A 56,647-nucleotide genomic window follows, 5' to 3' on the forward strand; every position below is an offset into this window, starting at 1 on the left:
CACCAGACACATTGTATACCGCTACAGGCAATTCATAGCGGTCACGTGTTTCGCGAACAATATCCAAGTAGGATAAAGCTGGTTTAATCATGATAATATCTGCCCCTTCAGCGATATCCAGCTCGATTTCTCTGAAAGCTTCCAAGCGATTAGCTGGGTCCATTTGATAGGATTTGCGGTCCCCAAATTTAGGTGCGGAGTTAACGGCACCACGGAACGGACCATAGTAAGCGGATGCGTATTTCGCTGCATAGCTCATAATAGATACATTAGTATAGCCTGCCGCATCAAGGGCTTCACGGATAGCACCTACACGGCCATCCATCATATCGGATGGAGCCACCATATGAGCACCTGCTTCTGCTTGGCTTACCGCTACTTTACAAAGCAATGGCAATGTTTCATCATTTAAGATTTCATGATCATCAATCATGCCGCAATGGCCTGTTGTTGTGTATTGGCACAAGCAAACATCAGCTACCACCAATAGGTTTGGCACAGCTGCACGGATGGCTTTGATAGCTTGTTGTACAGGTTGGGACATATCCCATGCAGAGGAACCTTGTTCGTCCTTATATGTAGGAATACCGAAGATTTCTACCCCAAGAATACCAAGATCATATACCTCTTGAGCCATTTTTACAGCTTCATCAACGGATAAGTGGTATTGGCCTGGCAATGTATCGATATCTTTTTTGATACCTTCACCAGGAACAATAAATAATGGGTAAATTAAATCAGTTACGTCGAGTGTCGTTTCCCGTACCAAATCACGCATTTCTGGATTGATACGCAAGCGGCGAGGACGGTATGTTAAATCGTACATGTGATCCTCCTATAGGCCCTATAGGGCTCATTAAAATATTAGAAGCTAGCTCATATGAGATATTGTTATTCCCTAAACAGAAACAACCTTATTAAGCCTTAGCATCATTTATAATAGTGTTAACTAAGCCATCAGTTGTATATACATCGCTGATGACAGCAGGTTTAAGACCTGCACTCATAGCCGTAGCAGCTGTGATAGGTCCGATGCAAGCAATCTTAGTATTGCCTAATAGTTTCAATGCATCATCGCCTAATAGTTGGATTGTATTAGTTACTGTAGAGGAACTTGTAAACGTAATGTAGTCTACCGTACCTGCAGTTAATGCATTTACTAATGCTTCTTGTTGAGATGTGTCTTGTGTTGTTTCATATAAACGCAAGATATCTACATCTATATCGTGATGACGCAAAGAGCGCGGAATTACATCGCGAGCTACTTTTGGTTGGATGAGCAATACGGAATCCCCTGCTTTGAGTTCTTCTTCAAGAGCCTCTACAGCAGATTCAGCTTTGTAATCTACAGGAATAATATCTGGAACGATACCGTATTTTTGAAGCTCACGAGCTGTAGCACAGCCAATTGCTGCCACTTTAGAATTACCTAAAGCACGTGTATCCTTGCCTTCTTTATAAAGTGCATCGAAGAAGTAACGAACCCCTTCACCAGATGTGAATACGATGCATTGATATTGTTTTGTATTATTGATGATGCGACGATCTTCATCAAACAACTCTAATGGAGATGTTTTAATCGCTGCCGCTTCTACTACATTAGCACCTTGAGCCGCTAATTTTTCACGGAATGCACTAGCTTGAGAGCGAGCGCGTGTCACAACAACAGTTTTGCCAAATAACGGTTTATTATCGAACCATTGTAATTTTTCACGAAGGTTAACTACATCTCCTACTACGATGATAGCTGGCGCTTTTAGTTGTGCCTTTTCTACGTCTTCTACTACATGTTCAAGGGTAGATACGAGAACTTCTTGAACCGTTTTTGTACCCCAACGAACAAGCGCTACTGGTGTAGAAGCTGGGCGTCCATGAGCAATCAATTTTTCTGCAATGGTAGGTAAATTGCCAACACCCATTACAAAGCAAAGTGTATCAACGGCTGTAGCAAGGCCTTCCCAATGAATACCAGATACTGCTTTAGTTGGATCCTCATGACCGGTTACAACAGCAAAGGATGTAGCCATAGCGCGTTGTGTTACAGGAATACCTGCATAAGCAGGTGCTGCAATTGGAGATGTTACGCCTGGTACGAATTCAAATGGTACACCAGCTTCCCCAAGAGCCATCGCCTCTTCACCACCGCGACCAAACACGAGTGGATCACCGCCCTTTAAGCGTGCTACAATTTTGCCTTCTTTACCTTTTTGAACTAACAGTTCATTAATTTCCCATTGGTGCATTGTGTGATCTTTACATTGTTTACCGGCGTAAATCAACTCTGCATCTGGGCGAGCCCATTCTAACAAATGAGCATCTGCTAAATAGTCATATACAATTACATCAGCTTTTTCAATGCATTCGCGACCTTTTACAGTAATGAGCTTAACATCGCCAGGGCCTGCACCGATTAGATATACCATACCTGTCATTTTATGATTCCTTCCTCTATGAGAGCATCCACAATATGTTTGCCCCCTTCTTCATATAAGGCTTTTGCAAGGTTTTTACCAAGAATTTCAGCTTTCTTTGCTGGGCCAGAAATTTCTCCTTCGTACACAGTTTTACCATCGAGGGAGGCAATCATGGCCTTTAAGGTCAATTGACCTTTATTGATAGTACCATGTACCCCCATCGGCACTTGGCAACCACCATTTAACTGACGCAAGAAGCTGCGTTCCCCTTCAACAGCATAGCGTGTAGCTTCGTCGTTAATAGGAGCTAGCATTTCAAGCATTTCCGTATCGTCAGCGCGACACTCGATAGCAAGTGCCCCTTGACCAACAGCAGGAATCATTTCATCCGCTTTAAATACTTGGGTAATTTGATCATCTAAGCCTAACCGTTTAAGACCGGCTTGTGCCAAGATAACGCCATCTAGTTTTTCTGTTTCAATCTTGCTCAACCGAGTTTGTACATTACCGCGGATAACCTCGACCTTAAGGTCAGGACGGACATGTAATAATTGCGCTTGACGACGCAAGCTACTTGTACCGACGCGAGCACCTTCAGGCAATTTATCTAATGTTTTATACACGGGGCTCACAAGCGCATCGTAAGGCACTTCACGAGCAGAGATAGCACCAAGAGTTAGCCCTTCTGGTAACTCTGTAGGCATATCTTTCAAGCTATGTACGGCGATATCAATGTCGCCTTTATGCATGGCCTCTTCTAGCTCAGCAGTAAATAAACCTTTACCACCCACTTGAGCCAGTGGTTTTTCCAAGATGCGGTCCCCTTTTGTATTAAAGTGAACTAGCTCAACCGTAATATTTTGGTACAGACGCTGTAACTCTGCACTAATATGTTCAGCCTGCCATAGGGCAAGGGCACTTTTTCGCGTGCCGATTCGAATATGGTCTCTCATAGCCTTACCCTTCTTTCTCAAGATTAAACATATCTTTGAATAAATCCCAGTACAAACCTTCTTCCTCTGTACCAGCGATTTCGTTAAAGTGAATCATCGGTTCACGCAACATTTTGCGAATGATCATGCGACTCATTGAGTCCATAATGCGGCGCTCCTTATCTGAAATATCAGGTAATTTCGCTAATGCGCGATGTAACTCACGACGGCGAATGCGTTCTGCTTTTTCCGTGAGCAATGCCATCATAGGGCGCACCGTCAAATAGCTCAATTTGTCTAATAGTTCTTCAATAGCATCGTGAATGATCGGCTCTGCACGACGAGCTTCTTCTTCGCGCTGTGCCTTATTTTCTTCAACTACACTTTCAAGAGAGTCGATATTAAACAGGTAAATACCTTCCATATCTGCTACGGCAGGATCGATATCGCGTGGTACCGCAATATCAATCATAACGATTGGCTCACCTTTGCGAAGGGAGGTAATTTTCTTTGCTTCACGTTCAGTAATAATATAGTGCGGCGCCCCTGTAGATGTAATGAGGATATCCGCATCTTTAGCATAATCTACAAAGTTATCGAGCTTAACAGCTTTACCATTAAATCGCTCTGCTAGAGCTTCTGCCTTGGTAAAGGTTCTATTGGATACAAAAATCGTTTTTACGCCCTTTGCTTGTAGGTGCGTTGCGGTCAACTCACTCATGGTACCAGCACCTAAGATGAGCACCGTCGCTTCAGATAATGGTTTATCTAGGCTGTCCTCCGCAAGGTTAACAGCAGTGTAGCTAACGGATACAGGCGTATTAGCAATACCTGTGTTCGTCCGTACCTTTTTACCAACACTAATAGCGCGTTGGAATAAGATATTAAAAATTGTGCCTGTACAACCTGCGCTATAAGCCTGAATATAAGCCCCTTTTAATTGGCTCAAAATTTGACCTTCCCCCAATACAAGGGAATCAAGACTTGCAGATACACGGAATAGATGTTCAATGCAATCTCGCTCTTCATAGAAGAAAAAGGCATCTTCATCGATGTGGTCGGCACCTTTTAAATCCTTTAACACAGCCAGCATATATTCTTTAGGGAACTCTACACCTTCTAAGGCCGCATAGATTTCAGTTCTATTGCATGTAGACAATATAACGCATTCTGCTACACAGTCGAATTCATAGAGGCGGTTTAGTGCTGAAGCAACCTCGTCCTTATCAAACGAGAAACGTTCACGTACCTCAACAGCGGCACTTCTATGATTTAGACCTAATACCACTAATTTCATGGTCAAGTTTCTCCTCTATAGTCATCCACTCTCCCTTGAGAATGGCTTCAAAAGTTTCTACGGTCAGATGGTCTCGCCAAAATTTCTGTCGAGCCTCTGGGGTAGGAAGTAGTAACTTTACTTCTTCTCTAAATATTTTAAGTCTAGGCATAGCCTTTTGCAACTGGCCATAACGATTCATCATATCTTGCTTTACGAGGCGATTGATACGAGGTCCTACGTTATTAGCGCTAATAGCGATATGAAGATCACCCAGTTCAAGGGATGAAGGCACAGTAAATCTGCACGCCCTAGGGGCGTCACTGCGATTAGTCCAAACGCGGTGTTTTTTCCCCATATCATATAACGTATCGTTTAATTCGCCATTATCTGTGCAGATAAAGAACAAACTGCTCGTTATAATGTGGTGTTCATCATCCATTGTGAAAGCACGGTCGTACCACGTGATACGATTATCCTTTGCCCATTGGCAAATCCTATCTGTTACAGTGGGAGCAATTACGACAATGTTGCACGGCTCATCAATAAAGAGCTGTATTCGTCGCTCTGCTACCTCTCCGCCGCCTACGAATAGGATTGTATCTTCTGTTGTAGGTTGAAATGTTATGGATACCATGGCTGTCCTACTATATATAAAAAAATCGGCTTGATGGTCAAGCCGATTTTCAATTGCCTACATGAATCGTTTCAGATATACGCCGATACGCCCCTTACGAGATGTACCTGTAATGGCTTCTACCTTCATTCGGCCACGACCACGCATAGAAATCACATCCCCTTCTTTAACTTCTTGGGATGCCCCCTTAGCTGGTTGCCAGTTTACTTGCAATAATCCTGCATTTATAGCGCTTACCAATTTAGTACGAGACACGCTAAAACCAGAACTTGCCACCGCATCTAAGCGCAAAGAAGCAACTGTAGTGCGGACTTCTTTAATTTTTTCTTCTTTTGGTGCAATATCTGATAGGTCAATAGCCTCTACAGATACAGAAACCATAGCGATTTTTGTGAAGTTTTGAATCACGAAGTCTGCTACGCTTTCATCCACCAAAATTTGAGCGCCCCCTTGTTGAACGATAACGTCCCCAAATTTGGAGCGATCAATGCCAAGGCCCATCAAGGAGCCTAGCACATCACGATGGGTAAGCAGTCGGAACCGTGGGTCCCAATTTACCTTAAGGGCGCGAATGCCCATGTCCACAGTACCGTTAAAGTCGCTATCTACAAAGGCGATACGGATACGTTCCGCCCCTTCATAGCCACCGTCTGTCTTAACGATAAGCTGTGGGTAGTTAGCCTTGATTGCGTCTGCAATGACAAGACCTGCAGGGCTCGTAAAGTCCGCCACGCGATAAGGGCGACCTTTTACAACCTGCTCAGCCAAGTCTAGCATGCGGCGAGCTTCCTCACCGCTGCCACTGGCTTCAAAATATCGTATTAATTTACTAGTATCTGCCAAAATTATTTCCCCAATTCATTTGACCGAGCAAGACATGCTACTACGCCATCTTGGAGAGCACTGCGAAGTCCACCTTTTTCCATGGCACCAATACCAGCGATGGTCGTGCCACCTGGACTTGTTACTTGATCTCGTAGTACTGCTGGATGATTACCACTTTCAAGAGCCATCTTACCAGCACCATACATCGTTTGAGCCGCAGCCTTGATAGCCAACTGACGAGGCAAGCCTATGCGAACCCCTGCATCAGCTAAGGCATCTAGAATGACGAACATATAGCCAGGGCCCGCACCAGATAGTGCACCTAAGCGGTCCAAATCGGCTTCGCTCACCACGGCTACTTCGCCAACAGCCTCAAACAAGGCTTGAACATCGCGGCCAAGGTCTGTATTCACATCATCACCAGCAAGAGCAGTCATACCAGCACCGATAGACGCCGGTGTATTTGGCATGGCTCTAAACCAGTTAGCTTGTGGAATCGCCGCATCAAGGGTATCTAAGGTAATCCCTGCCGCAACGGAGATCATAACAGTTCCATAAGGTACTTCTTTTAAATCCTCTAGTACAGATGGTAACACTTGTGGTTTTACAGCCAATAGAATGGTATTGTACTCATGTACATTAGGCATAGTCGTAAAGCCTACTACACCAAGCTCCTCTGTAAGAGCCTTACATTGTTCTTCACGACGCACCAGAATGTGTGTATCACTTGCTTTCAACACGCCATGCTGTAATGCACCGCGCAATAGAGCGCCACCCATCGAGCCAACGCCGATACATAAGGTTTTACCTAACATAGTTGTCACCACCGTTTATAGAGAAATTATTTGTTTTCCCAAGCGTATTCGTTTTGCTCAGCTTTGTTACTTTCATTATCAGAATAATCAATGGAAATGTTTACAGGTACGCACATGAAAATGTCCTTACCAACCTTTTCCAATTTGCCATCCAATGCAAATGTCGCACCAGATACGAAGTCCACAATACGCGCTGCTTCATGAGGATCTGTATTTTCAAAGTTAATCAATACAGGACGCATGTCGCGCAATTGATGTGTAATATTTTCAGAATCTTCAAATACTTTTGGTTCAATTACAACTACTTTCATAGCTGTTGGACGTTGTGTCATCGTAGATTGGCCTCCTACCTTGCGTGGATGAAATTCAGATGCGCCGGATACTGGAGCTACTGGAGCTACTGGTGTAGGTTCCGCTTCATATTCCTCTTCATCTTCATAGTCATAATCATCATATTCATAGTCATCATCATTTTTGCCTAAGAATAAGTTTTTTGCTTTGTCTAAATAATCTCCCAATGCCATTTGGATTTCCTCCTAATACATAACGCTACCGATTACTAGGCAACCCGAGCCTTAATAATACACACGTTCCCCAAAAATTGCTGTGCCTACACGAACGATGTTAGCCCCTTCTTCTAAAGCGACTTCAAAGTCGTGAGTCATCCCCATAGATAAATATTGAATCTGCCCTTCTTCAAAGTAGCCCTTCATATCCTCATACAAGGCGTTTGCTACGCGGAAGATTGGACGTGCTTCCTCTGGATCATCGAAAAATGGTGCCATACACATTAAGCCCCGAACACGGACATGAGGTAATGTCTTTGCATAGTCTCGTATTTCTGGAAACTCTTCAACGGTCATGCCTGTTTTAGATGCTTCACGAGCTACATTAACTTGCAATAACACATCTTGCACCTTATCGTGCTTGGCTGCAACCTTTTCGATTTCATCTAATAATTTACGGCTGTCTACAGAATGAATTAAATCAAACATAGGCACCGCTTGACGCACCTTATTGACCTTTAAATGACCAATCAAATGCCATGTCAATTGTGGACCTTTATAGGTAAGCTGTTTTTCTTTAGCCTCTTGTACTCGATTTTCCCCCACATGAGTAACACCGAGACGTGCGACCTCTTCCACCGCTGATACAGGGTGGTTCTTAGTAACAGCTACTAATAATGCTGTATCTACGCGACCAACGCGCGCCATAGCATCTGCCATGCGCTGCTGTATAGCGTGTAGGGATTCTTCAATCATGTGATTCCCCTTCAATCTATATTTAAAAACCATAAAATATATTTGTATAGACTATTCTATTATATAGTATTTATTATTGATTGTACATCATTTAGGTCTTATAAAGCCTATAAATCTATGTATGTATATACTACCGTTCTTGTAGCATACCAAATAAAGCCATGCGACCTGTTTTACCAGATTCCCGACGATAGGAATAACAATCTTTATCTGTTACTGTATCGGTACCGCCAATAGCGATATTTTCTTTAGGCACACCATTCACCATAAGTCCTTCGGCGATAAAGTTCCATAAGTTGATATAGGCTTTATCTAGTTTATCACCTGGATAGTTTACAATATCAGCCACACTGCGGTCAGTCATACCACGCCAAGCTAATTCAAAACGTTTTCCTAACTCTACATCAACTTCAAAGGATTCTGGCCCAATGCTAGGTCCAAGATAGATATAACAATCTTTGAACTCCGTACCATAAGCTTCTTTCATAGTCTCAATAGTAAGAACTGGCAAATGTCCTATCGCTCCGCGCCACCCTGCATGTACCGTAGCGATAGCGTGATGCTTAGCATCATAAATACCTACAGCTACACAATCAGCAGTAAATAAAAATAGTGGTACATTCGGTAATTTTGTAAATACAGCATCACAATCGGCTATGGCTGTATCCTCTCCCAAGGCTCCCGCACCAACGAGATCTTCTGTGATTTCTACAGCTTTTAAACCATGTACTTGATTACCACAAGAGATTCGCTCTGGTTCAACACCTAAATATTCAGCAACAATAGCACGGTTTTCACGAACATACTTAGGCTCATCCCCTACGTGAAATGCTAAATTTAGTGATTTATAGGGCTCTTGAGATACACCACCATGACGGTACGTATCACCTATTGTAATAGGAAAACGATCTGCCCAATTAGGAGTTTCATAAGACCAAGTACCATGAGGTCCTTTAACATCTATACGTTTTACAGATTGATTCATAAGTGCCTCCTATTTACATACACCACATCGCTTACAGCCTTGTACACATGGCGGTGTATACGCTTCATCCACAGAGCGCTTCCATTCCATTTCAAGATATCCATCGTCCATCCCCATGTCGAGGTGACTCCATGGTAAGAATTCATCAAAGCTTCGTTCACGATAGTTCATCTCGTCCATATCTAGGCCTGCTGCCTTCATTTCAGCCTTGAAAGACTTACTGCCACGATCTGCTGCACATGCCGCAAGAACAGCGCCAAGACGGCGATCACCACGAGCTAGTACACCTTGGATATATGCCTCTTTAGGTGATTCAACGAGCACCTCGATACGACGATTCTTTTGCAATGCTTTTTTAATATATTGAAGTTTTTTCTCTACCGTTTTTTGATTATCCATAGCCATCCATTGGAATGGTGTAAAAGGCTTTGGAATAAATGGATTGATACTGAGTGTTAAACGACCTTTACAGCCCACCTCTGCCATATGGGATTGCGTCCGTTCTGCCAGGCCTACGATGGCTTCAATATCCTCGTCTGTTTCCGTAGGCAACCCAATCATGATGTAGAGGCGCATGTGTTGGATGCCAGACTTAGCAGATAAAGTAGCAGCATTTTTCAAATGTTCTTCGCTAATCCCTTTATTAATAACGCGGCGCAACCGTTCACTGCCCGTTTCTGGAGCAATGGTAATCGTCTTTTGACCGCTATCTGCCAAGCCATCTACTACGGCTTGCGTCAAAGAATCTGCTCGCAAAGATGCACAAGAATAGCGCATATCTTTAGAACGAATATAAGTAACTAACTCATCTACCTCTGGATAATCAGAAATAGCGGCCCCCATAAGGCCTACCTTTTTACCTAATTTCTCTGCTCTATCTACGCCTTCTTTTAATATGTCTAAAGGTCGTACGCGCGGTACACGGAAACAATACCCGGCCATACAGAATCGACAATGACGGCCACAGCCTCGAGCTACCTCGATGATATACATGGCGCCAAACTCGGTGAAATTCGTAGCAATTACCGTTTCACCTCCACTCGTTAGAGGCTCAAAATGGCGTCGTATAGTTTTAGGTGCACCCTCTGCTATATCATAGCCAACAAAACGCTTATTATCGTCATATTGAGGGGTATATAAAATAGGTACATATACACCATCAATTTGAGCTAGTGCAGAAATCGTTTCTTCTCGGCTTTCACCATTCTCACGACCCTTGCGAATTCGTTCTAACACAGCAGTAACGATACCTTCCCCTTCACCGATGATGAAAGCATCGATAAAATCGGCAAAGGGCTCAGGATTAAATGTCGCACAAGGTCCTCCGGCAATGACGATAGGATCAAAGCCAGTTCGATCTTCGCTCATAACAGGCACACGCCCATGTCGTAGCATTAATGGGATGTGAAAATAGTCCATTTCAAAAGTTACATCAAAAGCAACTACATCAAACTGATGCATAGGTCGTTGCGTTTCAACACTCATAAGCGGAGTTTTCGTCTTATCATAGGCATCTAGTTCCTTTTTCTCAGGTAAGAATATCCGCTCGCATACACTAGCTGGACACAAATTGATTTCCTCATAAATAATGTGGAGGCCTAGATTACTCATGCCTACAAAATATGTATTAGGATAGACGATAGCTACCTTTTGCCCTGCATGAGGGTTTACCGTTACCCGACTATCTTCGTCTTTATATAATGCTTGTAATCTATCAATTAAATCTTTACGATTCACTAATTTCCTTTCTATATAAGCCCACTACGAATAGTGGGCTTAAAAACATTTTATATATCGTTTGTATGTCTATATTTGTATGTCTATAAGAGTAGTATATAATACTTATCTTAACTATACTATAAGACCAAGAAACATTACAATTTAGATTTCAATTTATCCTTTGTATGAGAGGTCTTATCTTTAAGTGTTTTTACAATTTGAGGGCGATGTTTTTTTTCATAAGGGTAAATAACAACTTCCCCATCTTTGTATTCTGCAATGTATACCTCCTTAATTTTATAGCCTTGCTTTTCAACTTCTTCTTCTAGCCAATCCTGGCCTTTTTCAATTACATCTAATGTAAAATGGTTAATTTGACCATCATCAATAAGGTCAAATTTAATATTCTCATCACTAAATTGAACTACGCTGAGCTGACCATTTTGCTCCAATACAGCACGCTTAACATCCGTAACATATTGAACACCTGCTGTACGAAGCTTTAACTTAAGCTCCGCCGCTTGAATGCCATAACGCATACATTCTTCTGTTAAGATATGACCTTTTTCAATAACAATTACAGGATGTCCATCCAAAATAGTTTTAAAGAATCGGAGATTTCCTTTTAAGAACTTAAGCGTCATTACAAGTATAGTCCATAAAATGAGGACTAACATAAACTGTAAAATACCGATTTGGTCATTGTAAATAATGGCACCGATAATACCACCAAGTACATAGTTTTGTAATTGGTCCAAAGCAGAGGTTGGCGCTAAGTTGCCCTTCCCCATTAAGTTGATTTGTAAGATAATCGCCAAGAGACCGATGGCGAGTTTGGCAAAGACCATCCCATAGACGGCCATAGCTTCTGTCATTTACGTTCCTCCTTATGGTAATACGTCCGCTTTATCATGAATACGATCTGTTGGGCTCATCTTATACACACGAGTAATTGTATAGGTTGTAAATTCTGGATTAAACTGAACCTCATAATAATCATCGCTTACCTTTAAAATCATACCATTGCGAATTTTTAAGGAGTTAACCGCTAATTGCTCACTTGGTACAGAACGATCAGCACTAAAAGAATGTAAAAATTGAGCCATACGAGAAGAGTCTTCAGAGTATGTTTTCATTCGGTTATATTCTTGATACTCCAGTCCTAAGAAAAACACTACAACTAAAGACAAAATAACCAATAAATCACGATAGCGATTAGTAAAACCATTTCGCAATACCTGTACACCTAGAACAAGCAGTGCTAAAAGAATGGCAACAAAAACGATAAAGCCCCATGTTTGGCCTGTCACAGCCTGACTTTCAACATAGGCCAACGTGTAAAAATCCATATTGTTCCCCTTTCATATATTATTCTTTATTATATCACAAATAAATATGCTAATAACCAACAACGACTTATAAAAAATAGAGCTACCACAACGATAGCTCTATTAAACAGTTTCTATACTAATTTATTTACATTCACGGTACACGATGATATAAGCATGGGTATTCGCTGTAAAACCAGATTCTAATTCTAGTTCAACTTCTAAAACGGCATCGTCAACGTCACCTTTATAATACGCCTTACGTTGTTCCGCGGAATAGAAATACATAGCCGCATTATATTCATTACCTGCTTGTACAGGAATTGTGATGGTAACAGGCTGTGTTTCAACATTCTTTGTTTTAGTACCCACATTATCCGTCGTGTAATATACGGATTCAATGGTATGTTCTCCTGGTGTTAATGCCACAATGACTTGACCATATTGACCAGTTTTATGATCAATAGTAGAAAGGTCCTTACCATCAACCTTTACAGATTTACCATAAATATGAAGAATCGCTTTATTAGCATTCTCTTGTACAAATTGTTGTTCACCGGCTTGTCGTTTTTTATTGAACTTCATAAATACGGCAAATAAAATGGCCCAAATGACTGCAACCGCCACGATGATAATAATAGTTGTAGAACTCATAGTATCTCTCCTTATACCAAAATATACTACACTGACTCTACGTTAACTATATCATACGTACTTGTATTACTCAATAAAAAGCGACCCCAAATGGGGTCGCTTTCAGTAAGTCTATGCTTATTAAGAAATTACTAATGTAATCTCTTATTTCAACCAGCTCATCAAGTTGCGAAGTTCTGCACCAACTGGTTCGATTGGATGGTTAGCAGCTGCTTCACGATGTTCTTTAAGGAATTTTTGACCATTTTTAGAATCAGCCAAGAATTCGTCAGCGAATTTACCAGATTGAATATCAGCCAAGATTTGTTCCATAGCTTTTTTAGTATCTGCAGTAATTACGCGAGGACCTGCATGGTAGTCACCATATTCAGCAGTGTTGGAAATGGAGTGGCGCATTTTTTGGAAGCCACCTTCGTAGATAAGGTCTACAATCAATTTCATTTCATGCAAGCATTCGAAGTAAGCGTTTACAGGTTCATAACCAGCTTCTGTTAATACTTCGAAACCAGTTTTGATCAATTCAGTAACACCACCGCACAATACAGCTTGTTCACCGAAGAGGTCAGTTTCAGTTTCAGATTTGAAGTTAGTTTCCAAGATACCGGAACGTCCACCACCGATACCAGAAGCCCATGCTAATGCAACTTCTTCAGTATCACCAGATGGATCTTTTTCTACAGCGTACAAGCAAGGAACACCGGAGCCTTCTTGGTATGTACGACGTACTAAATGACCAGGACCTTTAGGAGCTACCATGAATACGTTGATGTCTTCACGAGGTACGATTTTACCGAAGTGAATGTTGAAGCCGTGAGCAAATGCCAAGTATGCACCTTGTTTTAAGTTAGGAGCGATATCTTGTGCATATACGTCTGCTTGTAATTCGTCTGGAATCAATACCATAACGATGTCAGCACCTTTAACTGCTTCTGCAGTTTCTTTTACTGTAAGGCCTGCTTCTTCAGCAGCTTTCCAGCTAGAAGAACCGCCACGAAGACCAATTGTTACGTCCATACCATTTTCTTTTAAGTTCAATGCATGAGCATGACCTTGAGAACCGTAACCTAAAACTGTAATTTTTTTGCCTTCCAATTTGCTCAAATTACAATCTGCATCATAATAAACTGTAGTACCTAAAATTTTACCTGCCATACTAGACAACCTCCAAAATATATTCAATAGAATATTTAATATATATACTGTACACAATCTCACAAATAAATGCAAGATTTGTAGTGTATATCGTAATTTATCGAATAGTCAAATAGACTAATCTACAACTTAAATTTGTACCCTTTTTGTATTAAGAAAAAATGAATTATCCCATTTTTAGCTCTTATTTAACTATAATCCATGGGCGATTTTTCTCCCATACAACAGATACATCAATACCAAATACATCGCTTAGAATTTCATCTGTTAAGATGTCCCGCTTCTTGCCTTTATATACAATGAGGCCATCTTTAATAATAGCTACATGTGTAATACTGGGCATAATCTCTTCAATTTGATGAGATACATAAATAAAAGGCTTATGCTCCTCTCGTGCCATATTCTCAACAGTTCTTAAGAATTGCTCACGAGCAGGCAAATCAAGTCCAGAACAAGGCTCATCTAAAATGAGTAAATCTGGATTAGCCATAATAGCCCGTGCTAGTAAAACACGGCGCTGTTCACCAGCAGATAGTGTATGAAATCTATGGCCTTCCAAATAGGACAAACCAAACTCAGACAATAATTGCAGTCCTCGTTCACGTACTTCAGGCTCTACCTGTTGATAAATACCAATACTATTAAAAGCACCAGAAATAACAACATCTTCTACGACTTGTTTATCCAAGGTGGACTGGAATTGACCAAGTGCTGAACTAACAAAGCCTAATCGAGCCTTGATCTTAGGCCATGCATATTTGCCAAATTCATGACCAAATACGCGTAATAGTCCTGTTGTAGGAATTTGGTAAGCTGGAATCATGCTGAGCATCGTCGATTTACCAGCCCCATTAAGACCTAATAAGGCCCAATTCTCCCCTTCTTCAACATGCCAATTAATGCCTTTTAAAATTTCCCGGCCGTCACGACGAAACTTGACGTCTTCATAATGGAGTAATTCACTACTCACACAACCATCTCCTAAATCTTTTCTCCACGGCTCATTGCGGTAATGCCAGTTTTGGCAATTTCAAGGACACCATAAGTTTCCATAATTTGAATGAAACCGCGTAATTTTTCTACGCTACCAATTACTTCAATAATCATAGAAGTAGGAGAAATATCGAGTACATTGCCACGATATACATCGGCAATTTGTACAATTTGAGATCGTGTTGCAGCAGTTGCTTTTACCTTGATAAGCATTAACTCACGGCACACCACATCATGATTTTCAAAAACTTTAACTTTTACCACATCAATGAGCTTGTAAATTTGTTTTTGAATTTGGTCTAAGATGCGATCATCTGCCTCAACGGTGAGGGTAATACGAGCGTAGCCTGGTGTATTTGTAATACCAGATGTCATCTTTGTAACATTAAAACCACGACGGTTAAAGAGTGCCAATATACGTGCACCAATGCCTGCTGTATTTTTTGCAATTACTAAGACTTGATGTTCTTTCGCCATTATAGCACCCCTTTCTTGCCCATCATACCACTTACGGTACCGCCAGCTGGAATCATCGGCAATACATTATCTTCTCTTGCTACACGGCAATCCAAGATGATACTTTCATCAGATGTAATGAAAGATTTAAATTCTTTATTGAAATCCTCTACATTATCGATGCGAGCGGCTTTCAAATCAAAGGCATCTGCCAATTTCAAGAAGTCTGGACTCACTTCCAAATCTACATAGGAATAACGGCGGTCATTAAAGATTTGTTGCCATTGACGAACCATGCCAAGGTAACCATTATTAATGATAACAATCTTAATTGGTAAATTATATTGGCGAACCATCATGAGCTCTTCGAAGGTCATTTGGAATCCACCATCACCAACAACAAGGATAACTTGCTTATGAGGTGCCCCCACTTGAGCCCCAATTGCAGCTGGTAAACCATAGCCCATGGTACCTGCACCACCAGATGTAACAATGGTATGAGGCTTTTTATGAGTTAAGAATTGAGCCGCCCACATTTGATGTTGGCCTACGTCTGTTACAATAACTGCATCCTCTTTGGCAATCTTGTTAAGTTCAGATAATACGTATTGTGGATGTAATACACCATCTTTAGATTCAGGAATTACCATAGGATATTCCGCTTGCCATTCACGAATTTGTCCGATCCACGCTTCATGAGTTGTAGGTTCTACAAGCGTATTAAGTTCAGATAAAACGCGCTTCAAGTCACCTACAATTGGTACGTTAATAGTAACGTTTTTATCAATTTCTGCTGGGTCGATATCGATATGAATGATTTTAGCTTTTTTACAGAAGAAATCTGGATGACCTGTAATGCGGTCGTGGAAACGAATACCGGCTGCAATAACAAGGTCTGCTTCTTCTGTACTATTATTAGCCGCTACAGAGCCATGCATACCCACCATACCAAGAGCAAGCTCATGGTTACCTGGGAAACCACCAAGGCCAACTAATGTATTTGTTACAGGAATTTGAGCCTTTTCTGCCAATTCTTTTAACTCATCCATAGCGCCAGATTTCAATACACCGGCACCGGCAATGATGAGCGGACGTTTCGCATTTTTAATGAGTGTAGCCGCTTTCTTAATTTGCCCTTGATGACCTTTATAGGTTGGATCATAACCTTCAAGATGGATAGATACTTCATATAATTTATTGTATTCTGTCATGGATATTTTTTCTGTTTGAACATCCTTTGGAATATCAATAAGAACAGGTCCTGGACGACCTGTACTAGCAATAAAATACGCTTCTTTGATGATGCGAGGTAAATCGCGAATATCTTGAACAAGGTAGTTATGTTTTGTAATCGGCATGGTAATACCTTGGATATCTGCTTCTTGGAAGGAATCCTTACCAATAAACGGACGACCAACCTGACCAGTAATGGCCACCATAGGTACAGAATCCATGTAAGCAGTCATAATACCTGTAACAAGATTAGTTGCACCAGGACCGGACGTAGCAAGGCATACGCCTACTTTTCCAGATACGCGTGCATAACCATCTGCTGCATGGGCTGCACCTTGTTCATGACGAACAAAATAATGCTTAATTTCAGGGAAGCTATAAATTTCATCATAAATTGGAATTACCGCGCCGCCTGGATAACCGAACATGTCGGTTACACCAAGGCGATGCAATGTTTCAAGGACAATGCGTGCCCCATTGATTGTTTCTGCGCTCATAGGAACCCTTTCGACCAGCTATTCAGATAAAATCTCGCTGGAATTTAATCGTTTAATAATGTAACCATTATTTTTGAAAGTATCAATAATGTGTTTGATGTGTTCTTCACCATTTGTTTCTACAGTCACTTGCAATTCCACTTCATGGAAGCGGTCAAGGTTTTTAAACTGATTATGATCAAGTTTAATAACGTTTGCATCCGCATCTGCAAGCATTTCAGATACAGCAACCAATTGACCTGGTTTATCTGGAAGGTTTACAGAGAAAGTGAAGATACGACCACGCAATACGAGACCTTTATTGATCATAGAAGAAATCGTAAGTACGTCGATATTACCACCACTAACAATGGCTACTGCTTTTTTGCCTTTACAGTCTAATTTTTTTAGACCTGCTAATGGTAAAATACCGGAGTTCTCTGCTACTAATTTATGTTTTTCTACAAGCAACAAAAATGCTTCCATCAATTCATAATCAGAGACAGTAACAATTTCATCTACATATTTTTTAATATATTTTAATGTAGTTTCGCCGATTTGACGTACAGCTGTACCATCTGCGATAGTTGCCACCTCACTAAGTGGTACAGGATGATCTGCTTTTAACGCAGCTATTGCACTGGCTGCACCTTCAGGTTCTACACCAATAATTTTAATGCTAGGATTTTTTAATTTCGCAGCAGCTGCGATACCAGAAACAATACCGCCACCACCAACAGGAACTAGCAATACATCCGCATCAGGCAATTCCTCAAGAACTTCTAATGCAATTGTACCTTGTCCTTCAATAACATCTTCGTCATCAAAAGGATGAACAAACACATATCCGTGCTCTTGTTGTAATTCCATCGCTTTTTGGTAAGCTTCATCATAAATCTCACCATGTAGAACCACTTCTGCGCCATATTGTTTTGTAGCATTCACCTTGATGAGAGGTGTATGTTTTGGCATCACGATTGTCGCTTTAATGCCTAAACGTTTTGCAGCAAGGGCCACGCCTTGCGCATGGTTACCGGCAGACGCGGCAATAACGCCGCGCGCCTTTTCTTCTTCTGTTAATTTTGCAATTTTATTATATGCACCACGAACCTTAAAGGAACCTGTTATTTGCAAGTTTTCTGGCTTGATATATACATCATTGCCACTTTCATCGGAGAACACATCACTGTGAAGCAATTTTGTTTTCACCGTGATTGTGCTTAATCGCTCACGAGCCTCCATAAAATCATACAACTTATGCATGTACTCTATCTCCTCTAGTTAGTATTAATGAAAATCTACTATTAGTCTTCAAATACTTCGATAGCACCTTGTGCTGCAGAGGATACATGAAGAGCGTATTTTTTTAGGTATCCAGTTACATTGGATTTGAATGGTTTCAATGCGGCTTTACGACGAGCGATTTCTTCATCAGATACAGCCAATTCCAATTTACCGTTTGGAATATCGATGTTGATAATGTCACCATCTTCAACAACAGCGATTGTGCCACCAGCCGCAGCTTCTGGAGATACGTGACCAATGGATGCACCACGTGTAGCACCAGAGAAACGACCATCAGTCAACAAGGCTACGTCTTTATCAAGACCCATACCTGCGATCATGGATGTTGGTGTTAACATTTCACGCATGCCAGGGCCTCCTTTAGGACCTTCGTAACGGATAACTACCACATCACCTTTTACGATTTTACCGCCTGTAATAGCTTCAACAGCTTCTTCTTCGCTGTTGAATACCTTTGCTGGACCAGAGTGAACAAGCATATCTTCATCTACGGCACCTGCTTTTACAACGGAACCGTCTACAGCAAGGTTACCTTTAAGAACGGCAATACCACCTGTTTCATGAACAGGATTATTCCAAGGATGAATAACGTCTTCATCAGTTACATGAGCTACCGCTGCAATTTCACCTTGTGTTTTAAGAGCTACAGTTTTGCAATCTGTATGCAAACGACCATTTTCTGCTAAACGTTTCAACACAGCAGATACGCCGCCTGCAGCATACAAGTCTTCGATGAAGTATTTACCAGATGGAGAAAGTTTGGACAATTGAGGTGTGTTTTGTGCAATGCGATCGAAGTCGTCCAAGGACAATGGTACACCTGCTTCGTGAGCGATAGCTGGTAAATGAAGTGCTGTATTAGAGGAACCGCCCAAAGCCATATCTAGAGCTACTGCATTTTCAAAGGCTTCGCGTGTCATAATGTCTTTAGGACGAAGATTTGCTTGCAATACCTCTACTGCTTGCATACCTGCTAATTTAGCAAGACGTAAACGTTCAGAGTATACTGCTGGAATTGTACCATTACCAGGAAGCCCCATACCAAGAGCTTCTGTTAAGCAGTTCATTGTATTAGCTGTGTACATACCAGAGCAAGAACCACATGTAGGACATGCTGTATTTTCGATTTCAGATAACTCAGCATCACCCATTTCACCAGTTTGATGTTTACCTACTGCTTCGAATACATCAGACAAACCGATTTTTTTACCATTATGTACGCCTGCAAGCATAGCACCACCAGACACGAATACGGATGGAATGTTTAGACGAGCTGCAGCTATCAACATACCAGGTACTACTTTATCGCAGTTTGGAATGAATACCATAGCATCAAATGGTGTTGCCATAGCTGTTGCTTCGATGGAGTCAGCAATGATATTACGAGTTACCAAGGAGTATTTCATACCGATGTGGTTCATCGCCAAACCGTCACAAATACCAATTGTATTGAACTCGATTGGCACACCACCTGCGTTGCGAATGCCGTCTTTTACGGCTTGTACAATATTTTTCAAGCCCACGTGACCAGGGATAATTTCGTTGAAAGAGTTCGCAATACCAATGACTGGTCTGCCCATTTCTTCATCAACAAAACCAAGAGCTTTTAGCAAAGATCTGTGTGGTGCACGTGCTACGCCTGTTTTTAAATTGTCACTTCTACAACTCATGTTAATCTCCTCACTTTTCTTGAAAGCATCCACTTGGACGCTTTTCAACTTAATAAAAAAAGACGATTCTTATGAATCGTCTTAAAAGTTTACAAATGATATTCCTTTTGTTTACAGAATTCCGATATACATAAACAATCCTATGTACCCCTTGGAATATATACACATAAGAAACAAACCATATAGTCAAATCTTATTGATTGTATATTAAACCATTCGTGGAACCGTTAAGACAAAAACGTGTTAAGTTGTTGTTCATAATTCGAATGTCTTTAATAATCACGACGAGCGCGATAATCAACAAGCTAATGACTAAACCCAACATGTTTCCTCCTAAAGTAATCTGTAATCATAAAATAATAATAACACTTTATATAATGTCGTGCAATAAATATTCTATAGATTTATCATATAAATTTTTAAAGTTTACCATATATAAAAACTATAGCAAACACTAATGGATACAACACCTATATAGCAATCATACAAAATAAATAGATAACAAACCTATATAGTCCTCAGATTAAATGAAAAATCCCTCACCGTAGTGAGGGATTTATAGGCATTATAGAATACCGAATAGCCACATACCGAGGGTACCACCCCAGAAGTGAATTAAGAAGCTAACCACAGAAATAGCAAGGCCTACACGCCACCATGTTCCTTGTGGTACATAGCCTGCACCGAAGAAGATTGGTGTTACACCAGAGCTGTAATGCGTTAATGTACAGCCAGGGCTGTTCATCAAACCAAAGAGCAAGATGGTAAACGGAATTGGTGCGCCCATTGCTACCAAGATAGCTGCAAAGGCGGAGAATAACGCTGTAATACGCGCTGTACCACTGGCAAAGAAGTATTGAGAGTAAACAAAGGTTGCAGAGATAATGAAGGATGCCCAGAACCAATCAATACCCACAAGATGTTGACTTACAAAATCAGCAAATACTGCAACAACGCCGAGTTTGCCAAGTAAACCAGCCATACCAACGAGGGTACCCATCCAGATAAGGATATCCCAACCTGTGCGTTCACCTAGAATATCTTCCCATGTAAGGGATCCTGTAACTACACAAGCAAGTACGCCCATCATAGCAACTACAGTAGGATGTAGTTTTGTCCAAATTGCAGTAGACCACAACAAAATACAAAGTATAAAAATAATAGCCACTGAAATTTCAGCCTTTGTAATAGGACCTAGTATATCTAGCTCTTTTTGGGCCATTACTGCTGCTTGAGGTGTTTCCTTGATTTCAGGCGGATAGATTTTATAAATAAACCAAGGCATCAAAATCATGCAAATTACACCAGGGATGACACCTGCTTGGAACCATTCCCACCATGAAATATCATAGCCAAACAATTTTGCACCTAAGGATGTAATCAATAAGTTACCACTACAAGCAGTTAAGAAGATTGTTACAGTAATGGTGTTTATCGTATGAGCCGTTGTCATCAAGTATGCCCCAATACGACGTGCCGTACTACCATTTGGCTCAGAATCAAAGGCTAACGAAATGTTTTGTACAATTGGAAAAATAATACCGCCTCCACGAGCCGTATTAGATGGCGTGGCAGGAGAAATAATAAGATCTGTACAAGCCAATGCATAAGCTAGCTTTAAGGAACTAGTACCAAAGGAGCGAATCAAAGTATACGCGATACGCTTACCAAGGCCAGAATTAATAATGCCTCTAGAAAAGAATACAGCTGCTACGATAAGCCATACATTGGCTTCAGCGTAACCACCTAAAGCTTGCACCATGGTAATAGAATTTGTTGCTACTGCCGCAACAATACCAAAGAGTGCCATAATACCTGTTGGCCAAGGTCTTAAAATAAAACCTACAATTGTAGCCGTAAAGATAGCTAATAAATGCCATCCTTCAGGCTTAATAGCCTCCGTGTGAGGCAAGAACCAAATTACAAGTCCTACCAGTACCGTCAGTGCGGCGCGTGTAAAGGTATTCATAGAACCTCCCTATCAAACTACACATATCAACAGTTACTGTTGATTATAAAACTATATGGCGGTCATTACACATAACCGCCATATAAATTAGCAACTTTCCAAAAATTCTTTAATCTTTGGATTAGAGCGCAATGTATCCATCTCTTCAGGAGTTAATAATTTTACCTTGTCCCGATCTTGGTTAACCAAGCAAAGGAACCCGATATAATCTCCTTTATTAGCCCGGAATTGATGGATCGTTTTACCTGGAATTTCAATAAAATCACCAGCTTCTACATCATGGATCTCATCGCCTAATAAGACTTGACCCTTCCCACGAAATATCATAACCATATGTGTATGTTCATGATATTCAAGCGTAGAATAACCACCTGGCAAGCATTCAAAATAGCGGAATTGGCATGGAATATCAAAGGCCCCATCGTATAAAACTTGACGTGTTACATCTTTAAAAGGGCTACCATCTTGCTTGTATACCAAGGTATCGACGCCATCCCACTTGAAATTTTCAGCATCAAACTTGCGTATCATTTTATTACCTCTTTATGAAAAAAGGCTGCATCGAAACAGTGTTTCAATACAGCCCTATGGGTTCGATTATTTGAAGAAACGTTTCAAAGTTCCTAGTAAACCATGACTATGTTCTTGTACACCATCTGCAACGCTTTCTACTTCAAAGCCTGTACGTTCAATAGCTTTTGTAATAACTTCAACAGATGCTTTTTCTGGATCAAAAGAAACAGTCGCTGTTTTCTCTGGCAAATTTACCTCTGCGCTCAAAACACCAGGTAAACCAAGGGATGCACCTTCAACAGTTTCTTTACAGTTATTGCACATCATACCAGGTACAGTAAATACCTTTGTTACAACGCCATTATCTTCACCGCAACCACAATCTTTACACATAGTGATACCTCCTATTAATCATTAGCTTCTTTATGTTTATCGTCGTTTTTAGCCCCTGCTGTTACGTCGATAGTAGTCGCCTTTTTAACGGCTTCTTTCGTTTCATCAACAGCTTTTTTAGGGCCCGAAATAGCATCTTTAAATTCATTGATGCCCTTACCAATAGCTTTACCTACTTCAGGTAATTTACCAGGTCCGAAGATAACTAAAGCGATCACTAATATAACTATTAATTCAGGTGTTCCTATAGATCCCATATGTATCTCCTTTATATTTACTAAAACTTACATCTTTTAGTGTACATCATTATAGGCAGCCTTGTCCACATACCAGGTCACAGCTTCTTGTGAAAGCACAGCACCAGGCAATGTACGACCAATGCGTTTTTCCCACGTTAAATCCTCGTAATCTTCGCGTTGGTATAATACCTTTGTCAATGCAGTTCGCTTGCTTTCACCAGTCACAGTAAACCAGACAGCATCAGATTTTGCTAGGAAAGAAAATGTCATAGAAATGCGTTCCCATACCTTGCCATCTTCAACGGCCACTACATCTTGATCAGCTACACGCAGTGCGTGAGAGCCTGCAAATAATCCTGCCGTATGACCATCCTCGCCTAAATCAAGCAACGCTAAATCAAGACCAGATTTTTTACATGCCTTTAGGACATTGCGAACCTCTTTTTCATATTCTTCAGCCGCTTCATGTACGGTTTTAGAATCCGTATTAATTGGCAAGAAATGAGCAGCCCCCTTTGCCTTGCATAGCAAATGAGGTTTTACGCGATTGAAGTAATTATCCTCATGCGTTTGTGGCAAGAAGCGCTCATCAGTCCACAAAAAGAATATCCGTTCCCAATTAAGGCGCTCAATATATTCAGGAGAGTTAAGTAATTCTAACAAACCATTTATAACAGTACCCCCAGTAATACCAACGATGCACGTTTCAGTATGGCTAATTTCATCATTGGTAAAATCAATAAAATCCTCCGCCAATGCTTGGACTACATCACTAGGACCGTCATAACATTTAATTGTATCTTGAGCCATGTAATAATGACCTCCTAAAACTATTATAATAGTACTATTATATACACTTTTGCTTTTTTATGAAAGCAAAAACCGATGTAACTCAATATATAGAGCCACATCGGTTCGAATTATATTAGTAACTGCTTATAAAATACATGATATTTCAAGGAATTACAAGAGAATAATTATTATTTTTGACCAAATTTAGGACGACGACGTTCAGTGAATGCGCGTACCCCTTCTTTAAAGTCTTCAGAAAGCCCTAAAGAGCATTGATTTTCTACTTCAAACTTCTTGTACTCTTCCCAACCAGATAAGAAGCTATTCCACATCATTTCTTTCATAACGCGGTAAGATTGTGCAGGACCTTTAGCTAATTTTTCAACAAGACGTCTTGTAGCAGTTTCTAAGTCCTCAGGTTCGCAAACTTTATATACAAAGCCCCATTCTTTGCCTTTTTCTGCAGAAACAGCTTCGCCAGTCATAACGATATGCATAGCACGGTTCATACCAATAGAACGAGTTAACAAGAACAACCCACCTGCATCAGGAGCAAGACCTACGTTTACGAACGCTTGAATGAAGCGTACGTTATTAGCTGCCACCACAAAGTCTGCTGCTAATGCCATATTAAATGCCGCACCTGCTGCAGCACCTTGAAGGCTCATGATAACAGGTTTAGGCAAGCGTTTCATAGCCATAGAAATTTGAGCTACGAGCTCAACAATTTCAAACAAGGACTCTGTATCTCCATCGTTTACAGCGCGTTCCATTTCTGTTAAGTCGCCGCCAGCAGAGAATACTTTACCTTCTGCATTGATGAGCAAAGCACGCACACTTTCATCGTTGTGAGCCTTATCTAAGACCTCTAGGATCTCCTTACACATTTCGATGTTAAAACCGTTCGCCACTGCGGGACGATTAAATGTCAACGTACCAATGCCGTTGTCCACTACGTACTGAATTGTATTATAAATCATATGAGTTCTCCTATATGAAAATCTATATTCGAAAAAATTCGATTATATATCTTTATTATAGGAAAATTAAATGACGATGTAAATGTGAAATTATTCCTTTTCACTAAACCCAATATTAAATAGATTTTCAAATTGAGTAATAGATTCTGGCAAGATAGCTTTATATTCCTTATAGAATGCTTGTAGTTCCTCAGTGGTAATTTGAATAACATTCTTCATCTCTTCTAAATTATCAACCTTAGGTGCATATAAATAGATATAATAGCCTTTGTTTTCGTAGTCCTTGAAAGAAAGAGCATTTAACGCTGGCGCTTTAGGCCCTTTAACTTGTACAACAGCCTTTTTAACATCATTTACATCGCGGGAAATTAACTGACACTCAATTTTTACAGTCGTTGATTTATTAGCAATGGAGTTCGAAAGAAGATAATAGCCTTTTACAATTTGAATGTAAGAAATTACTAACTCCTCCAATTCAAAATCGGGTAAATTCTCTATTACATTATTCGCTATACTTAAATTAATATCATAGTAATTTTTACCAGATAATTTATTAAACACAAATTTAGAGTATTCGGTGATAGCTGGATATTGTAATCGCTGAACAATTCCACCTCTTGCACGATTAAACGATGCTTTTATCTGACCAGGTACTTCAAGCTCGAATTCATAAGCTTCAACAGGTAAAATCGCACCTATATCTAACTCTCTATTTAAATAGGCCTTAGCAGGATTTTTTACTCTACAAATCCAATACACACCATTTAGGTCTCGCGTCCAAAACAGATCATTTACACGAGCGTCTTTAAATATCTTTAAAGCTGGATTTAATCGTCGATTTTGTCCATGTACATACTCTACTACGGTATCATAAAACGCAGAGTAGTCATCAGATTTAAAATCAACACAACTCCAACCTATAGCTAAAAATTGAGCCTTACCTTGAGCTTTCTCATCATCAGTAAATTCATTTTTACCATTTAAACAGAAATCAATTAACTCCTTCCTATGATCTGTAGCTGTTTTTAAGTTAATCCTCGTAACATAAACCTTTTCATCTGAGTTATTATTTTCCATACTGTTTCCCCTTTACAAACAAAATATATTTACACTATACCATAAATTAAACACAAAAAAACACCTGCAGACATTGTCTGCAGGTGTAATAACCTGTTTTCCAAATATTAACGTTTGGAGAATTGGCTTGCTTTGCGGGCTTTTTTAAGACCGTATTTTTTACGTTCTTTCATACGTGGGTCACGAGTCAAGAAGCCAGCTTTTTTCAAAGATTGACGAAGTTCGCCATCTACGTCCAATAACGCACGGGAAATACCGTGACGAATTGCACCAGCTTGACCGGAAGGACCGCCACCAGCTACAGTTGCGATTACATCGTATTGTTCAACTGTGTTAGTCAAGTTCAAAGGTTGTTTTACGATCAATTCCAAAGTTTGGCGACCGAAATAATCATTAAGTTCACGTTTGTTAACAGTGATTTTACCTGTGCCCGGTACCAGACGAACTCTAGCAACGGAAGATTTTCTACGACCAGTGCCGTAATATTGTGCTACTGCCATTATATGTTCCTCCCTCTAGATTATCGTACGGAAATTTCTAAAACTTCTGGTTTTTGAGCTGCATGTGGATGCTCAGGACCAGCGTATACGTTTAATTTACGGTATTGTTGTGCACCCAATTTGTTTTTTGGAAGCATACCACGAACTGCCATTTCAACAACACGTTCAGGTTGTTTTTCAAGCATCATGGACAATTTAGTGAAACGGGAACCACCTGGGTAACCAGAGTGACGGAAGTATTCCTTTTGTTCCAATTTTTTACCAGTTACACGAATTTTTTCTGCGTTTACAACGATCACATGGTCACCAGTGTCTACGTGTGGTGTGAAAGTTGGTTTATTTTTGCCCCGAAGAACTTTTGCAACTTCGGCAGCAAGGCGTCCTAAAGTTTTACCTTCAGCGTCAACAACATACCATTTCCGTTCGATTGTGTTCGGATTGGCCATAAATGTAGTTTTCATGCTGCATATCCTCCTAATAACGTCATAATTCTACCAAAATCAGCTTGTCCTTTGCTTCCGGGGCTAATGGAAACACGACTAAAGCTTACTCAAAATAGTATACAGATTTTGGTGTTCTATGTCAATTGTTTTTTACACTGTTATAGCCCATTAACAGTGATATGTCATAAAGAAAAAACCACCCAATTCTGAGTGGTTTTCCCATAAGCGCCAAATTATTTGGAGTACAATTCGACGATAAGTGTTTCGTTAACTTCGATAGGAAGTTCTTCACGTTGAGGAAGACGAGTGAATGTAGCTTTGAAGCCTTCCAAGTCTTTTTCAATGTAAGGAAGTTCGAAAGAACGAAGTTCTTGGAAGTTAGTTTTGAACATTTCGTTGTCACGAGATGCTTCGCGCAATTCGATTACATCGCCTGGTTTGCAGGAGAAGGAAGGAATGTCTACGCGACGACCGTTTACCAAGATGTGGCCATGGTTTACCATTTGACGAGCTTGACGAATGGAGTTACCGAAGCCGATGCGATATACAAGGTTATCAAGACGTTGTTCCAAAAGGATCAACATGTTTTGACCTGTAACACCTTGCATTTTTTTCGCTTTATCATAATAGCGTACGAACTGGCGTTCTAGCAAGTTGTAGTAAGCTTTAACTTTTTGTTTTTCTAATAATTGTGTGCCATACTCAGACATTTTTTTCTGACGTTGGTCTTTTTTGACGCGATTCAAGGCTTTTGCGTGACCGAATACGTTCACACCAAAGCGACGACAAAGTTTGAATCGAGCCTCTCTTCTCGTTGCCATGTGATTATCACCTCATAAGATTAATATAAACCTGTACCTACACAGAATGGTACCCATGTATAATATCATTTTCATTTACTTATGTCAATTATTGATAATTGTGAAAGTCATTGAAATAAGTGCATAATCGCATTTATTTATCACGATTTTTTACGATAATATTGCCCACTATATCGATTGTGCATGATTCATCATATTTTATAGATTTAGATGAAAAAACAATTATAGTATGCTACAATATGAGTAAGAAAGGTAATAGGTATCATTGGAGTTTTATGTCAATATTGGGGGAATACTATGAAAGAGTTACCTACAATGCAAGAGCTACAAAGTTTTATTACCTATAATAAAACAGGAAGCTTTACATTAGCTGCACAATCTATGAATATTACACAATCAGCTTTCAGCGCTCAAATGAAAAAATTAGAGCGTCTAGTTGGTGTGAAATTAATATCCCGCTCTACAAGAGGTAGCCGTTTGACGCCTGAAGGCGAGTTATTCCTACCAGAAGCAGAGCAAGTTCTTGACACATTGGAACGCGCTATCCAATCGATTCGTTTAGCCAGCAAGGTAGAGCGTCCAATATTAAATATTGGTGTATTACGTAGTTTAGGTGATATCCGCCTCAATGGCTATGTATCTCACTTCTTCCAAAACCATCCTGAGTTTTCAGTTAGCATTTACGACATGGAAGAAGAAGAATTGATGCTCGACTTACGCGAAAATCGTATCGACATCGCTCTCCTCTACTTACCAAACAACAAAGATATGTCAGCCTATGAATCTACGGCCCTTCGGGAGGACGAATTCGTATACTATGCTCCAAACATTATCGATGGTATGGAAGTTGCTAGTTTGAAAGCAATTCAGCAACAACCGTTGCTTATGTATCCACCTAAGTACTTTATGTATCGCACATTGAAAAACTATGTGGGTAACGGCCAACAAAACCTACATATTAGAGGCAGCCGTTTATCCAACCCATATACAATGATCGACTACTGCAAAAAAAATAAATCCGGCTGCATCGTAGCACGCCAAATCTTAAATTCTTTAAATATCAATGATGGCTTCATACCTTTAGAAAAACCATTTAAACTACAAGTGTGCTTCGCATTCAAGAAGAATAACTCTAAATCTGAAACAATGCATACCTTCATGGACTATGTACAAAGCGAATCACCAGCACGTTTATAAGAACGACTCAAAGCCTGTACACAAATACGTGTACAGGCTTTTTTATTGCCCTCTACCGCAACAAGTTATAAAATAGAGAATAGATTTCAATTAATATTGTGAGGTTATTATGCTATTATCTATTTTCTTCTTTATATTGGCTGGTTTAGCCGAAATTGGTGGCGGTTATTTAGTATGGCTGTATATGCGTGACGATAAAAGTCCTGTCTATTTACTGGCTGGTGCCATCATCCTATTTTTATACGGCATCATCCCTACCTTCCAACCGGAAGCAAGCTTCGGCAAAGTTTACGCAGCCTATGGTGGCGTATTTATCGCCCTCTCCATCCTATGGGGTTGGCTCATCGATGGTTTACGACCAGACACATATGATATCATCGGCGGTCTTGTATGTCTTGTGGGTGTTTATATCATCATGTACGCGCCACGTTAATATGTCTTGTTTACTATAACAAAAAGCGGTCATCTGAAGATGACCGCTTACGTTGGTGGACGATGACAGGATCGAACTGCCGACATCCTGCTTGTAAGGCAGGCGCTCTCCCAGCTGAGCTAATCGTCCATGTGGTGACCCGTCCGGGAATCGAACCCGGGATACCGCCGTGAAAGGGCGGTGTCTTAACCGCTTGACCAACGGGCCATATGAAATTGGCTCCTCGAGTAGGACTCGAACCTACGACCGATCGGTTAACAGCCGATTGCTCTACCAACTGAGCTATCGAGGAACATTAATGGAGCGGGAAACGAGATTCGAACTCGCGACCCCCGCCTTGGCAAGGCGGTGCTCTACCGCTGAGCTATTCCCGCATGTGGTGGACGATGACAGGATCGAACTGCCGACATCCTGCTTGTAAGGCAGGCGCTCTCCCAGCTGAGCTAATCGTCCATATGTGGTGACCCGTCCGGGAATCGAACCCGGGATACCGCCGTGAAAGGGCGGTGTCTTAACCGCTTGACCAACGGGCCAGAATGGTGACTCACCCGCGACTCGAACGCGGGACACCCTGATTAAAAGTCAGGTGCTCTGCCAACTGAGCTAGTGAGTCATAAATGGCTCCTCGAGTAGGACTCGAACCTACGACCGATCGGTTAACAGCCGATTGCTCTACCAACTGAGCTATCGAGGAATGTATGGAGCGGGAAACGAGATTCGAACTCGCGACCCCCGCCTTGGCAAGGCGGTGCTCTACCGCTGAGCTATTCCCGCATACAGAACCGATAATTAATATAACATAATCATCAATCTGTCGTCAAGAACAATTTAAGTCTGTCCTGACTGCCCTATAATAATATCAATTTACACATATAGTGTCAATGGTTTTTCCATGAAATTCTCAGTTAATTTTGCATAATTGAGCATAAAACATATAAAAAGAGGGATTTAATAACCCCTCTTTTATTTAGATTACTCTTTATTCTTTTGTCTACCTTTACCGGCTCCGTCTTCAGCGGCTTTAACCTCAGCTTCTACGAAGGTTTTCATATCATTCAGCATATGCATGGATGCATCGATAATGGATAGTCCCATTGTAGAGCCTAATGCTTCATCAATTTGTAAGTTATAGTGCAAACATGGTTTTACACCTAAGAATCGACATTGCTCCTTATGGATTGGTTCCTCATATGCTGCGGATGGGAATACATAGTCCTTAACTAATGGCTCAATAGTAACTGCAGCCAATACAGCTGCGCCTGTTACGGCATTATCAAATACTACTGCCATACGGTGACTTGCGGCACCTAAGATAAAACCTGTTAAGAATACAATATCTAGTCCCCCTGCTACCTGAAGTAAGTGTAATACCGCATCACGGCGCTCACTTTCACTCAAAACAGACCAATCATCAACAGCAATATTAAAACGATCGACAAAGGAATGAATATGAGCAGCCCGTTGTTCTACCGTAGGTCCACATTCGGTATGAACGAGAATATCGTCATAGGCACAGCCCGTAATTGTAGCCGTCGTTACGAGGGAGTCAAGGAATGCCCTTTCCCCTACGTTACCAATCGCCACCACTTGTAATCCATCAGCATGTAATTTATCAGCATAGGTAAAGCCAAGCTCTAGAGCTTGCTCAAGTTCATCTCGAGAAATAACAGGTTCTACACCAAAGAAATGAGATCCTTTACGAATGACTTGTTGATCAATATATTCTAGATTACTAGTATCTTGCTCAAGACCTACATTTACAACATGTACGTCTGCATTTAACTTAAATGCCGCCCCCTGCGTAGCCGTTCTACCTTCATTGAAACGCTTGATAGCCTCATAACTTTCACTACCATGCTGACTATTTTGGGGACCATCTACCAAGTGGTCCGACGCCACCACAAGTACGCCATATCGCAAATGATTTGGTTGAGGATCTGCCAGAATGCCTGCAAAACGCTCAGCTATTAACTCTAATGTTGCAAGGCTATAAATAGGTTTTGTTAAATTATCGATACGTAATCGGCATGCTTCCATGGATGGCGCATGTAATGGTTCAATTGTAAAAGTTCTCATGCCTTACCTCCTGTAACAGCCAAATACATATGAACGGCAAGATCTAGCATCCCCATTTGAATGGACCCACCAGAGGCCTCACCGAGACAAAGACCTAAATCAACATAGGCTTCAAGGCCTAAATTTTCTAAAGAAGATTTAGCCGCTTTTTCAGCAGATAAATGAGATGCCATTACATAATCCATCGTCTGTGGAACTAATGTTTTAGCAACCAATGCACAAGCAGATGTATTAAAACCATCAATAATAACAAGTGCATTATTCGCTGCAGCACCTAGAATAACACCTACGATACATGTAAATTCAAAGCCGCCCACAGAGGATAAAATTCCGATTGCATCATCTTTCGGAATATTTTTATATTTTTCTAATACATCATGCACAATGCGTTGCTTTAATTTTAGACGCTCATCAGAAATATTAGTGCCTCGCCCTGTAGCTTCCTCTGCAGTGAGTCCTGCAAACTTGGCTGTCATAAGAGCACTAGCAGTAGTATTGGAAATGCCCATTTCCCCTACTAAGAAAACATTAAAGCCTTCGTCGATTTTCTCTTTTACAAGGCGGATACCTGTTTCAATGCCTTCAATGGCTTGTTCACGTGTCATGGCCGGTTCTTCAACAAAGTTTTTTGTGCCCATACCAAGTTTATGACTACGGAGTCCTGGTACCCAGCTCATATCTGCATCAATGCCCATATCGATGACTTCCATTTGAGCACCACAGTAATTAGCTAAGGAATTGGCACCCGCCCCTTTAGGAATTAAGTAGTTTTGTGTCATCCCTACAGTTGTTTCCTTTGGATACGCACTTACGCCCATATCGGCCACGCCATGATCGGCAGAGGCAATAATCATACAAGGCTTTGGAACCGTTAAATGTTCCTGATTTGTAGCCGCACCATATTGAGCCACCACGTTTACAAGTCGCCCATATTGTTCTACAGGTGACCCTGCATTCCAATTATCGATTATATGTTGTTCAATTTCATGACTGCGACCTCTAATAGCGTCACAAGTTTCTTGTAACAAACTCATGGTATCTCCTTAACTAAATAATATGTTAAATGTATATTCTTTACGAACCCTAGTATACACATTATACTGCATAAACCGCGTTGCTTCAGCTACATAAATATACATCAAGTTCAAATGAATGTTAATTATTCATTGTCAGTATTCTATGAGTGCTAATCAATGTATAGCCTTAGCTAATAATTATTTATCATTAGCTATTCTTTATTTGACCGGTTAAATATGGTAATTTACCGCGGATTTCTCTTCCTCGTTCAAGATAGGATTCTAAAGCTTGACCTTCATCTTCTTGTGAAAGTATCTCTTTTACCCGTTTGATTTCGGATTCGATTTGTGAAAGACCTTCAATTACATTGTGTCTATTACCATAAATGATTTCACGCCACATAGATGGCAAACCACCGGCAACACGTGTACAATCTCTAAAGCCTCCTGCAGATAATTTCATGCGCAACTCGCCTAATTCATCACCACCGGAAACTTGAGTTAAAATGGATGCCAATAAATGTGGCATATGACTCACCATAGCTAAATACGCATCGTGAGCATAGATATCGACGAATTCAATACGTGATCCTACAGCGCGTCCCATTTCAGCTAGTTCTTGAGCAACCTCTTCATTATATACATCAGAGGCCTTATCCTCTAGTACAATCCAACCCATACCTTTAAATAGGTTTTTATGAGATACTTCGTAGCCACCCTTTTCAGAGCCAGCCATAGGATGAACAGACACAAAAATTGTCCCTTTCGGAATAGAATCATATACAGCTCGTACAAAGTTTTCCTTTGCACTAGATACATCAGTCACCACTTGTCCTGGTCTAAAAAGATGTGCCATTTCTGTAAATAGTCTTGCATTTGTATCTGGAGGCAATGAAAATACAACGATATCTGAATTTTCAATCAATGGTTCTACCTCAGTCCAAGCAGCTTTTACCACCCCATCCTGAATGGCCGCATCACAAACCTCTTGGCGACGAGCATACCCTACCACCTCATAATCGGTATAGGCCTTTAAAGCCTTCGCCAACGAACCACCTAATAGACCTAAGCCAATAATGCCTACTGTCTTACTCATATAAACCTACTTTCACAAATAATTAGCCTTACACTCTCTAATGTAAGGCTAACTATATCTACAAACTACTAAAAGTATATTGAAATCGTGTAAATATAAGACTATGCCTCTATGAGGCGTCTATTTTTCCACTTCCCACTATACCAGCGATATACAAATAATAAACCTCGTAAAATTTCATCTACCGCCATGGCAATCCAAATGCCTACGAGCCCCCATTCCCAGTAAATTCCAAATAGATAGGACAATGGTACAGCACATAACCACATGCCAAAAATGCCTACGAGCATCGGTGTTCTAATATCCCCTGCTGCTTGTAAGCAGCCAACCATAACAATATTAACGGCACGACCTAACTCAAGAAAAATCTCAATCAGTAATACATTATGTGCTAACGATAGGATTTCTGGATCCGTAGTAAATATGGATAGTACAATATCACTGGTAATATAAAAGAACGTAGCCAGTCCTACACTAATGGCAATGGCTAACAACATAGAATGCCATACGCGATTTGTCACCTCAGCTTGTCGTTTAGCCCCCATCAGGTAACCCACAATAACTTGAGATGCATTTGCTAATGCTATGGTATATACATAGCAAAGCATGGCTATAACCGAAACATACACCTTTGTATTAATAACAGCTAGCCCTAGGATGTTGACCATTTTCATAATCGTTGTCTGAGATAGCTGATAGCTTAATGTTTCACCACCAGAGGGAACACTGATATTCAGTAAAGACTTAACCGTATGCCACGGGAATGGTTTTAAAAATTTGAAGCTCACCTCTAAAGTAAGCAACTTCTTAAAGGTATAGCCAATAATTACGAGGCCTACCACCTTAGATAACCAGGTAGAAATTGATACCCCTAGTACACCAAGGCTTGGTATGGGACCATGACCAAATATTAATACATAGTTAGTTGTGATATGGATAACATTCATAACTAACGCGATATACATAGTAACACGCGTTAATGAATGGCCTCTAAATACGGCAACCAACGCATAATACATAGCCTGAATCGGTAATCCTGCGGCCACAATGGTCGTATATATCGACGTATCACTCATCGTTTCGGGAGGTATACCTAGCCATGTAAAAATCCATTCATGACAGGTGATAAAGAATACGGCCGCAACAGATGAAAACAAAAAGTTCAACACCAAACTGACCGTACACACCTCAGATAGCTTAGACTGATTCTTAGCCCCTAAATACTGGGCAATCAAAATCGTCGTAGCTGTACTCATAACAATGATGAGCATAATAAAGATATTTAAAATTTGATTGGCATTAGCCACAGCTGCTACCGCTTGAGGAGAGTAATGGCTCATCATTACTTGGTCTATATTACCTACTAACAGCTGTAGGAATACTTCGATAAATATAGGCCAGCTCAATGTCCAGATAGACAAGCTAATCCCTTTTTCATAAGACTTCATAGTATCCCCTTATATACTAATGTCAGATTTTATAGTATGCCCTTTATACACTAACCTCCAATTGCCTATCCCTTAAAAGAAAACGCCTTTAGATTTTTCTTTAGTTTCTTGATCTGCAATAAATGGAATTCTAGTAGTTCTACCTTCTTTGGCCGCTACAATCTTTTTAAATGGGAATTCAAAGATTTCTCTATTCCAAGTATTTACAGCATCATTATACAACGTTCTAGCTGCAGTAATTTCTTTTTGTAAGTAAGAATTTTGTTGCATTGCATCACGAATTGTATCTTGGCTTTGTAATTCTGGATAATTTTCTATAGCTACGTTGAGGGCTCTTGTAGCCTTGTTAAGTTGTGCATTCACATCACTTCTAGATTCTTCAGAAAAATTACCACTTCTATACTTAGCAATGTCTACAAGGATATCCTTATCAACTTCAATAGATTTTTCCACAAGTTTAGCCGCATTAGAAAGAATCACAACACGTTGCTCCATATAGTTATCAATTTCAGATGCAGCATTTTGAATTCTTTGTTCCATCATATTAAACTCTGAGCTAATTTGTTTTAATCGCCACCATGGATAAATCAATACAATGGCGCCAATAATAGATACTAGATACTTGTCTATAACTATGCCTAAAACGATACCGATAACACCAACTGCCATAAGGATCGTTGGAAGAAGTTTTTCAAAGCCACTAGTTTCAACAGGGATTACCTTAGCGATAACATGCACATCTCTGCCTTCAGACATAATTTCCGGATTCATTTCGTCGAGTTGGTTAGCCATTTTGGGTACCTCCAAATTCTTTGTAAATAGTATTTAATAAATCGTCGAGAGACTGATTTTGTCGATATAGTTTACCTGCCATAAAGTGATCGTATGCAAAAGACCGATCTCTATTATTTTCAGATTTTTGATACTGGTCTAGACCTTTAATATGATTAAAATCCTCTCCAGCAGATTTAATTTCTGAAACCTCTATCAATTCGTGTTTTGTAACAGGAACATACTCGTCCCAGCGGACTGGTACATAATAGGTTCTACCATTACCCGCTCGCACAGGCACTTCATCTATGTGTTCAATCGTTCTATACGAATAGGCATCTACCTTAATCACTTCTGAGTCACCTTCATTTTTATGGTGGCTAGTCTTAAGGATTGTTTTTACATTATTACGCTCCGACGCATTAGGGGGAACAAATAAATTGAGTCCCATTTTATTGGCTAGCATTTCTGTAATGTAATCATTATATTTGAAAGCATAAGATTTACTATAAATATAATCATTAGATGCCATCTGTTGATACACAGGAATTGCTAAAATTGGGAGGAATGAGAAATACATATGATCAAAGTAACTACAGTTGTAATTAATGAACTTCTCTTTAATCTTTTCGAATGAAAAATCATAATACTGAGATGGTGATGTATCAAAGTCCCAATTTTGAGAATTGTCAGCATTAATCTCATTAATTTTACACTCTTTATTAAATATAAAGTCATCTCCATATGGAGAGTTTTCAAAAATATCCTTATAGTTGTTTTGTGCTAATGGCGTAAATAGTACGCGGAACTCAACCTCATTGTTGCGATCTAATGCATTAAATTGTGCATCAAACTCTTCATTGGCTAAAGCTTGGAAGCTTCCGCCATTCTCCAATGAATCCTGACTCTTCTGTCTAAGACTAGCAATACCTTTTGCTATCTTACTCTTAGCGCTACCGAAATTAAAGAATCCTTTTTCCGGTGGCTTCCTATGGAATGTTAGGTTAGGTGCTGCATGATTACCATACACTAAAGATACTTTATTGGCATAATAAGGACCAGGTTGTCTTATAACGGCCCGTAATGTTTCGTTAACATCACGAGTTTTTAGATTCCCATTAGAATCAACATACTCTTCTGTATACGTAACATTTAAGGTGCCTTCATACGTATAATCATCCATCCAGTGGATTATGCGCTTCAGAAAAACAAAAGGGTTTCCTAAAATATCACCAGAAGCAATATCTAAGGTGGAATGATTCACATCACCTTTTTCTAAGAATCCATAATCTTTAACGAGCTGTTCATATCGTTCAATATTAAAGTTAGAATCCATATGAATAAAGGGAATCGCCTTTTTTATAAGTTCTACAGTCATTTCACTATGAAATAGATTGTTTAAAGGGGCCATCATCTCATAGCCTTCTTGACGCATTTTAGCTAATGTAGCATCTAAATCATTAAGTTTTTCTTCAAGGCTTTTACTATTAGGCTTAATCCAATATAGGTAAAGCCCTACACATAGAACTAATATAAGTATAGAAACAATAACCGCTACAATATCAATATACTCTTGTGAAAACTGATAAATACCATAAATAATGGCACCTATACCAATAACAATATCAACCTTTTTAATAATGCCAAATCGTTTATATGATGTATTCGATTGGTCCCGATTTTCTGATACAGCAGTATACTTATCTATTAATACTTTATTGTTATCTATATCAATCTTTGATTGATCTACTAGTTGTTGAAAGTATTCTTCGGTTACTTGTTGGAAGGAATCTTTTAACTCTTCCCGATAATACTTAAGTGGCTCTAGTAATGCTTCATTATATTCATTCGACACGTTACTCATTCCCTCTCCTTAATGAATCGCATAGTAAATGATACTTCTATACGTTTCCATTATGCCTCATATTCTGAAATAATAGCCTCTTATACTTATAAGCGTTCAATTTTTACTTAATTATAAATATCCTAAATTATAAATTAGTATATCAATTAAGAAAACCTCCGTAAAGTAATAATACGATTCATACCACTATAAAATAACCGTATCATTCATACCACTATAAAATAACCGTATCATTCACAACACTCTAAAGTAATCATACTATTCATAATGTCATAATGTAAAAACCCCTCTTTACCAGACATTCAGTAAAGAGGGGTTCAGATTATACATAATTCAATTTAGATAAGATTATTTAAATTGATTGCAAAGGCTATCGAATAGCGCTTGATCTGGTTTTACAACATCTTCAGTTAATGGACGAGGATGTGGACCACCATTTGCTGCTGCCAGAGCTTTTTCGAAGGAAGGTTTAGTAGTATCTTGATAGATAACACCTGTTACCAATCCATCAGTTTCACCCAATGTTTTAAGTGCTGCTGCACGATCTGTTGGGTCATAACCTTCTGGCAATTCTACCAAATGTTCTTTGAACCAGTCATAGCTGTTGTGTTTATTGTATGTAACACATGGGCTGAATACGTTGATAAAGGAGAAACCTTCATGATCCATTGCCTTTTGAATCAACTCTACAAGTTGTGCACGATTAATCATGTAACCTTGTGCTACGAATGTAGCACCTGCAGCAATTGCAGTTTCACAAACGGACAATGGAGATTCGAAAGCCCCACGAGGAGTTGTTTTTGTAACAAAACCGATATCGGAACGAGGGGATGCTTGACCTTTAGTCAAACCATATACATGGTTATCCATTACGACGTATGTCATATTTACATTACGTTTGAAAGCATGGATAGTGTGACCCATACCAATAGCGAACGCATCACCATCACCAGAGCAAGCGATAACTTCTAAGTCTTGGTTAGCAAGTTTAACGCCTTGTGCGTAAGGAAGCGCACGACCATGAGTTGTATGAGCTCCATATGCGTAGAAATAACCACCGATACGGCTAGAGCAACCGATACCGGAAATTACTGCTAATTTTTCTGGTGGAATATTTTTCGCTACTACAGCGTCAGTAATCGCTGCTTGAACCCCATAATGGCCACAGCCTGGACACCAGTTAGGACGAATATCGTTTCTGTAATCTTTAGCTGTTGTCATATTATAGGACCTCCTTAATCGCATTTTTCACATAACTTTTTGTGAATGGATTACCATCGTATTTCAAGCAGCTGGAAATTTTAGATTTCTTATGCATGTTGATTTTAAATAAGTTAGTCAATTGACCTGTTGCATTGTGCTCAACGATAACCACTTTTTTCGCAGCATCCATGAATGGTTGTAATTGTTTTGCTGGGAATGGTTTAATCAAGCGCAATTGCAAGTGGTTAACTTTAACACCTTCTTGATCGAATTCAGCAACAGCTTCTTCGATAGCGCCACGGCTAGAAGCCATACCTACAACAAGTACATCTGCTTCGTCGTATTTAGCGTTATTCAAGAATGGTTCATAGTTGTCAGCTACAGTTTCCAATTTGCGGAAACGTTTATCAGTTTGCGCTACGTGCATTGTAGGCGCTTCTGCTGGTTTACCTTCTTCATTATGTTCTAAACCTGTGGAAAGGAATAGACCATTTTTCATGCCAGGAATTGTACGTGGAGAAATACCATCTTCAGTCAATTCAAAACGTTTGAAGTAGTTAGGTTGTTCCAATTCAGGAAGATCAGCTTCTTTCATCATTTTACCGCGGTTAATAGGTACACGGTTCAAATCGAAGGAAGGAACGGATTGTTTATTCAAACCTTGTTGTAAATCAGGCATGAAGATAACTGGACATTGGTACATTTCTGCCAAGTTGAAAGCTTTTTGAATTTCATAGAAGCATTCTTCAATAGATGTTGGAGAAATAACGATACCAGAGTAATCGCCATGTGCATTATAGCAAGCTGCATCAATATCGGATTGTTCAACCTTTGTAGCCATACCTGTAGATGGGCCAGAACGTTGAACGTCGATAACAACCATTGGTAATTCAGCCATGGAAGCCATGGATAAGGATTCAGCCATCAAGGAAAGACCAGGGCCAGAAGTACATGTGAAGCCACGAACACCTGCGTATACGCCACCCATAGCTGTCATACATGCTGCGATTTCGTCCTCTGTTTGAACGATAGTAGCACCCAATTTATCCATATTTTTAATCATATATTCCATTACTTCAGATGCTGGAGTAATAGGATAAGATGCCATGAAACGGGAGCCCGCAGCAATAGCACCTAAAGCACATGCTTCATTACCTAATAAGAACATTTGATCTTTCTTACCAGGAGCTGGCAATGTATCGATTTCCACATCGCCCAATTTTTCCATTACAAGGCCATAACCATCGTCAAAGGCAGCTAAGTTTTTATCCACGATTTCTTGGGATTTTTTCGCAAATTTAGCAGCAATCGCATCTTTAAACATCTTAGTATCGAAACCAAGAAGTGCTACAGACATACCAAGTGCTACGATATTACGCATCAACAAGGAACCTTGTTTCATTGCGGTTTCAGAGATTGGCAAGGACAAGCAATTAACCTTTGTACCTTCAAATTTAGAGAAGTCAGGATTTACTTTGCTGTCACAGATGATGTAACCGCCCTCACGAACTTCAGAACCATGCATATCAACTGTTTCTTGATCAAGGGAAAGCAAGAAGTCTACACCTTCACCAATAGACATAACTTGTTCTAATGCAACGCGCAATGCGAATGTAGTATGACCACCTTTGATACGAGATGCAAATAAACGTTGGCTATACAAGGAATAACCTTCTTTAGCGAGGATTGTCGCCATGATTTCGCCACAACTCTCGATACCTTCACCTTGTTGGCCGCCCATTTTCCAGATAAAATCTTTACGTTTTTGCAAGAGATTCACCCTCCTTAGGATAAAAATTACACTGCTGACAAGAGTCTACCTTACTATGTTAATGTTTTATAGTACGAACCTGTCCATATCGTCATTGTATCATGTATATATTGGGTTTACAATGTATCATTTCACATAATAATAGGTATAAATTAAGGCATTATAACTAAAAATTATAAGAAAAAAGGATACTACATGCTAAGTAGTATCCTTTTAGTATTAATAGTTATCGTTTTAAATAAATTCTAGAAGAATGCAGTCTATACAAAATTATATAGAATATTTATTCTGTAACACCTCTTGCTGACGTTCTTTCGTAAAGAATATCTCCTCTAAACATAACCCTTGGGCTGGCGCCGTTTTACCTATAACACGACGATCTTTAGCGGCCAAATAGCCCTTGATATCCTCCACCTTGCGTCTTCCAAGGCCTACATCGACGAGGAGCCCTGCAATATTGCGAACCATGTGGTATAAGAACCCATCCCCCACTACAGAAATGGTAACATGAGAGCCTTCTGCCTCTACATGAATTCCTATAATTGTTTTTACCGGATCAGCAGGTGTTGAATTCGTCCCCTTTAAGGTAGTAAAGTCATGGGTGCCTAATAATTCATTGCCTGCAGCTTGCATGAGGTCGATATTAAGAGGCTTCTTAACATGCCAATGGTATCGTTTTGTCAAAGGATTAGCAATAAGCTGATTATGAATCGTATATACATACTCTTTACCGTATATATTCCAGCGTGGCTTCCAATCAAGTGGAATTTCCACGGCTTCAAGAACAACGATATCCTTTGGAATATGTGCAATCATAGCACGAGGAATATTTTCTACTGGTATAGATCCAGATGTTTGGAACGTACATACTTGAAACTTCGCATGTACCCCTGCATCTGTTCTAGAAGCTCCATAGATTTGTATGGGTTCATTACAAATTTTAGATAATCCATATTCTAAGCAACCTTGTACGGTTAAGCCCTTATCATCAGGTTGCTTCTGATAGCCTGCCAAATCGGTGCCGTCATAAGCAACTATGATTCGTATATTTCTCATAGATCAAGCCACCATAAAACGATGAGTACAATGGTAATCAAAATAACAGCACCGACGCCAATATAATCAACATAGGTAACTTGTAGTTCCTTCATACGCGTACGGTTTACACCACCTCGATAGCAACGCGCTTCCATAGCAATAGCCAGTTCATCAGCACGTCTAAATGCACTAATGAATAAAGGAACCAACAAAGGTACCATATTTTTTGCCCGTTGAATGATAGACCCTGTTACAAAGTCTGCACCACGAGCAGATTGAGCTTTCATAATACGATCTGTTTCATCCAATAAAGTAGGAATGAAACGCAATGCAATGGTCATCATCATAGCCAATTCATGAGCAGGTACGCCAATACAACGGAATGGGTTTAGCAAATGCTCAATACCATCAGTCAAACGAATTGGTGATGTCGTATAGGTCAATAGGGAGGAGAATAAGATTAAAAAGATTAATCGTGCCGCCATTTGTAGACCCATAGCTAAGCCTTGATCTGTAATATTAATAACGCCCCATTGGAAAAGTGAATTACCTGGGGTCGTAAAGATATGAATACCCATAGTAAATACAATAATAATCCAAAGTGGTTTAATAGCTGACCACATCAAGCGTAATGGCAATCTTGATAACAGCATAGCAAAGATGGTAAATGCCCCTACCAAGCCATACGCAAGAGGAGAATTTGCTAGGAAGATAGCTACCACAAAGATAGTTGTAGCAATAATCTTGGCACGAGGATCCATGCGATGCAAGAAGGAGTTTCCTGGGAAGTATTGCCCAATAGTAATGTTATTTAACATGGCTACCTCCTTCTAGAATGGCTTGTACTGCATCATCCACGGATAATACACGGTTAGATACATCTAGTCCCTGTTCACGCAAATACTCCATAGTTACGGATACTGGTGGTACGTCTACACCAACAGCCTGTAACTCATCGCGATGATTATTAAAGATATCCATCGGCTCTCCATCGAGAACGATGCGACCTTTATCAAGGACTACAAGGCGAGATGCCATGCGCGAAATATCTTCCATATTGTGAGATACAAGGATTACTGTAATCCCCTTTTCTTTATGAAGTCGAATGATCTCTTCAAAGATTTCTTCACGACCAAATGGGTCAAGGCCTGCAGATGGCTCATCAAGGACTAGGAAATCTGGATTCATAGCCACTACACCAGCGATGGCAACACGGCGCATTTGTCCACCAGATAGATGGAATGGAGAGCGCTCTGCGTAGGTGTCGTAATCAAGACCTACAAATTTCATTGCCTCCCGTACCCGTTCATCTACTTCATCAGCACTGAGGCCTAAATTTTTAGGACCAAAAGCAATATCTTCAGCAATAGTTTCTTCAAACAACTGATGTTCTGGATATTGGAAAACCATGCCTACCTTATGGCGCATCTTTTTAGCTTCCTCCGTAGAAGCACTAATATCTACGCCATTAACGGTAACCGTTCCTGTTGTAGGGTGTAATAAGCCATTTAAATGTTGTACAAAGGTAGATTTACCAGAGCCGGTATGACCAATGATGCCTAAAAACTCACCGTTTTCAATAGTAAGAGATACACCGTGAAGGGCTGTCTTTTCAAATGGAGTACCTACACCATAAGTATAAGTAATATTATCTAATACAATCGCCATTAGTGTGTGCCCTCCCCTCTTACTGCATTTACATCTTCATTGGTAGGAGAGCTAATAGTTTTAGCACCTACATTATGATTATCTAGTAGTTGGTCAGCTAATTTAGAATGTTTAAGACCTACTGCTAATTCTTCATTATTGATGATACTTTTACCAATCTCATAACCTTTTTCATTTAATTTAAAAGCAATTTCAGACGCCACAGGAACATCAAGGCCAAGACCTTTTAAGGTATCTACATGACTGAAGATTTCACGAGGAGTGCCATCATGTAATTTCACACCATTTTTCATAACTACTACACGATCAGCTGTGACAGCTTCCTCCATAAAATGTGTAATGTACACGATAGTGATACCTTCTTCTTTATTGAGTTTATGAACTGTCTCTAATACCTCACGACGACCTTTTGGATCAAGCATAGCCGTTGGTTCATCAAGAACGATACAATCAGGTTTCATGGCAAGTACGCCAGCAATAGCGATACGTTGCTTTTGACCACCAGACAACAAATGAGGACCATGCTCTCTATATTCAGTCATATTAACAGCCTCTAATGCTGCATCGACACGTTTTCTAATTTCAGCACTAGGAATTCCAAGATTTTCTGGACCAAAGGCAACATCTTCTTCTACGACAGCTGCCACAATTTGGTTATCCGGATTTTGGAACACCATACCTACATGTTGGCGTATATCCCAAATATGTTCTTCATCACGCGTATCATAGCCACATACATTGATATACCCTTCACTAGGTTGTAATAACACGTTGAAATGCTTGGCTAGTGTACTTTTACCACTACCATTAGTACCGATAATACAAACAAACTCACCACGCTTGATGGATAAACTCACATCATTTAGTGCATGTACATCATTGCCATTTTCATCACTATAAATATGACTCATATGATTGACGTCAATCATAATGTCTTTTTCATTCATGGATAACCTCATATCTTTCTAGTCAATTTCGTTTCTATGAAAGTAAACCCCTTTACGGTTAACAATACATATTCAATATTACGATAACTGCTAACATATTACGATATTATACTAATCGATTGTACCATAAAATTGACAATAAAAAAACGGTGCTGCAACATAAGTTACAACACCGTATGAGTTTGATTAAACTAACTCGATAATAGCCAAAGGTGCAGCGTCACCTTTGCGAAGACCAGTTTTGATTACACGAGTGTAACCACCTTGACGGTCTGCATATTTTGGAGCAATTGTATCAAACAATTTTTTTACTACGCTTTCATCCATGAGGTACGCAAGAACTTGGCGACGTGCATGAAGATCACCACGTTTAGCCAAAGTTACCATTTGATCAGCTAAAGAGCGAAGTTCTTTCGCTTTAGCTTCTGTAGTTTCAATACGCTCATATTGGAAGAAAGATGTTAACATGCTACGGAACAACGCTTTACGAGCGGAGCTGTCGCGGCCTAATTTTCTGTACATTCGTCTTCCTCCTTATTCGCCTTTTTGTTTAAGTTGAAAACCACCTGGATGATTGTTGAGTTTTTCCTCAATTTCATCGATGGATTTTTTGCCTAAATTGCGAACTTTTCCTAAGTCATCAATGGTTTTGTCTAGCAAATCTGCAATTGTATTAATGCCAGCACGTTTCAAGCAGTTATATGCACGAACAGAGAGTTCCAACTCATCGATGGAAATCTTTGCTGGGCCGTCATCTACAGCTGGTTCTTCATTATCGGAACCTACTGGATCAACAACGATACCGCCTTCACCTGTGTTTACATCTACAACATCTGCAGAGTGCGCTAATTTAGTGAAGTTCCCTAAATAACCAATCATAATGGCAGCAGATTTTGCTACTGCATCAGCAGCAGTAATGGAACCATCAGTCCAAACTTCTAATGTAAGTTTGTCAAAGTCCATTTCATTGCCTACACGAACATCACTCACTTCGTATTTGGCACGAAGAATTGGGGAGAAGATGGAATCGATTGGAATACAACCGATTACATCTGTATCTTTTTTATTCTTCGTGGAAGGAACGTAACCTTTGCCACGTTCGATTACTACGTCCATTACGAGATGAGCTGTCTCATCCATTGTCGCAATCACTAGATCAGGATTCAATACTTCTACTTCTGGTGGGAATTGCTCAGCTAAGTCAGCAGCTGTCAATACGCCGTCCTTTTGGAAGTCAAAATGAACTTCCAAAGGTAATTGAACATCTTCTTCAACTTTGATGCACAATTGCTTTAAGTTAAGGATGATATCCGTAACGTCTTCGCGAATACCAGGAATAGTAGAGAACTCATGAAGAACTCCATCAATTTTGATAGAGGTGATAGCTGCCCCATCCAAGGATGAAAGCAAAATTCTGCGTAAGCTATTACCGAGAGTGATACCATAACCACGGTCTAATGGTTCACATACGAACTTACCATAGCGACCGCCTTCGGCGATGTCCACTTTCTCGATTTTAAGTTTCTTTTCTTCGCTCATCAGGAACATCCTCCTATACAACACACGTTCATAGTTTAATTATAGCACCGTATCAAATCGGCCGCTATAAATTATACACGACGGCGTTTTGGAGGGCGACAACCATTGTGAGGAATTGGAGTTACGTCTTTAATGGAAGTAACTTCAAGACCTGCAGCTTGTAAAGCACGGATTGCAGCTTCACGGCCGGATCCAGGACCTTTTACGAATACTTCAACAGTGCGAAGACCATGTTCCATTGCAGCTTTAGCAGCTTGTTCAGCAGCCATTTGAGCAGCAAATGGAGTGGATTTACGGGAACCACGGAAGCCCAAGCCACCAGCGGAAGCCCAAGACAACGCGTTACCGTTTGTATCTGTCAAAGTTACGATAGTGTTATTGAATGTAGAACGAATATGAGCCGCACCGGATTCAATATGTTTCTTTTCTTTTCTTTTAGTTCTAACAACTTTTTTAGCCACGCTTTATCCCTCCTTTATCTTATTTCTTTTTACCAGCAATTGCTTTTCTAGGACCTTTGCGAGTACGTGCATTCGTTTTAGTACGTTGACCACGAAGTGGTAAACCCATACGATGACGTTTGCCTCGATAGGAGTTGATTTCAATTAAGCGTTTAATGTTAAGAGCTTCTTCACGACGAAGGTCACCTTCAACTTTGTAATCAGCATCTAACAATTCACGGATTTTCGCTACTTCATCTTCAGAAAGATCACGAACACGTGTGTCAGGATTGATGCCAGTTTTAGCAATGATTTCAGATGCTAAAGTTGGACCAATACCATAAATATAAGTTAAACCAATTTCCACTCGTTTATCACGAGGTAAATCTACACCGGCGATACGTGCCATCTAATCATCCACCTCCTATCAGATTATCCTTGTTTTTGTTTATGTTTTGGATTTTCGCAAATAACCATTACACGGCCTTTGCGTTTAATGATTTTACATTTTTCGCATATCTTTTTAACTGATGGTTGAACCTTCATTAGTACCTCCTTTGTGGACCCTATGCTTATTTGAAGCGATAGGTGATGCGACCACGATTTAAGTCATACGGTGTCAGTTCCATAGTAACTTTATCACCAGGAAGAATACGGATAAAATTCATACGCATTTTACCTGACACATGAGCCAATACGATATGACCATTTTCCAATTCAACTTGGAACATGGCATTCGGTAAAGCCTCAACTACCGTACCTTCCACCTCAATAACGTCTTCTTTTGACATATCTTTTCCTCCGGTTACCTGTTTTATTTAATTAACCGCGGTTCATCACGCATGGTTAATATTTCAGGGCCGTTTTCTGTAACAACCACTGTATGTTCGAAATGAGCAGCAGGTTTACCATCTACGGTAACTGCTGTCCAGTCATCCCCTAATACACGAACACGATGTGTACCTAGAGTAATCATCGGTTCGATACACAATACCATACCAGGTTTCATAAGAGGTCCTTGGTCAGGACTACCATAGTTTGGTATTTGTGGATCTTCATGCATTTCGCGGCCTAAACCATGACCTACGAAGTCGCGAACGACACCGTAACCATGTTTCTCGCAATACGTTTGAACAGCATGACCGATAGCACCGATACGGTTGCCAACTTTCACTTGTTCAATTCCCTTGAACAGACTTTCTTCTGTAACTTTTAACAATTTCATCACATCAGGTTTGACGTGACCGATAGGAATCGTCACAGCCGAATCGCCGTGATATCCATCAATAGATGATACAAGATCAATACTGAGGACATCACCGTTTTTAAGCTTACGCTTAGCGCTCGGAATACCATGAACAACTTCATCATTGATAGAAGCACAGATTGTAGCAGGGAATCCATAGTACCCTTTACAACTTGGTATACCACCGTGGCTGCGAATATATTCTTCGGCAATTGTATCTAACTCAAGCGTCGTGATGCCAGGTTTAGCCTTTTCTACTAACAAGGACAACGTGTCTGCTGTAAGCTTACTTGCCTTGCGGATACATTCAATTTCATGGGACGATTTCAAAATAATCATGGATTATTTCTCCAAAGCCTTAATGATGTCAGCAAATACTGCGTCTACATCTTGTAAACCATTAATTTCTTCATATAAACCGCTATTGCGATAGTAGTCGATTAAAGGTTTAGTAGATTCTTCGTACACAGCTAAACGTTTCTGTACTGTTTCAGGGTTATCATCAGCACGATTTTCTAGAACAGCTCGTTCGCTAATACGTTTAACTAATTCCTCGGAAGGAACGTTTAAGTTAAGTACAGCGTCCAAAGAAATTCCTAATTCTTTAAGGATTGCGTCCAAGGACACAGCTTGCGCTGTAGTTCTTGGGAATCCATCAAGAATAAATCCAGATTTGCAGTCATCTTTCACCAAGCGATCACGTACGATACCAACAGTTACACTGTCTGGTACCAATTGACCAGCATCGATGTATTTCTTAGCCTCAACTCCAAGAGGTGTTTCGTTCTTAATCGCAGCGCGGAACATATCACCTGTTGAAATTTGGGGAATACCGTATTTTTCAATAAGTCGAGCTGCCTGAGTGCCTTTACCAGCACCAGGAGGTCCCATTAATAGAATATACATATTGTTTCCCTCCTATTTCACAAAGCCTTTATAGTGGCGTGTTACCATGAGCGACTCAATTTGTTGCATTGTATCAAGCGCTACACCTACAACGATGAGAAGAGCCGTACCACCAAAGTATACGCCTTGGACGCCGGTAATGCTACCGAGGAAATTCGGTATAATAGCAACGACAGCTAAGAATACAGCGCCAGCCAAAGTGATCTTGGTCATCACGTTATCCACATAATCAGCAGTTGGTTTACCCGCACGAATACCTGGGATAAAACCACCGTATTTTTTCATATTATCTGCCATATCTGTAATGTTGATAGAGATTGCAGTATAGAAATACGTAAAGATAAAAATCAATAATGCATACAATGCCGTTTGTAACGGCGTACCCCATGTAAAGAGATCCGCAGCTTTATGAACATATTCATTGTCAATAAATTGCGCAATCGTCACAGGGAACATCAACACAGATGACGCAAAGATAATTGGGATTACACCTGCCTGATTAACTTTCAACGGCAAGAATGTAGAGTGACCACCGTACATTTTACGACCTACTACGCGTTTAGCATATTGAATCGGAATACGACGTTGGCCTTGTGTAACTGCAACTACGACAGCAATCATCGCAAGAGCAATTACAGCAAATAAGAATGCTTGGAACATATTGATTGTTCCGTTTTGGATATATTGATAAATAGTTTCTAAACCATCAGGTAATCGAGCTACGATACCAGCAAAGATGATCAAGGAAATACCATTACCTATACCATATGCTGTGATTTGTTCACCAATCCACATCAACAAGCATGTGCCTGCTGTTAGGATGATGGCCACAACGAATACACTAAGGAAATCATTATTTACCAAAGCGTTGTTTGCTCTAAGAGCAAATGCCATGCCTGCGGCTTGTACAAAGCCGAGAACTACGGTGCCATAACGAGTTACCTTCGCTATTTTCTTACGCCCGTCTTCACCATCTTTACTCCATGCTTCAAACTGAGGAACCACAGCCTGAAGCAGTTGCATGATGATGGAAGCATTGATGTAAGGTGTAATACTCATCGCAAAGATAGAGAACTTACTAAGCGCACCACCAGCAAACAAGTCTAATAGACCGAATAGGTTACCGGATGTAAACAAGGATTCGATAACAGATGCATCAACACCTGGAACAGGAATGTGAATACCAGCTCTAAAGATAGCAAACATCATTAATGTATAAAGAATCTTATTACGTAGTTCGGTAATCTTAAAGATGTTCGAGAGGCTATCTAGCACCCTAGATCACCTCTACTTTTCCGCCTGCTGCTGTAATTTTTTCTTCAGCAGATTTAGTGAAGCCATTAGCGATAACAGTTAAGTTTTTAGTTTCCAATGTACCGTTACCTAAAATACGAATGCCATCGCGTACATTTTTCAAAATGCCAGCTTCAATAAGAGCTACTGGATCAACTGTTGCACCGTCTTCAAAACGGTTCAATTGTTCTACGTTAACTTCAGCATATTGTTTAGCAAAAACGTTGTTGAAACCACGTTTTGGTAAACGACGATAAAGAGGCATTTGGCCGCCTTCAAAACCGGAGCGAACGCCACCGCCAGAACGGGAGTTTTGACCTTTTTGACCACGACCAGATGTTTTACCCAAGCCAGAACCTAAACCACGGCCTACACGAGTACGAGCTTTTTTGGAACCAGCAGCTGGTTGTAATTCATGAAGTTTCATTCAGTGCACCTCCTTATCAGTATTAAACTTCTTCAACTTTTACTAAATGTCTAACTTTGTGAAGCATACCTTCGATTTGAGGTGTTACTTCTTTTACAACTTGAGAATTAGTTTTTTTCAAGCCCAAAGCTTTAACTGTCGCGCGTTGATCTTCAGGACGACCGATTAAGCTTCTTGTTAATGTTACTTTAACTTGTGCCATTTCTTGTCTCCTTATTACGCGTTATAGATTTCTTCAACGGTTTTACCACGAAGTTCTGCAACTTCGCTAGCGCGTTTCAAATCTTTCAAACCTTCGATTGTAGCGCGAACCATATTGTTAGGGTTAGAAGAGCCCAAAGATTTAGTCAAGATGTTACGAACACCTACTAATTCCAATACGGCACGAACAGGGCCACCAGCGATAACGCCAGTACCTTCAGCAGCTGGTTTCAAGAATACGCGGCCTGCGCCGAATACGCCTGTTACGCTGTGAGGGATTGTACCATTTTTAATTGCTACGTTTACAATATTTTTCTTAGCATCATCGATACCTTTGCGAATTGCTTCTGGTACTTCCGCTGCTTTACCTAAGCCAACGCCTACATAACCGTTGCCATCACCAACAACTACAAGAGCGCTGAAGGAAAAACGACGACCGCCTTTAACTACTTTGGCTACGCGGTTGATGAATACTACTCTTTCTTTAAGATCAAGACTGGTGTAGTCAATTCTCGCCATGTCTATAGTTCCTCCTTCTTAGAATTTTAAGCCTGCTTCACGAGCACCTTCTGCAAGGGCTGCTACGCGGCCGTGGTAAATGTAACCACCACGGTCAAACACTACTGTGTCAATACCTTTAGCGATAGCTTTTTTAGCAACTGCTTCACCAACAGCTTTAGCAGCAGCTACGTTACCACCATAGGACAAGTTCAAATCTTTATCTAAAGAGCTAGCAGCTACCAAAGTTGTACCTGCTACGTCATCGATAACTTGAGCATAGATGTTGCCTAAAGAACGGAATACGTTCAAACGTGGGCAAGTTGCCGTACCAGAGATGTGACGGCGAATACGAAGATGACGTTTTGCTCGAGCGATGTTTCTACTAGATTTACGAGGCAAGATATTCACTCCTTTCATTCATATAGATGATATTACTATTTACCTTTTGCACCAGCTTTACCAGCTTTACGACGAACAACTTCGCCTTCATAGCGGATACCTTTACCTTTGTAAGGTTCTGGTTTTCTCCATTTACGGATATCAGCTGCTACTGCGCCTACAACTTCTTTGTCTGCACCAGAAACAACGATTTTGTTAGGAGCTGGAACTTCAATTGTAATACCAGCTGGAGCTTCCATTTCTACTGGATGAGAGAAGCCAAGTGTAAGAGCTAATTTATTGCCTTGTTTAGCCGCTCTGTAACCAACACCGTTGATTTCAAGAGTTTTTGTGAATCCTTCAGATACGCCTGTTACCATATTAGCAACAAGAGCGCGAGTCAAACCGTGAAGGGAACGATGAGCTTTATTGTCGGAAGGACGAGCTACTGTAATTGTGTTACCTTCAACAGTGATATTCATATCTGGATGCAAATCGCGAGATAATTCACCTTTAGGACCTTTTACGTTCATATGATGGTTATCATATGTAACAGTAACGCCTGCAGGGATCTCGATAGGCATTCTACCGATACGTGACATTATTTCTACCTCCTATTGCTACTATTACCAAACGTATGCGATTACTTCGCCACCAAGACCTTCTTTACGAGCTTGTTTGTCGCTCATAACGCCTTTGGATGTAGAAATAACTGCGATACCCAAACCACCAAGTACACGAGGAAGTTCTTCCTTTTTCGCGTAAACACGTAAACCAGGTTTGGAAATACGTTTAATTCCTGTAATAACTTTTTCGTTATTGGAACCATATTTCAAAGTTACTTTTAAAGTGTTTTCTTCTTTTTCTACGTTCTTTACGAAACCTTCTTGTAAAAGGATGTCAAGAACAGCTGCTTTCATTCTAGATGCAGGAATGTTTACCGTTTCATGAAGTGCAGCATTTGCATTACGGATGCGCGTAAGCATATCCGCGATAGGATCGGTCATTACCATAATCTAAAAACCTCCTCTCGTCTAATATTACCAGCTGGCTTTTTTAACACCAGGAATTTGTCCTTTGTACGCCAATTCACGGAACGCAATACGGCTGATACCGAATTTGCGCATATAGCCGTGAGGACGACCAGTTAAGTTGCAACGGTTGTGTAAGCGTGTTGGGGATGCATTTGCTGGTAATTTGGACAAGCCTTCATAATCACCTGCTGCTTTTAACGCTGCACGTTTAGCTGCATATTTTTCAACGATTTTAGCGCGTTTCTTTTCGCGTTCAATCATAGATTTTTTAGCCATCTATATGTTCCTCCTATTATTTTTCAAAAGGCATACCGAATTGAGTCAACAATTCACGAGCTTCTTCATCTGTTTTAGCAGTTGTTACTACGATGATATCCATACCAGTAACACGTTCTACTTGATCATATTCGATCTCAGGGAAGATGAGCTGTTCTTTAAGACCCAAAGCGTAGTTACCACGGCCATCAAATGCTGTTGCGCTGATACCGCGGAAGTCACGTACACGAGGTAATGCCGCATTGATCAATTTGTCGAGGAATTCATACATGCGTTCGCCACGAAGAGTAACTTTTGTACCCAACGCCATACCTTCACGAACTTTAAAGTTCGCAATGGATTTTTTTGCTTTTGTGATTACAGGTTTTTGACCAGCGATGATAGTCAAATCATTAACTGCTGCTTCCAATGCTTTTGCATTGCCTACTGCATCACCAACGCCGATGTTGATAACGATTTTTTCCAATTTAGGGATTTCCATAACGTTGCCGTATTGGAATTTTTCTTGCAAACTCTTTTTAATTTCAGAGTTGTATTGTTCAAATAAACGAGACATTTATTTAGCTCCTCCTTTCCTGATTATTTAAGTACTGTACCAGATTTAACTGTAGCGCGAACGAATTTACCGTCTTTGCCTTCAACTTTTTTGATACGAGTAGCTGTTTTAGTTTCTGGGTCAACAACCATTACGTTAGAAACATGGATACCAGCTTCTTTAGTAACGATGCCGCCTTGTGGGTTAGCTTGAGAAGGTTTTGTGTGACGTTTTACAGTGTTAACGCCTTCAACAAATACGCGTTCTTTTTTAGGTTCAGTTGCAATAACTGTACCTTGCTTACCTTTATCTTTACCGGAGATAACAACAACTGTATCGCCTTTTTTGATTTGTAGTTTAGCCATATGCTGCGTTCCTCCTTCTTATAATACTTCTGGAGCCAAGGAAACAATTTTCATGAAGTCTTTTTCACGAAGTTCTCTTGCTACAGGTCCGAAAATACGAGTACCACGAGGGGTTTTATCGTCTTTAATTACTACTGCTGCGTTTTCATCGAAACGGATATAGGAACCGTCTTGACGGCGGATACCTTTTTTAGAACGAACAATAACAGCTTTGACTACGTCGCCTTTCTTGACAACGCCACCGGGTGATGCATCTTTTACAGAAGCAACGATTACGTCACCGATATTGCCGAATTTGCGATAAGAACCGCCCATGACTTGGATACACATAATACGTTTTGCACCAGTGTTGTCGGCAACATTCAAAATTGTTTGTTGCTGGATCATCGTCTATTCCTCCTTACATCACTCTTATTTTTGTCTTTCAAGAATTTGAACAACTCTCCAACATTTATCTTTAGAAAGTGGACGAGTTTCTACAATTTTAACTGTATCGCCAATTTGGCACTCATTATTTTCATCATGAGCTTTGAAGCGTTTAGTGCTAACCATTGGCTTATTATATAATGCGTGAGGTACTTTACGTTCTACAGCAACAACAACAGTTTTATTCATTTTGTCGCTAACAACTTTACCTACGCGGACTTTACGTACGTTTCTTTCTTCTGCCACGATTTTAAGCCTCCTTTTCAACCTTTAACAAATCTGTTATTATGCGTTTTCAGATTTAAGTTCAACTTCACGTTGTACAGTTTTAATACGAGCGATTGTCTTCTTAACTTCACGAATGCGCATAGGATTTTCTAATTGACCTGTTGCAAGCTGAAAACGGAGGTTAAATAACTCTTCCTTAAGACCGGAAACTTTTTGTTCCATTTCGGCAGCGCTCATATTGCGAATGTCATTAACCTTCATTTACGTCACCACCCAATTCTTTACCCTTAACAACAAATTTGCATTTGATTGGAAGTTTATGGCTTGCAAGACGCATAGCTTCACGAGCTGTAGCTTCTGGCACACCGTCCATTTCAAACATTACACGACCTGGTTTAACTACTGCTACCCAGTATTCAGGAGAACCTTTACCGGAACCCATACGAGTACCAGCTGGTTTAGCTGTGATTGGTTTGTCAGGGAAAATTTTAATCCATACTTTACCACCACGTTTGATATAACGAGTCATAGCAATACGGGCAGCTTCGATTTGACGGTTAGTGATCCAAGATGGTTCGCATGCTACCAAGCCGAACTCACCATGAGACACTGTATTACCGCGCATAGCACGACCTTTCATACGGCCGCGGAATTGCTTACGATGTTTTACGCGCTTTGGAATAAGCATTACTTGCCACCTTCTTCCTTCTTAGCAGGTTGTTTTGCTTCTGGCAAAACTTCACCTTTGTAAATCCATACTTTAATGCCGATACAACCATATGTTGTATGAGCTTCAGCAGTACCGTAGTCGATGTCTGCACGAAGTGTATGCAAAGGAATAGAACCTTCACGGTAGGATTCGCTACGAGCGATTTCAGCGCCGCCAAGACGACCGCTTACCATGATTTTGATACCTTTTGCACCTAAGCGCATTGTACGACCTACAGCTTGTTTCATTGCACGACGGAAACCGATACGGCGTTCCAATTGGCCAGCAATGTTTTCAGCAACTAAAGTTGCGTCCATGTCTGCTTGTTTAATTTCTGCGATGTTAACGTCCACTTGTTTGTCAGTGAAACGAGTCATTGCTTTTTTGATATCTTCGATACCAGCACCACCACGACCGATAACCATACCTGGTTTTGCAGTGTGGATAGTCAATTTAATACGTTTATTTGTACGCTCGATTTCAATGCGGGAAATACCAGCAATGAAAAGGGTTTCTTTCAAGAAGTTACGAATTTTTACGTCTTCATGAAGATTAGCAGCGAAATCTTTATCTGCATACCATTTTGCGTCCCAATCTTTTACGATACCGACACGCAAACCGTGTGGATTAACTTTTTGACCCACTCTGTTTCCCTCCTTCTTAAGCTCTTTCTTTAACTACTACTGTTACATGGCTAGTGCGTTTCAAAATTTTGAAAGCTTGACCACGGGAACGAGGATGAATGCGTTTTAATGTAGGGCCTTGATCAACGAAGATCTCGGATACGTAAAGATTGTCAACATTCATATCGAAATTATGTTCAGCGTTTGCGATTGCAGAACGCATAACTTTTTCTACTACATCAGCGCCAACTTTCGGAGTGAACTTCAAGATGGCAAATGCTTCGCCGATGTTTTTACCGCGCACTAAATCTGCAACGATACGGATTTTACGAGGCGCGATTCGGATATGTCTAGCGATTGCTTTTGCTTCCATGTATTATTTCCTCCTATTTTTTGCCTGTAGATTTTTCGTCCTTACCATGACCTTTAAAAGTACGTGTAGGAGCGAACTCACCTAATTTATGACCTACCATATCTTCTGTAATGAATACAGGTACATGTTTGCGACCATCATGCACAGCAATTGTGTGGCCTACAAAACTTGGGATAATAGTAGAGGCACGGGACCAGGTTTTTACAACTTTCTTTTCGTTAGTTTCGTTTAAAGCTTCAACTTTCTTAAGCAAATGATCTGCTACGAAAGGGCCTTTTTTAATAGATCTGGACACTATTTTATCTCCTTTCCTTTATCCTATTTTGTACGACGTTTAATGATTAAGCTATTAGAAGCTTTTTTCTTGTCGCGAGTTTTAACACCATGTGCTGGTTTGCCCCAAGGTGTAACAGGATGTTTACGACCAACAGGAGATTTACCTTCACCACCACCATGTGGATGGTCACAAGGGTTCATTACAACACCACGGTTGCCAGGGCGAACGCCCATCCAACGATGACGACCAGCTTTACCAATTACAAGGTTGCTGTGGTCAGCGTTACCAACAACACCTACTGTTGCACGGCACTCTTGACGAACACGACGCATTTCACCAGATGGTAAACGAAGAATAGCATAGCCATTATCTTTACCCATCAATTGAGCAGATGTACCAGCGGAACGAACGATTTGGCCACCTTTACCGATTTTTAATTCGATATTGTGGATTTGTGTACCGTCTGGAATATTAGCCAATGGT

General features: G+C 40.3%; 71 protein-coding genes and 9 tRNA genes (2 of these 80 only partly in view). 2 read left to right on the plus strand and 78 right to left on the minus strand.

Annotation, left to right across the window (positions count from 1 at the left end; genetic code table 11):
- From hemB to rpsD, 31 genes are all read right to left on the minus strand, one after another.
- On the minus strand, positions 1–826 hold the 5' portion of the coding sequence (hemB, locus tag VCHSUH03_RS04065; protein WP_105094154.1) for a porphobilinogen synthase. 149 nt of this gene lie to the left of the window's left edge; the window shows 826 of its 975 coding nt (coding positions 1–826); it begins with the start codon at positions 824–826; its stop codon lies beyond the left edge, outside the window.
- Positions 827–917: 91 nt separating this feature from the next.
- Entirely contained in the window at positions 918–2,432 is a 1,515-nt protein-coding gene (gene cobA, locus VCHSUH03_RS04070) for a uroporphyrinogen-III C-methyltransferase (RefSeq protein ID WP_105094155.1), read from the minus strand.
- Positions 2,429–3,367, minus strand: coding sequence for a hydroxymethylbilane synthase (gene hemC, locus VCHSUH03_RS04075; RefSeq protein WP_105094156.1), 939 nt, complete (start codon positions 3,365–3,367; stop codon positions 2,429–2,431). The genes cobA and hemC overlap by 4 nt, the downstream gene beginning before the upstream one ends.
- A 4-nt stretch (positions 3,368–3,371) precedes the next feature.
- The gene (gene hemA / locus VCHSUH03_RS04080) at positions 3,372–4,643 is read right to left on the minus strand and encodes a glutamyl-tRNA reductase (RefSeq protein ID WP_105094157.1); all 1,272 of its coding nucleotides are present in this window, start codon (positions 4,641–4,643) and stop codon (positions 3,372–3,374) included.
- Positions 4,612–5,259 carry a precorrin-2 dehydrogenase/sirohydrochlorin ferrochelatase family protein gene (locus tag VCHSUH03_RS04085; protein WP_105094158.1) on the minus strand — a complete coding sequence of 216 codons (648 nt, stop codon included), beginning with the start codon at positions 5,257–5,259 and terminating at the stop codon, positions 4,612–4,614. Before VCHSUH03_RS04085 ends, hemA begins: the two co-directional genes overlap by 32 nt.
- Positions 5,260–5,316: 57 nt before the next feature.
- Positions 5,317–6,102, minus strand: a complete 786-nt coding sequence (locus VCHSUH03_RS04090) for a YlmH family RNA-binding protein (protein WP_005385583.1) — start codon at positions 6,100–6,102, stop codon at positions 5,317–5,319.
- A gap of 2 nt (positions 6,103–6,104) precedes the next feature.
- Entirely contained in the window at positions 6,105–6,899 is a 795-nt protein-coding gene (gene proC, locus VCHSUH03_RS04095) for a pyrroline-5-carboxylate reductase (RefSeq protein WP_105094159.1), read from the minus strand.
- Positions 6,900–6,925: 26 nt separating this feature from the next.
- Positions 6,926–7,423: a cell division protein SepF gene (locus VCHSUH03_RS04100; protein ID WP_105094160.1), complete on the minus strand. Its 498-nt coding sequence runs from the start codon at positions 7,421–7,423 to the stop codon at positions 6,926–6,928.
- A 51-nt stretch (positions 7,424–7,474) separates the two neighbouring features.
- Positions 7,475–8,161 (minus strand): YggS family pyridoxal phosphate-dependent enzyme, encoded by a 687-nt coding sequence (locus tag VCHSUH03_RS04105; RefSeq protein ID WP_105094161.1) that lies wholly within the window; start codon positions 8,159–8,161, stop codon positions 7,475–7,477.
- Between the two features lie 130 nt (positions 8,162–8,291).
- The gene (pgeF, locus tag VCHSUH03_RS04110) at positions 8,292–9,146 is read right to left on the minus strand and encodes a peptidoglycan editing factor PgeF (protein WP_105094162.1); all 855 of its coding nucleotides are present in this window, start codon (positions 9,144–9,146) and stop codon (positions 8,292–8,294) included.
- 9 nt (positions 9,147–9,155) lie between these two features.
- Positions 9,156–10,883, minus strand: a complete 1,728-nt coding sequence (locus VCHSUH03_RS04115; protein WP_105094163.1) for a radical SAM protein — start codon at positions 10,881–10,883, stop codon at positions 9,156–9,158.
- A 137-nt stretch (positions 10,884–11,020) separates the two neighbouring features.
- The gene (locus tag VCHSUH03_RS04120) at positions 11,021–11,740 is read right to left on the minus strand and encodes a DUF421 domain-containing protein (protein ID WP_024066652.1); all 720 of its coding nucleotides are present in this window, start codon (positions 11,738–11,740) and stop codon (positions 11,021–11,023) included.
- Positions 11,741–11,752: 12 nt separating this feature from the next.
- Positions 11,753–12,214 carry a DUF3290 family protein gene (locus tag VCHSUH03_RS04125; RefSeq protein ID WP_105094164.1) on the minus strand — a complete coding sequence of 154 codons (462 nt, stop codon included), beginning with the start codon at positions 12,212–12,214 and terminating at the stop codon, positions 11,753–11,755.
- Between the two features lie 123 nt (positions 12,215–12,337).
- Complete coding sequence (locus tag VCHSUH03_RS04130) at positions 12,338–12,847, minus strand: hypothetical protein (protein WP_005380336.1); 510 nt, start codon at positions 12,845–12,847, stop codon at positions 12,338–12,340.
- Positions 12,848–12,991: 144 nt separating this feature from the next.
- Positions 12,992–13,999 carry a ketol-acid reductoisomerase gene (gene ilvC / locus VCHSUH03_RS04135; RefSeq protein WP_004695212.1) on the minus strand — a complete coding sequence of 336 codons (1,008 nt, stop codon included), beginning with the start codon at positions 13,997–13,999 and terminating at the stop codon, positions 12,992–12,994.
- A gap of 184 nt (positions 14,000–14,183) precedes the next feature.
- Positions 14,184–14,969 (minus strand): ABC transporter ATP-binding protein, encoded by a 786-nt coding sequence (locus VCHSUH03_RS04140; protein ID WP_105094165.1) that lies wholly within the window; start codon positions 14,967–14,969, stop codon positions 14,184–14,186.
- Positions 14,970–14,980: 11 nt separating this feature from the next.
- Positions 14,981–15,469 carry an acetolactate synthase small subunit gene (ilvN, locus tag VCHSUH03_RS04145; protein WP_105094166.1) on the minus strand — a complete coding sequence of 163 codons (489 nt, stop codon included), beginning with the start codon at positions 15,467–15,469 and terminating at the stop codon, positions 14,981–14,983.
- Complete coding sequence (ilvB, locus tag VCHSUH03_RS04150) at positions 15,469–17,178, minus strand: biosynthetic-type acetolactate synthase large subunit (protein WP_105094167.1); 1,710 nt, start codon at positions 17,176–17,178, stop codon at positions 15,469–15,471. Before ilvB ends, ilvN begins: the two co-directional genes overlap by 1 nt.
- A gap of 18 nt (positions 17,179–17,196) precedes the next feature.
- A complete protein-coding gene (gene ilvA / locus VCHSUH03_RS04155) occupies positions 17,197–18,420 on the minus strand; it encodes a threonine ammonia-lyase (RefSeq protein ID WP_105094168.1) in 1,224 nt (407 codons plus the stop codon).
- Between the two features lie 41 nt (positions 18,421–18,461).
- Positions 18,462–20,132 (minus strand): dihydroxy-acid dehydratase, encoded by a 1,671-nt coding sequence (ilvD, locus tag VCHSUH03_RS04160; RefSeq protein WP_105094169.1) that lies wholly within the window; start codon positions 20,130–20,132, stop codon positions 18,462–18,464.
- Positions 20,133–20,325: 193 nt separating this feature from the next.
- Entirely contained in the window at positions 20,326–20,457 is a 132-nt protein-coding gene (locus VCHSUH03_RS09605) for a hypothetical protein (protein WP_255403554.1), read from the minus strand.
- A 240-nt stretch (positions 20,458–20,697) separates the two neighbouring features.
- A complete protein-coding gene (locus tag VCHSUH03_RS04165; protein WP_105094170.1) occupies positions 20,698–22,101 on the minus strand; it encodes a DASS family sodium-coupled anion symporter in 1,404 nt (467 codons plus the stop codon).
- Positions 22,102–22,188: 87 nt separating this feature from the next.
- Positions 22,189–22,632 (minus strand): cupin domain-containing protein, encoded by a 444-nt coding sequence (locus tag VCHSUH03_RS04170; RefSeq protein ID WP_005385552.1) that lies wholly within the window; start codon positions 22,630–22,632, stop codon positions 22,189–22,191.
- A gap of 66 nt (positions 22,633–22,698) precedes the next feature.
- A complete protein-coding gene (locus VCHSUH03_RS04175) occupies positions 22,699–23,007 on the minus strand; it encodes a heavy-metal-associated domain-containing protein (RefSeq protein ID WP_105094171.1) in 309 nt (102 codons plus the stop codon).
- A gap of 14 nt (positions 23,008–23,021) precedes the next feature.
- On the minus strand, positions 23,022–23,264 hold the full coding sequence (locus VCHSUH03_RS04180) for a Sec-independent protein translocase subunit TatA/TatB (RefSeq protein WP_004695192.1): 243 nt from the start codon (positions 23,262–23,264) through the stop codon (positions 23,022–23,024).
- Positions 23,265–23,300: 36 nt separating this feature from the next.
- A complete protein-coding gene (gene pgl / locus VCHSUH03_RS04185; protein ID WP_105094172.1) occupies positions 23,301–24,056 on the minus strand; it encodes a 6-phosphogluconolactonase in 756 nt (251 codons plus the stop codon).
- 170 nt (positions 24,057–24,226) lie between these two features.
- Positions 24,227–25,018, minus strand: coding sequence for a trans-2-decenoyl-ACP isomerase (gene fabM / locus VCHSUH03_RS04190; protein ID WP_105089690.1), 792 nt, complete (start codon positions 25,016–25,018; stop codon positions 24,227–24,229).
- Between the two features lie 90 nt (positions 25,019–25,108).
- Positions 25,109–26,095, minus strand: coding sequence for a ribonuclease D (locus tag VCHSUH03_RS04195; RefSeq protein ID WP_105094173.1), 987 nt, complete (start codon positions 26,093–26,095; stop codon positions 25,109–25,111).
- A gap of 107 nt (positions 26,096–26,202) precedes the next feature.
- Positions 26,203–26,595, minus strand: a complete 393-nt coding sequence (rpsI, locus tag VCHSUH03_RS04200; protein WP_004695188.1) for a 30S ribosomal protein S9 — start codon at positions 26,593–26,595, stop codon at positions 26,203–26,205.
- A 20-nt stretch (positions 26,596–26,615) separates the two neighbouring features.
- The gene (gene rplM, locus VCHSUH03_RS04205; RefSeq protein WP_005381375.1) at positions 26,616–27,056 is read right to left on the minus strand and encodes a 50S ribosomal protein L13; all 441 of its coding nucleotides are present in this window, start codon (positions 27,054–27,056) and stop codon (positions 26,616–26,618) included.
- Positions 27,057–27,271: 215 nt separating this feature from the next.
- Positions 27,272–27,859, minus strand: a complete 588-nt coding sequence (gene rpsD, locus VCHSUH03_RS04210; RefSeq protein WP_004695181.1) for a 30S ribosomal protein S4 — start codon at positions 27,857–27,859, stop codon at positions 27,272–27,274.
- Between the two features lie 297 nt (positions 27,860–28,156).
- On the opposite strand from rpsD, the gene VCHSUH03_RS04215 reads away from it, so the two are divergent.
- A complete protein-coding gene (locus tag VCHSUH03_RS04215; protein ID WP_105094174.1) occupies positions 28,157–29,056 on the plus strand; it encodes a LysR family transcriptional regulator in 900 nt (299 codons plus the stop codon).
- Between the two features lie 109 nt (positions 29,057–29,165).
- Complete coding sequence (locus VCHSUH03_RS04220; protein WP_105089692.1) at positions 29,166–29,489, plus strand: YnfA family protein; 324 nt, start codon at positions 29,166–29,168, stop codon at positions 29,487–29,489.
- A gap of 53 nt (positions 29,490–29,542) precedes the next feature.
- Here the strand turns inward: VCHSUH03_RS04220 and VCHSUH03_RS04225 are convergent.
- The 47 genes from VCHSUH03_RS04225 to rplB form a co-directional block, all read right to left on the minus strand.
- A tRNA-Val gene (locus VCHSUH03_RS04225) sits at positions 29,543–29,618 on the minus strand.
- A gap of 3 nt (positions 29,619–29,621) precedes the next feature.
- Positions 29,622–29,696, minus strand: a tRNA-Glu gene (locus VCHSUH03_RS04230).
- 9 nt (positions 29,697–29,705) lie between these two features.
- Positions 29,706–29,781: transfer RNA gene (locus VCHSUH03_RS04235), tRNA-Asn, on the minus strand.
- Positions 29,782–29,788: 7 nt separating this feature from the next.
- Positions 29,789–29,863 (minus strand) — tRNA-Gly (locus VCHSUH03_RS04240).
- Positions 29,864–29,866: 3 nt separating this feature from the next.
- Positions 29,867–29,942, minus strand: a tRNA-Val gene (locus VCHSUH03_RS04245).
- A gap of 5 nt (positions 29,943–29,947) precedes the next feature.
- Positions 29,948–30,022, minus strand: a tRNA-Glu gene (locus VCHSUH03_RS04250).
- A 4-nt stretch (positions 30,023–30,026) separates the two neighbouring features.
- Positions 30,027–30,102: transfer RNA gene (locus tag VCHSUH03_RS04255), tRNA-Lys, on the minus strand.
- A 5-nt stretch (positions 30,103–30,107) separates the two neighbouring features.
- A tRNA-Asn gene (locus VCHSUH03_RS04260) sits at positions 30,108–30,183 on the minus strand.
- A 5-nt stretch (positions 30,184–30,188) separates the two neighbouring features.
- Positions 30,189–30,263, minus strand: a tRNA-Gly gene (locus VCHSUH03_RS04265).
- Positions 30,264–30,461: 198 nt separating this feature from the next.
- The gene (locus VCHSUH03_RS04270) at positions 30,462–31,565 is read right to left on the minus strand and encodes a nicotinate-nucleotide--dimethylbenzimidazole phosphoribosyltransferase (RefSeq protein ID WP_105094175.1); all 1,104 of its coding nucleotides are present in this window, start codon (positions 31,563–31,565) and stop codon (positions 30,462–30,464) included.
- Entirely contained in the window at positions 31,562–32,599 is a 1,038-nt protein-coding gene (locus tag VCHSUH03_RS04275) for a nicotinate-nucleotide--dimethylbenzimidazole phosphoribosyltransferase (protein ID WP_105094176.1), read from the minus strand. Before VCHSUH03_RS04275 ends, VCHSUH03_RS04270 begins: the two co-directional genes overlap by 4 nt.
- A 190-nt stretch (positions 32,600–32,789) precedes the next feature.
- Positions 32,790–33,677 (minus strand): prephenate dehydrogenase, encoded by an 888-nt coding sequence (locus VCHSUH03_RS04280; RefSeq protein WP_105089695.1) that lies wholly within the window; start codon positions 33,675–33,677, stop codon positions 32,790–32,792.
- Between the two features lie 101 nt (positions 33,678–33,778).
- Positions 33,779–35,125, minus strand: coding sequence for an MATE family efflux transporter (locus tag VCHSUH03_RS04285; protein WP_105089696.1), 1,347 nt, complete (start codon positions 35,123–35,125; stop codon positions 33,779–33,781).
- A 72-nt stretch (positions 35,126–35,197) separates the two neighbouring features.
- Positions 35,198–35,917 carry a LemA family protein gene (locus VCHSUH03_RS04290; protein WP_105089697.1) on the minus strand — a complete coding sequence of 240 codons (720 nt, stop codon included), beginning with the start codon at positions 35,915–35,917 and terminating at the stop codon, positions 35,198–35,200.
- Positions 35,910–37,760 (minus strand): MAG1210 family protein, encoded by a 1,851-nt coding sequence (locus VCHSUH03_RS04295; protein ID WP_241567135.1) that lies wholly within the window; start codon positions 37,758–37,760, stop codon positions 35,910–35,912. The genes VCHSUH03_RS04290 and VCHSUH03_RS04295 overlap by 8 nt, the downstream gene beginning before the upstream one ends.
- Positions 37,761–38,108: 348 nt before the next feature.
- Complete coding sequence (locus VCHSUH03_RS04300) at positions 38,109–38,981, minus strand: 2-oxoacid:ferredoxin oxidoreductase subunit beta (protein ID WP_105084915.1); 873 nt, start codon at positions 38,979–38,981, stop codon at positions 38,109–38,111.
- A 1-nt stretch (position 38,982) separates the two neighbouring features.
- The gene (locus VCHSUH03_RS04305; RefSeq protein ID WP_105094177.1) at positions 38,983–40,734 is read right to left on the minus strand and encodes a 2-oxoacid:acceptor oxidoreductase subunit alpha; all 1,752 of its coding nucleotides are present in this window, start codon (positions 40,732–40,734) and stop codon (positions 38,983–38,985) included.
- A 270-nt stretch (positions 40,735–41,004) separates the two neighbouring features.
- Positions 41,005–41,790: a tRNA pseudouridine(38-40) synthase TruA gene (truA, locus tag VCHSUH03_RS04310; RefSeq protein ID WP_105094178.1), complete on the minus strand. Its 786-nt coding sequence runs from the start codon at positions 41,788–41,790 to the stop codon at positions 41,005–41,007.
- Positions 41,787–42,590, minus strand: a complete 804-nt coding sequence (locus tag VCHSUH03_RS04315) for an energy-coupling factor transporter transmembrane component T family protein (RefSeq protein WP_105094179.1) — start codon at positions 42,588–42,590, stop codon at positions 41,787–41,789. Before VCHSUH03_RS04315 ends, truA begins: the two co-directional genes overlap by 4 nt.
- Positions 42,580–43,440 carry an energy-coupling factor transporter ATPase gene (locus VCHSUH03_RS04320; RefSeq protein WP_105094180.1) on the minus strand — a complete coding sequence of 287 codons (861 nt, stop codon included), beginning with the start codon at positions 43,438–43,440 and terminating at the stop codon, positions 42,580–42,582. Before VCHSUH03_RS04320 ends, VCHSUH03_RS04315 begins: the two co-directional genes overlap by 11 nt.
- A complete protein-coding gene (locus VCHSUH03_RS04325) occupies positions 43,440–44,387 on the minus strand; it encodes an energy-coupling factor transporter ATPase (protein ID WP_105094181.1) in 948 nt (315 codons plus the stop codon). Before VCHSUH03_RS04325 ends, VCHSUH03_RS04320 begins: the two co-directional genes overlap by 1 nt.
- 186 nt (positions 44,388–44,573) lie before the next feature.
- Positions 44,574–44,909 (minus strand): 50S ribosomal protein L17, encoded by a 336-nt coding sequence (rplQ, locus tag VCHSUH03_RS04330; protein WP_004695155.1) that lies wholly within the window; start codon positions 44,907–44,909, stop codon positions 44,574–44,576.
- Positions 44,910–44,921: 12 nt separating this feature from the next.
- Positions 44,922–45,926 carry a DNA-directed RNA polymerase subunit alpha gene (locus VCHSUH03_RS04335; protein ID WP_105094182.1) on the minus strand — a complete coding sequence of 335 codons (1,005 nt, stop codon included), beginning with the start codon at positions 45,924–45,926 and terminating at the stop codon, positions 44,922–44,924.
- Between the two features lie 71 nt (positions 45,927–45,997).
- Entirely contained in the window at positions 45,998–46,387 is a 390-nt protein-coding gene (rpsK, locus tag VCHSUH03_RS04340; RefSeq protein ID WP_004695151.1) for a 30S ribosomal protein S11, read from the minus strand.
- Positions 46,388–46,406: 19 nt separating this feature from the next.
- Positions 46,407–46,775, minus strand: a complete 369-nt coding sequence (rpsM, locus tag VCHSUH03_RS04345; RefSeq protein ID WP_004695149.1) for a 30S ribosomal protein S13 — start codon at positions 46,773–46,775, stop codon at positions 46,407–46,409.
- 23 nt (positions 46,776–46,798) lie between these two features.
- On the minus strand, positions 46,799–46,912 hold the full coding sequence (rpmJ, locus tag VCHSUH03_RS04350) for a 50S ribosomal protein L36 (protein WP_004695148.1): 114 nt from the start codon (positions 46,910–46,912) through the stop codon (positions 46,799–46,801).
- A gap of 26 nt (positions 46,913–46,938) precedes the next feature.
- Positions 46,939–47,157 carry a translation initiation factor IF-1 gene (gene infA, locus VCHSUH03_RS04355; RefSeq protein WP_004695147.1) on the minus strand — a complete coding sequence of 73 codons (219 nt, stop codon included), beginning with the start codon at positions 47,155–47,157 and terminating at the stop codon, positions 46,939–46,941.
- A 23-nt stretch (positions 47,158–47,180) separates the two neighbouring features.
- Positions 47,181–47,951, minus strand: a complete 771-nt coding sequence (map, locus tag VCHSUH03_RS04360) for a type I methionyl aminopeptidase (protein ID WP_105094183.1) — start codon at positions 47,949–47,951, stop codon at positions 47,181–47,183.
- A gap of 3 nt (positions 47,952–47,954) precedes the next feature.
- Positions 47,955–48,518, minus strand: coding sequence for an adenylate kinase (locus VCHSUH03_RS04365; RefSeq protein ID WP_005385513.1), 564 nt, complete (start codon positions 48,516–48,518; stop codon positions 47,955–47,957).
- Positions 48,519–48,530: 12 nt separating this feature from the next.
- Positions 48,531–49,793, minus strand: coding sequence for a preprotein translocase subunit SecY (secY, locus tag VCHSUH03_RS04370; protein WP_105084922.1), 1,263 nt, complete (start codon positions 49,791–49,793; stop codon positions 48,531–48,533).
- Between the two features lies 1 nt (position 49,794).
- Entirely contained in the window at positions 49,795–50,238 is a 444-nt protein-coding gene (rplO, locus tag VCHSUH03_RS04375; RefSeq protein ID WP_060923780.1) for a 50S ribosomal protein L15, read from the minus strand.
- Between the two features lie 22 nt (positions 50,239–50,260).
- Positions 50,261–50,440 (minus strand): 50S ribosomal protein L30, encoded by a 180-nt coding sequence (rpmD, locus tag VCHSUH03_RS04380; RefSeq protein ID WP_004695138.1) that lies wholly within the window; start codon positions 50,438–50,440, stop codon positions 50,261–50,263.
- Positions 50,441–50,454: 14 nt separating this feature from the next.
- Positions 50,455–50,958, minus strand: coding sequence for a 30S ribosomal protein S5 (rpsE, locus tag VCHSUH03_RS04385; protein ID WP_004695136.1), 504 nt, complete (start codon positions 50,956–50,958; stop codon positions 50,455–50,457).
- A gap of 18 nt (positions 50,959–50,976) precedes the next feature.
- Complete coding sequence (rplR, locus tag VCHSUH03_RS04390) at positions 50,977–51,357, minus strand: 50S ribosomal protein L18 (RefSeq protein ID WP_050781715.1); 381 nt, start codon at positions 51,355–51,357, stop codon at positions 50,977–50,979.
- A 17-nt stretch (positions 51,358–51,374) separates the two neighbouring features.
- Positions 51,375–51,920: a 50S ribosomal protein L6 gene (gene rplF, locus VCHSUH03_RS04395; protein WP_039968986.1), complete on the minus strand. Its 546-nt coding sequence runs from the start codon at positions 51,918–51,920 to the stop codon at positions 51,375–51,377.
- Positions 51,921–51,944: 24 nt separating this feature from the next.
- Positions 51,945–52,331 carry a 30S ribosomal protein S8 gene (gene rpsH / locus VCHSUH03_RS04400; protein ID WP_004695128.1) on the minus strand — a complete coding sequence of 129 codons (387 nt, stop codon included), beginning with the start codon at positions 52,329–52,331 and terminating at the stop codon, positions 51,945–51,947.
- Positions 52,332–52,358: 27 nt separating this feature from the next.
- Positions 52,359–52,628 (minus strand): 30S ribosomal protein S14, encoded by a 270-nt coding sequence (rpsN, locus tag VCHSUH03_RS04405; protein WP_005377140.1) that lies wholly within the window; start codon positions 52,626–52,628, stop codon positions 52,359–52,361.
- 16 nt (positions 52,629–52,644) lie between these two features.
- Complete coding sequence (gene rplE / locus VCHSUH03_RS04410; protein WP_024065152.1) at positions 52,645–53,184, minus strand: 50S ribosomal protein L5; 540 nt, start codon at positions 53,182–53,184, stop codon at positions 52,645–52,647.
- Positions 53,185–53,207: 23 nt separating this feature from the next.
- On the minus strand, positions 53,208–53,528 hold the full coding sequence (rplX, locus tag VCHSUH03_RS04415; protein ID WP_004695118.1) for a 50S ribosomal protein L24: 321 nt from the start codon (positions 53,526–53,528) through the stop codon (positions 53,208–53,210).
- An 18-nt stretch (positions 53,529–53,546) separates the two neighbouring features.
- On the minus strand, positions 53,547–53,915 hold the full coding sequence (gene rplN / locus VCHSUH03_RS04420; RefSeq protein ID WP_004695117.1) for a 50S ribosomal protein L14: 369 nt from the start codon (positions 53,913–53,915) through the stop codon (positions 53,547–53,549).
- Positions 53,916–53,939: 24 nt separating this feature from the next.
- Positions 53,940–54,200 carry a 30S ribosomal protein S17 gene (gene rpsQ, locus VCHSUH03_RS04425; RefSeq protein ID WP_105094184.1) on the minus strand — a complete coding sequence of 87 codons (261 nt, stop codon included), beginning with the start codon at positions 54,198–54,200 and terminating at the stop codon, positions 53,940–53,942.
- Between the two features lie 39 nt (positions 54,201–54,239).
- Entirely contained in the window at positions 54,240–54,443 is a 204-nt protein-coding gene (gene rpmC, locus VCHSUH03_RS04430; protein ID WP_004695115.1) for a 50S ribosomal protein L29, read from the minus strand.
- Positions 54,433–54,870: a 50S ribosomal protein L16 gene (gene rplP / locus VCHSUH03_RS04435; protein WP_004695114.1), complete on the minus strand. Its 438-nt coding sequence runs from the start codon at positions 54,868–54,870 to the stop codon at positions 54,433–54,435. Before rplP ends, rpmC begins: the two co-directional genes overlap by 11 nt.
- Positions 54,870–55,535: a 30S ribosomal protein S3 gene (gene rpsC / locus VCHSUH03_RS04440; RefSeq protein ID WP_009351281.1), complete on the minus strand. Its 666-nt coding sequence runs from the start codon at positions 55,533–55,535 to the stop codon at positions 54,870–54,872. Before rpsC ends, rplP begins: the two co-directional genes overlap by 1 nt.
- Positions 55,536–55,551: 16 nt before the next feature.
- Positions 55,552–55,887, minus strand: coding sequence for a 50S ribosomal protein L22 (gene rplV / locus VCHSUH03_RS04445; protein ID WP_004695112.1), 336 nt, complete (start codon positions 55,885–55,887; stop codon positions 55,552–55,554).
- Positions 55,888–55,900: 13 nt separating this feature from the next.
- Complete coding sequence (gene rpsS, locus VCHSUH03_RS04450) at positions 55,901–56,182, minus strand: 30S ribosomal protein S19 (RefSeq protein ID WP_060923779.1); 282 nt, start codon at positions 56,180–56,182, stop codon at positions 55,901–55,903.
- Positions 56,183–56,205: 23 nt separating this feature from the next.
- Positions 56,206–56,647 carry the 3' portion of a 50S ribosomal protein L2 gene (gene rplB, locus VCHSUH03_RS04455; protein ID WP_005385496.1) on the minus strand. The gene runs 389 nt beyond the window's last position, so the window shows 442 of its 831 coding nt (coding positions 390–831); the start codon falls outside the window, past its right edge; the stop codon is at positions 56,206–56,208.

It is taken from the genome of Veillonella infantium (genome assembly GCF_002959895.1).
Lineage (GTDB): Bacteria > Bacillota > Negativicutes > Veillonellales > Veillonellaceae > Veillonella > Veillonella infantium.

Coding starts and splice junctions, on each gene's coding strand:
- map (WP_105094183.1), bottom strand. CDS start 47,951: ATGATTATTTTGAAATCGTCCCATGAAATTGAATGTATCCGCAAGGCA.
- ilvB (WP_105094167.1), bottom strand. CDS start 17,178: ATGAGCGCAGAAACAATCAATGGGGCACGCATTGTCCTTGAAACATTG.
- rplN (WP_004695117.1), bottom strand. CDS start 53,915: ATGATCCAGCAACAAACAATTTTGAATGTTGCCGACAACACTGGTGCA.
- VCHSUH03_RS04220 (WP_105089692.1), top strand. CDS start 29,166: ATGCTATTATCTATTTTCTTCTTTATATTGGCTGGTTTAGCCGAAATT.
- rplE (WP_024065152.1), bottom strand. CDS start 53,184: ATGTCTCGTTTATTTGAACAATACAACTCTGAAATTAAAAAGAGTTTG.
- rplP (WP_004695114.1), bottom strand. CDS start 54,870: ATGCTTATTCCAAAGCGCGTAAAACATCGTAAGCAATTCCGCGGCCGT.
- VCHSUH03_RS04120 (WP_024066652.1), bottom strand. CDS start 11,740: ATGACAGAAGCTATGGCCGTCTATGGGATGGTCTTTGCCAAACTCGCC.
- ilvN (WP_105094166.1), bottom strand. CDS start 15,469: ATGGCGAAAGAACATCAAGTCTTAGTAATTGCAAAAAATACAGCAGGC.
- VCHSUH03_RS04300 (WP_105084915.1), bottom strand. CDS start 38,981: ATGACAACAGCTAAAGATTACAGAAACGATATTCGTCCTAACTGGTGT.
- proC (WP_105094159.1), bottom strand. CDS start 6,899: ATGTTAGGTAAAACCTTATGTATCGGCGTTGGCTCGATGGGTGGCGCT.
- ilvC (WP_004695212.1), bottom strand. CDS start 13,999: ATGGCAGGTAAAATTTTAGGTACTACAGTTTATTATGATGCAGATTGT.
- rpsE (WP_004695136.1), bottom strand. CDS start 50,958: ATGGCGAGAATTGACTACACCAGTCTTGATCTTAAAGAAAGAGTAGTA.
- VCHSUH03_RS04295 (WP_241567135.1), bottom strand. CDS start 37,760: ATGAGTAACGTGTCGAATGAATATAATGAAGCATTACTAGAGCCACTT.
- cobA (WP_105094155.1), bottom strand. CDS start 2,432: ATGACAGGTATGGTATATCTAATCGGTGCAGGCCCTGGCGATGTTAAG.
- VCHSUH03_RS04215 (WP_105094174.1), top strand. CDS start 28,157: ATGAAAGAGTTACCTACAATGCAAGAGCTACAAAGTTTTATTACCTAT.
- rpmJ (WP_004695148.1), bottom strand. CDS start 46,912: ATGAAGGTTCAACCATCAGTTAAAAAGATATGCGAAAAATGTAAAATC.
- VCHSUH03_RS04315 (WP_105094179.1), bottom strand. CDS start 42,590: ATGTTAAATAACATTACTATTGGGCAATACTTCCCAGGAAACTCCTTC.
- VCHSUH03_RS04105 (WP_105094161.1), bottom strand. CDS start 8,161: ATGATTGAAGAATCCCTACACGCTATACAGCAGCGCATGGCAGATGCT.
- VCHSUH03_RS04085 (WP_105094158.1), bottom strand. CDS start 5,259: ATGGTATCCATAACATTTCAACCTACAACAGAAGATACAATCCTATTC.
- rplR (WP_050781715.1), bottom strand. CDS start 51,357: ATGAAAGGAGTGAATATCTTGCCTCGTAAATCTAGTAGAAACATCGCT.
- infA (WP_004695147.1), bottom strand. CDS start 47,157: ATGTCAAAAGAAGACGTTATTGAGGTGGAAGGTACGGTAGTTGAGGCT.
- VCHSUH03_RS04165 (WP_105094170.1), bottom strand. CDS start 22,101: ATGAATACCTTTACACGCGCCGCACTGACGGTACTGGTAGGACTTGTA.
- VCHSUH03_RS04325 (WP_105094181.1), bottom strand. CDS start 44,387: ATGAATGAAAAAGACATTATGATTGACGTCAATCATATGAGTCATATT.
- VCHSUH03_RS04180 (WP_004695192.1), bottom strand. CDS start 23,264: ATGGGATCTATAGGAACACCTGAATTAATAGTTATATTAGTGATCGCT.
- VCHSUH03_RS04130 (WP_005380336.1), bottom strand. CDS start 12,847: ATGAGTTCTACAACTATTATTATCATCGTGGCGGTTGCAGTCATTTGG.
- rpsD (WP_004695181.1), bottom strand. CDS start 27,859: ATGGCAACGAGAAGAGAGGCTCGATTCAAACTTTGTCGTCGCTTTGGT.
- rplV (WP_004695112.1), bottom strand. CDS start 55,887: ATGGAAGCAAAAGCAATCGCTAGACATATCCGAATCGCGCCTCGTAAA.
- hemC (WP_105094156.1), bottom strand. CDS start 3,367: ATGAGAGACCATATTCGAATCGGCACGCGAAAAAGTGCCCTTGCCCTA.
- rplQ (WP_004695155.1), bottom strand. CDS start 44,909: ATGTACAGAAAATTAGGCCGCGACAGCTCCGCTCGTAAAGCGTTGTTC.
- VCHSUH03_RS04285 (WP_105089696.1), bottom strand. CDS start 35,125: ATGAAGTCTTATGAAAAAGGGATTAGCTTGTCTATCTGGACATTGAGC.
- pgeF (WP_105094162.1), bottom strand. CDS start 9,146: ATGAATCAATCTGTAAAACGTATAGATGTTAAAGGACCTCATGGTACT.
- VCHSUH03_RS09605 (WP_255403554.1), bottom strand. CDS start 20,457: ATGTTGGGTTTAGTCATTAGCTTGTTGATTATCGCGCTCGTCGTGATT.
- VCHSUH03_RS04125 (WP_105094164.1), bottom strand. CDS start 12,214: ATGGATTTTTACACGTTGGCCTATGTTGAAAGTCAGGCTGTGACAGGC.
- VCHSUH03_RS04320 (WP_105094180.1), bottom strand. CDS start 43,440: ATGGCGATTGTATTAGATAATATTACTTATACTTATGGTGTAGGTACT.
- rpmD (WP_004695138.1), bottom strand. CDS start 50,440: ATGGCACAAGTTAAAGTAACATTAACAAGAAGCTTAATCGGTCGTCCT.
- fabM (WP_105089690.1), bottom strand. CDS start 25,018: ATGATTTATAATACAATTCAGTACGTAGTGGACAACGGCATTGGTACG.
- rpsI (WP_004695188.1), bottom strand. CDS start 26,595: ATGGCAGTAGCACAATATTACGGCACTGGTCGTAGAAAATCTTCCGTT.
- rpsM (WP_004695149.1), bottom strand. CDS start 46,775: ATGGCACGTATCGCCGGTGTAGATTTACCTCGTGATAAACGAGTGGAA.
- VCHSUH03_RS04335 (WP_105094182.1), bottom strand. CDS start 45,926: ATGAGCGAAGAAAAGAAACTTAAAATCGAGAAAGTGGACATCGCCGAA.
- rpsN (WP_005377140.1), bottom strand. CDS start 52,628: ATGGCTAAAAAATCTATGATTGAACGCGAAAAGAAACGCGCTAAAATC.
- VCHSUH03_RS04100 (WP_105094160.1), bottom strand. CDS start 7,423: ATGGCATTGGGAGATTATTTAGACAAAGCAAAAAACTTATTCTTAGGC.
- VCHSUH03_RS04270 (WP_105094175.1), bottom strand. CDS start 31,565: ATGAGAACTTTTACAATTGAACCATTACATGCGCCATCCATGGAAGCA.
- pgl (WP_105094172.1), bottom strand. CDS start 24,056: ATGGCTCAAGATACAATTAAATGTTATGACGGTCCTAGTGATGTAGTC.
- ilvD (WP_105094169.1), bottom strand. CDS start 20,132: ATGAGTTGTAGAAGTGACAATTTAAAAACAGGCGTAGCACGTGCACCA.
- truA (WP_105094178.1), bottom strand. CDS start 41,790: ATGAGAAATATACGAATCATAGTTGCTTATGACGGCACCGATTTGGCA.
- rplO (WP_060923780.1), bottom strand. CDS start 50,238: ATGAAACTTCATGAATTACAACCAGCTGCTGGTTCCAAAAAAGCTCGT.
- rpsH (WP_004695128.1), bottom strand. CDS start 52,331: ATGGTAATGACCGATCCTATCGCGGATATGCTTACGCGCATCCGTAAT.
- hemA (WP_105094157.1), bottom strand. CDS start 4,643: ATGAAATTAGTGGTATTAGGTCTAAATCATAGAAGTGCCGCTGTTGAG.
- ilvA (WP_105094168.1), bottom strand. CDS start 18,420: ATGCATAAGTTGTATGATTTTATGGAGGCTCGTGAGCGATTAAGCACA.
- rplF (WP_039968986.1), bottom strand. CDS start 51,920: ATGTCACGTATCGGTAGAATGCCTATCGAGATCCCTGCAGGCGTTACT.
- VCHSUH03_RS04290 (WP_105089697.1), bottom strand. CDS start 35,917: ATGGCTAACCAACTCGACGAAATGAATCCGGAAATTATGTCTGAAGGC.
- VCHSUH03_RS04365 (WP_005385513.1), bottom strand. CDS start 48,518: ATGTATATTCTATTAATGGGACCTCCTGGTGCTGGTAAAGGCACTCAG.
- VCHSUH03_RS04280 (WP_105089695.1), bottom strand. CDS start 33,677: ATGAGTAAGACAGTAGGCATTATTGGCTTAGGTCTATTAGGTGGTTCG.
- rpmC (WP_004695115.1), bottom strand. CDS start 54,443: ATGAAGGTTAATGACATTCGCAATATGAGCGCTGCCGAAATGGAACAA.
- rplM (WP_005381375.1), bottom strand. CDS start 27,056: ATGAAAACTACATTTATGGCCAATCCGAACACAATCGAACGGAAATGG.
- rplX (WP_004695118.1), bottom strand. CDS start 53,528: ATGGCTAAACTACAAATCAAAAAAGGCGATACAGTTGTTGTTATCTCC.
- VCHSUH03_RS04195 (WP_105094173.1), bottom strand. CDS start 26,095: ATGGAAAATAATAACTCAGATGAAAAGGTTTATGTTACGAGGATTAAC.
- VCHSUH03_RS04175 (WP_105094171.1), bottom strand. CDS start 23,007: ATGTGTAAAGATTGTGGTTGCGGTGAAGATAATGGCGTTGTAACAAAG.
- VCHSUH03_RS04275 (WP_105094176.1), bottom strand. CDS start 32,599: ATGAGTTTGTTACAAGAAACTTGTGACGCTATTAGAGGTCGCAGTCAT.
- VCHSUH03_RS04170 (WP_005385552.1), bottom strand. CDS start 22,632: ATGATACGCAAGTTTGATGCTGAAAATTTCAAGTGGGATGGCGTCGAT.